Source organism: Nocardioides bigeumensis (genome assembly GCF_039531755.1).
GTDB classification, from domain to species: Bacteria; Actinomycetota; Actinomycetes; order Propionibacteriales; family Nocardioidaceae; genus Nocardioides; species Nocardioides bigeumensis.
In genome coordinates, this window is record NZ_BAAAQQ010000003.1 from 1 (window position 1) to 56409 (window position 56409).

Annotated in this window: 51 protein-coding genes (1 of these 51 only partly in view); 22 read left to right on the top strand and 29 right to left on the bottom strand. The window is 71.0% G+C overall.

Annotated features, from left to right (window positions below; translation table 11 throughout):
- Positions 1-62: 62 nt before the first annotated feature.
- Genes ABD295_RS05805 through trpS form a run of 3 tightly spaced genes read right to left on the bottom strand, consistent with a single transcriptional unit; the run spans position 63 to position 2133 of the window.
- A complete protein-coding gene (locus tag ABD295_RS05805) occupies positions 63-566 on the bottom strand; it encodes an NYN domain-containing protein (RefSeq protein ID WP_344302818.1) in 504 nt (167 codons plus the stop codon).
- A complete protein-coding gene (locus ABD295_RS05810) occupies positions 533-1042 on the bottom strand; it encodes a 2'-5' RNA ligase family protein (protein ID WP_344302722.1) in 510 nt (169 codons plus the stop codon). The genes ABD295_RS05805 and ABD295_RS05810 overlap by 34 nt, the downstream gene beginning before the upstream one ends.
- On the bottom strand, positions 1042-2133 hold the full coding sequence (trpS, locus tag ABD295_RS05815; protein ID WP_344302723.1) for a tryptophan--tRNA ligase: 1092 nt from the start codon (positions 2131-2133) through the stop codon (positions 1042-1044). The genes ABD295_RS05810 and trpS overlap by 1 nt, the downstream gene beginning before the upstream one ends.
- A 99-nt stretch (positions 2134-2232) precedes the next feature.
- Here trpS and ABD295_RS05820 point away from each other — a divergent pair, with 99 nt between their 5' ends.
- Both ABD295_RS05820 and ABD295_RS05825 read left to right on the top strand, forming a co-directional pair.
- Positions 2233-3372, top strand: a complete 1140-nt coding sequence (locus ABD295_RS05820; protein WP_344302724.1) for a hypothetical protein — start codon at positions 2233-2235, stop codon at positions 3370-3372.
- Between the two features lie 96 nt (positions 3373-3468).
- Complete coding sequence (locus tag ABD295_RS05825) at positions 3469-3801, top strand: hypothetical protein (protein ID WP_344302725.1); 333 nt, start codon at positions 3469-3471, stop codon at positions 3799-3801.
- Between the two features lie 71 nt (positions 3802-3872).
- Here the strand turns inward: ABD295_RS05825 and ABD295_RS05830 are convergent, their stop codons facing one another.
- The 3 genes from ABD295_RS05830 to ABD295_RS05840 are packed head-to-tail and all read right to left on the bottom strand — an operon-like array spanning position 3873 to position 8164.
- Complete coding sequence (locus tag ABD295_RS05830) at positions 3873-5120, bottom strand: MFS transporter (RefSeq protein WP_344302726.1); 1248 nt, start codon at positions 5118-5120, stop codon at positions 3873-3875.
- Positions 5121-5177: 57 nt separating this feature from the next.
- Positions 5178-5915: a DUF6498-containing protein gene (locus ABD295_RS05835; RefSeq protein WP_344302727.1), complete on the bottom strand. Its 738-nt coding sequence runs from the start codon at positions 5913-5915 to the stop codon at positions 5178-5180.
- 20 nt (positions 5916-5935) lie between these two features.
- Complete coding sequence (locus ABD295_RS05840; protein ID WP_344302728.1) at positions 5936-8164, bottom strand: NADP-dependent isocitrate dehydrogenase; 2229 nt, start codon at positions 8162-8164, stop codon at positions 5936-5938.
- A 70-nt stretch (positions 8165-8234) separates the two neighbouring features.
- Here ABD295_RS05840 and ABD295_RS05845 point away from each other — a divergent pair, with 70 nt between their 5' ends.
- Positions 8235-9620 (top strand): aquaporin, encoded by a 1386-nt coding sequence (locus ABD295_RS05845; protein WP_344302729.1) that lies wholly within the window; start codon positions 8235-8237, stop codon positions 9618-9620.
- Positions 9621-9627: 7 nt separating this feature from the next.
- Here the strand turns inward: ABD295_RS05845 and ABD295_RS05850 are convergent, their stop codons facing one another.
- Positions 9628-10410 (bottom strand): hypothetical protein, encoded by a 783-nt coding sequence (locus ABD295_RS05850; protein ID WP_344302730.1) that lies wholly within the window; start codon positions 10408-10410, stop codon positions 9628-9630.
- Positions 10411-10472: 62 nt separating this feature from the next.
- Here ABD295_RS05850 and ABD295_RS05855 point away from each other — a divergent pair, with 62 nt between their 5' ends.
- Positions 10473-11462, top strand: a complete 990-nt coding sequence (locus ABD295_RS05855; RefSeq protein WP_344302731.1) for a malate dehydrogenase — start codon at positions 10473-10475, stop codon at positions 11460-11462.
- 30 nt (positions 11463-11492) lie between these two features.
- Here the strand turns inward: ABD295_RS05855 and ABD295_RS05860 are convergent, their stop codons facing one another.
- From ABD295_RS05860 to ABD295_RS05880, 5 genes are all read right to left on the bottom strand, one after another.
- Positions 11493-11903 carry a DUF3017 domain-containing protein gene (locus ABD295_RS05860; RefSeq protein ID WP_344302732.1) on the bottom strand — a complete coding sequence of 137 codons (411 nt, stop codon included), beginning with the start codon at positions 11901-11903 and terminating at the stop codon, positions 11493-11495.
- Positions 11904-11914: 11 nt separating this feature from the next.
- Positions 11915-12760 carry a bifunctional methylenetetrahydrofolate dehydrogenase/methenyltetrahydrofolate cyclohydrolase gene (locus ABD295_RS05865; protein WP_344302733.1) on the bottom strand — a complete coding sequence of 282 codons (846 nt, stop codon included), beginning with the start codon at positions 12758-12760 and terminating at the stop codon, positions 11915-11917.
- 85 nt (positions 12761-12845) lie between these two features.
- A complete protein-coding gene (gene purH / locus ABD295_RS05870; RefSeq protein ID WP_344302734.1) occupies positions 12846-14411 on the bottom strand; it encodes a bifunctional phosphoribosylaminoimidazolecarboxamide formyltransferase/IMP cyclohydrolase in 1566 nt (521 codons plus the stop codon).
- A gap of 11 nt (positions 14412-14422) precedes the next feature.
- Positions 14423-15037, bottom strand: coding sequence for a phosphoribosylglycinamide formyltransferase (gene purN / locus ABD295_RS05875; protein ID WP_344302735.1), 615 nt, complete (start codon positions 15035-15037; stop codon positions 14423-14425).
- 10 nt (positions 15038-15047) lie between these two features.
- The gene (locus ABD295_RS05880) at positions 15048-16325 is read right to left on the bottom strand and encodes a cell division protein PerM (RefSeq protein ID WP_344302736.1); all 1278 of its coding nucleotides are present in this window, start codon (positions 16323-16325) and stop codon (positions 15048-15050) included.
- 89 nt (positions 16326-16414) lie between these two features.
- Between ABD295_RS05880 and ABD295_RS05885 the strand changes: the two genes are divergently transcribed.
- The 3 genes from ABD295_RS05885 to ABD295_RS05895 all read left to right on the top strand — a co-directional run bounded on the left by ABD295_RS05885 (position 16415) and on the right by ABD295_RS05895 (position 20602).
- Positions 16415-18265 carry a hypothetical protein gene (locus ABD295_RS05885; RefSeq protein ID WP_344302737.1) on the top strand — a complete coding sequence of 617 codons (1851 nt, stop codon included), beginning with the start codon at positions 16415-16417 and terminating at the stop codon, positions 18263-18265.
- Positions 18266-18342: 77 nt separating this feature from the next.
- The gene (locus ABD295_RS05890; protein WP_344302738.1) at positions 18343-18831 is read left to right on the top strand and encodes an RNA polymerase sigma factor; all 489 of its coding nucleotides are present in this window, start codon (positions 18343-18345) and stop codon (positions 18829-18831) included.
- Positions 18824-20602, top strand: coding sequence for a hypothetical protein (locus ABD295_RS05895; RefSeq protein WP_344302739.1), 1779 nt, complete (start codon positions 18824-18826; stop codon positions 20600-20602). The genes ABD295_RS05890 and ABD295_RS05895 overlap by 8 nt, the downstream gene beginning before the upstream one ends.
- A gap of 13 nt (positions 20603-20615) precedes the next feature.
- On the opposite strand, the gene sucD is transcribed toward ABD295_RS05895, so the two are convergent.
- Both sucD and sucC read right to left on the bottom strand, forming a co-directional pair.
- Positions 20616-21512 carry a succinate--CoA ligase subunit alpha gene (gene sucD / locus ABD295_RS05900; protein ID WP_344302740.1) on the bottom strand — a complete coding sequence of 299 codons (897 nt, stop codon included), beginning with the start codon at positions 21510-21512 and terminating at the stop codon, positions 20616-20618.
- 17 nt (positions 21513-21529) lie between these two features.
- On the bottom strand, positions 21530-22708 hold the full coding sequence (sucC, locus tag ABD295_RS05905) for an ADP-forming succinate--CoA ligase subunit beta (RefSeq protein ID WP_344302741.1): 1179 nt from the start codon (positions 22706-22708) through the stop codon (positions 21530-21532).
- A 154-nt stretch (positions 22709-22862) separates the two neighbouring features.
- On the opposite strand from sucC, the gene ABD295_RS05910 reads away from it, so the two are divergent.
- Positions 22863-23231: a VOC family protein gene (locus ABD295_RS05910; RefSeq protein WP_344302742.1), complete on the top strand. Its 369-nt coding sequence runs from the start codon at positions 22863-22865 to the stop codon at positions 23229-23231.
- 8 nt (positions 23232-23239) lie between these two features.
- Here the strand turns inward: ABD295_RS05910 and icmB are convergent, their stop codons facing one another.
- On the bottom strand, positions 23240-23641 hold the full coding sequence (gene icmB, locus ABD295_RS05915; RefSeq protein ID WP_344302743.1) for a coenzyme B12-dependent isobutyryl CoA mutase small subunit: 402 nt from the start codon (positions 23639-23641) through the stop codon (positions 23240-23242).
- 262 nt (positions 23642-23903) lie between these two features.
- Between icmB and ABD295_RS05920 the strand changes: the two genes are divergently transcribed.
- The gene (locus ABD295_RS05920) at positions 23904-24923 is read left to right on the top strand and encodes a M23 family metallopeptidase (protein ID WP_344302744.1); all 1020 of its coding nucleotides are present in this window, start codon (positions 23904-23906) and stop codon (positions 24921-24923) included.
- A gap of 51 nt (positions 24924-24974) precedes the next feature.
- Here ABD295_RS05920 and pcrA read toward each other — a convergent pair whose 3' ends face one another.
- From pcrA to ABD295_RS05945, 5 genes are all read right to left on the bottom strand, one after another.
- Positions 24975-27425 (bottom strand): DNA helicase PcrA, encoded by a 2451-nt coding sequence (pcrA, locus tag ABD295_RS05925; protein WP_344302745.1) that lies wholly within the window; start codon positions 27423-27425, stop codon positions 24975-24977.
- Between the two features lie 85 nt (positions 27426-27510).
- Positions 27511-27972: a universal stress protein gene (locus ABD295_RS05930; RefSeq protein ID WP_344302746.1), complete on the bottom strand. Its 462-nt coding sequence runs from the start codon at positions 27970-27972 to the stop codon at positions 27511-27513.
- A gap of 2 nt (positions 27973-27974) precedes the next feature.
- On the bottom strand, positions 27975-29402 hold the full coding sequence (locus ABD295_RS05935; protein WP_344302747.1) for an APC family permease: 1428 nt from the start codon (positions 29400-29402) through the stop codon (positions 27975-27977).
- Positions 29403-29500: 98 nt separating this feature from the next.
- Positions 29501-30178 carry a LuxR C-terminal-related transcriptional regulator gene (locus ABD295_RS05940; RefSeq protein ID WP_344302748.1) on the bottom strand — a complete coding sequence of 226 codons (678 nt, stop codon included), beginning with the start codon at positions 30176-30178 and terminating at the stop codon, positions 29501-29503.
- Complete coding sequence (locus ABD295_RS05945) at positions 30175-31503, bottom strand: PspC domain-containing protein (RefSeq protein WP_344302749.1); 1329 nt, start codon at positions 31501-31503, stop codon at positions 30175-30177. The genes ABD295_RS05940 and ABD295_RS05945 overlap by 4 nt, the downstream gene beginning before the upstream one ends.
- A gap of 143 nt (positions 31504-31646) precedes the next feature.
- Here ABD295_RS05945 and ABD295_RS05950 point away from each other — a divergent pair, with 143 nt between their 5' ends.
- The 7 genes from ABD295_RS05950 (at position 31647) to ABD295_RS05980 (ending at position 36816) form a co-directional block, all read left to right on the top strand.
- A complete protein-coding gene (locus tag ABD295_RS05950; protein WP_344302750.1) occupies positions 31647-33116 on the top strand; it encodes a PspC domain-containing protein in 1470 nt (489 codons plus the stop codon).
- Positions 33113-33592 carry a hypothetical protein gene (locus ABD295_RS05955; RefSeq protein ID WP_344302751.1) on the top strand — a complete coding sequence of 160 codons (480 nt, stop codon included), beginning with the start codon at positions 33113-33115 and terminating at the stop codon, positions 33590-33592. The genes ABD295_RS05950 and ABD295_RS05955 overlap by 4 nt, the downstream gene beginning before the upstream one ends.
- Positions 33589-33801, top strand: a complete 213-nt coding sequence (locus tag ABD295_RS05960; RefSeq protein WP_344302752.1) for a PspC domain-containing protein — start codon at positions 33589-33591, stop codon at positions 33799-33801. Before ABD295_RS05955 ends, ABD295_RS05960 begins: the two co-directional genes overlap by 4 nt.
- Positions 33802-33921: 120 nt before the next feature.
- Positions 33922-34278, top strand: a complete 357-nt coding sequence (locus ABD295_RS05965) for a hypothetical protein (RefSeq protein ID WP_344302753.1) — start codon at positions 33922-33924, stop codon at positions 34276-34278.
- Positions 34275-35225 (top strand): hypothetical protein, encoded by a 951-nt coding sequence (locus tag ABD295_RS05970; protein WP_344302754.1) that lies wholly within the window; start codon positions 34275-34277, stop codon positions 35223-35225. The genes ABD295_RS05965 and ABD295_RS05970 overlap by 4 nt, the downstream gene beginning before the upstream one ends.
- Positions 35225-35758, top strand: a complete 534-nt coding sequence (locus ABD295_RS05975; protein ID WP_344302755.1) for a hypothetical protein — start codon at positions 35225-35227, stop codon at positions 35756-35758. The genes ABD295_RS05970 and ABD295_RS05975 overlap by 1 nt, the downstream gene beginning before the upstream one ends.
- Positions 35755-36816 (top strand): hypothetical protein, encoded by a 1062-nt coding sequence (locus tag ABD295_RS05980; protein WP_344302756.1) that lies wholly within the window; start codon positions 35755-35757, stop codon positions 36814-36816. The genes ABD295_RS05975 and ABD295_RS05980 overlap by 4 nt, the downstream gene beginning before the upstream one ends.
- On the opposite strand, the gene ABD295_RS05985 is transcribed toward ABD295_RS05980, so the two are convergent.
- From ABD295_RS05985 to ABD295_RS05995, 3 genes are all read right to left on the bottom strand, one after another.
- A complete protein-coding gene (locus tag ABD295_RS05985; protein ID WP_344302757.1) occupies positions 36732-38510 on the bottom strand; it encodes an aminotransferase class V-fold PLP-dependent enzyme in 1779 nt (592 codons plus the stop codon). The genes ABD295_RS05980 and ABD295_RS05985 overlap by 85 nt on opposite strands.
- Positions 38511-38519: 9 nt before the next feature.
- Positions 38520-39008, bottom strand: coding sequence for a hypothetical protein (locus tag ABD295_RS05990; protein WP_344302758.1), 489 nt, complete (start codon positions 39006-39008; stop codon positions 38520-38522).
- Positions 39009-39130: 122 nt separating this feature from the next.
- Positions 39131-39925, bottom strand: coding sequence for a helix-hairpin-helix domain-containing protein (locus ABD295_RS05995; RefSeq protein WP_344302759.1), 795 nt, complete (start codon positions 39923-39925; stop codon positions 39131-39133).
- Between the two features lie 818 nt (positions 39926-40743).
- On the opposite strand from ABD295_RS05995, the gene ABD295_RS06000 reads away from it, so the two are divergent.
- The 3 genes from ABD295_RS06000 to ABD295_RS06010 all read left to right on the top strand — a co-directional run bounded on the left by ABD295_RS06000 (position 40744) and on the right by ABD295_RS06010 (position 43714).
- A complete protein-coding gene (locus ABD295_RS06000; protein ID WP_344302760.1) occupies positions 40744-41058 on the top strand; it encodes a GIY-YIG nuclease family protein in 315 nt (104 codons plus the stop codon).
- A 470-nt stretch (positions 41059-41528) separates the two neighbouring features.
- Positions 41529-42572, top strand: coding sequence for an LLM class F420-dependent oxidoreductase (locus ABD295_RS06005; protein ID WP_344302761.1), 1044 nt, complete (start codon positions 41529-41531; stop codon positions 42570-42572).
- On the top strand, positions 42569-43714 hold the full coding sequence (locus ABD295_RS06010) for an acyl-CoA dehydrogenase family protein (RefSeq protein ID WP_344302762.1): 1146 nt from the start codon (positions 42569-42571) through the stop codon (positions 43712-43714). Before ABD295_RS06005 ends, ABD295_RS06010 begins: the two co-directional genes overlap by 4 nt.
- 44 nt (positions 43715-43758) lie before the next feature.
- On the opposite strand, the gene ABD295_RS06015 is transcribed toward ABD295_RS06010, so the two are convergent.
- The gene (locus tag ABD295_RS06015; protein ID WP_344302763.1) at positions 43759-44880 is read right to left on the bottom strand and encodes a hypothetical protein; all 1122 of its coding nucleotides are present in this window, start codon (positions 44878-44880) and stop codon (positions 43759-43761) included.
- Between the two features lie 270 nt (positions 44881-45150).
- Here ABD295_RS06015 and ABD295_RS06020 point away from each other — a divergent pair, with 270 nt between their 5' ends.
- Positions 45151-46668, top strand: a complete 1518-nt coding sequence (locus ABD295_RS06020) for a hypothetical protein (protein ID WP_344302764.1) — start codon at positions 45151-45153, stop codon at positions 46666-46668.
- Between the two features lie 205 nt (positions 46669-46873).
- On the top strand, positions 46874-48970 hold the full coding sequence (locus ABD295_RS06025) for an MMPL family transporter (RefSeq protein ID WP_344302765.1): 2097 nt from the start codon (positions 46874-46876) through the stop codon (positions 48968-48970).
- A gap of 18 nt (positions 48971-48988) precedes the next feature.
- Here the strand turns inward: ABD295_RS06025 and ABD295_RS06030 are convergent, their stop codons facing one another.
- Entirely contained in the window at positions 48989-50011 is a 1023-nt protein-coding gene (locus ABD295_RS06030; RefSeq protein ID WP_344302766.1) for a substrate-binding domain-containing protein, read from the bottom strand.
- A gap of 62 nt (positions 50012-50073) precedes the next feature.
- Between ABD295_RS06030 and aceB the strand changes: the two genes are divergently transcribed.
- On the top strand, positions 50074-51681 hold the full coding sequence (aceB, locus tag ABD295_RS06035) for a malate synthase A (protein WP_344302767.1): 1608 nt from the start codon (positions 50074-50076) through the stop codon (positions 51679-51681).
- 45 nt (positions 51682-51726) lie between these two features.
- Here the strand turns inward: aceB and guaD are convergent, their stop codons facing one another.
- The 4 genes in view from guaD to ABD295_RS06055 are tightly spaced (each overlapping or abutting the next) and all read right to left on the bottom strand, a layout consistent with a single transcriptional unit that may run on beyond the window.
- On the bottom strand, positions 51727-53019 hold the full coding sequence (gene guaD, locus ABD295_RS06040; protein WP_344302768.1) for a guanine deaminase: 1293 nt from the start codon (positions 53017-53019) through the stop codon (positions 51727-51729).
- A complete protein-coding gene (xdhC, locus tag ABD295_RS06045) occupies positions 53016-53828 on the bottom strand; it encodes a xanthine dehydrogenase accessory protein XdhC (protein WP_344302769.1) in 813 nt (270 codons plus the stop codon). Before xdhC ends, guaD begins: the two co-directional genes overlap by 4 nt.
- The gene (xdhB, locus tag ABD295_RS06050) at positions 53828-56104 is read right to left on the bottom strand and encodes a xanthine dehydrogenase molybdopterin binding subunit (protein ID WP_344302770.1); all 2277 of its coding nucleotides are present in this window, start codon (positions 56102-56104) and stop codon (positions 53828-53830) included. The genes xdhC and xdhB overlap by 1 nt, the downstream gene beginning before the upstream one ends.
- Positions 56101-56409 carry the 3' portion of a xanthine dehydrogenase small subunit gene (locus tag ABD295_RS06055; protein WP_344302771.1) on the bottom strand. It continues 1197 nt past the right edge of the window, so only the last 309 of its 1506 coding nucleotides appear in the window; its start codon lies off the right edge, out of view; the stop codon is at positions 56101-56103. The genes xdhB and ABD295_RS06055 overlap by 4 nt, the downstream gene beginning before the upstream one ends.

The window sequence follows — 56409 nt, forward strand, 5'->3', positions numbered from 1 at the left end:
CTGGCACCACCACAAGATCCACGACCCCCGATACCAGACCACCTACCACCCCAACGGCACCATCACCATGCACCGACGCACGTGAGCGACGAGGGCCCGCTGAAGTACGACGATGCCCCTTGACGGGTCACTTCACCCACACCAAGCCAGGCGGTCAGGATGCGTTCCTCGTCCTGCGTTGGTTCGTGCCCGGCTGCCCTCGAGCGCTCCACAACACTCCGATGGACAGCCTCGGCAAATTGCGCGGCGGTCGGTGACGCCCCGGAGTTCAGCGGCCTGCCGTCATGATCGATCGTGCAGGCGGCTATGCGTGGCAGCTTGGCCACCTGGAGCAGCGGCGCAAAGCCCGCGTCGCTCGACATGAGCACGAGTTCGTCATGGCGCGTCGATGCCGACAGAGCGCTCATGACGTCGACAGCGGTCCGGATGTCCGCCCCGTTCTCGGCCCCCCGCGTCGGGCCCGGGCAGTCGACGACCGCGACGCCGGCCCGGGCGAAGTACGGTCGAAACCGGGGTCGGCAAGTGAGCGCGATCAGCCGAGCAGGAACTCCCGGGTGGCCTGCCAGCCCAGCTGGGAGTCATGCACGTAGAGGGCGAAACGGTCGACGTCGAACGCACAGTCGAATCCCGCGAGCTCCTCGAACGCCGAGTCCATGACCTCGTCGTCGAGGTGGTGGGCGACGGTGACGTGCGGGTGGTAGGGAAAGACCAGCTCGACCGCGAGCGGGCCGCGGCGAACGGCGTCGGACAGGGCCTCGCAGTGCGAGATCCCCTCGGCGAGGGTCACGAAGACCACGGGCGAGACCGGACGGAAGGTGCCGGTGCCGCGCAGCCTGATCCTGAAGGCTTCGACCTCGGACGCGGCGACCTCGAGGTGCTCCTCGACGGCTAGCAGCGCGTCGTCCTCGATCGCCATCGGCGGCACCAGGGTGACGTGGGTCGGGATCTGCGTGGCCGTCTCGTCGCCGATGGATGCGCGGTAGTCCTGCAGCTGCTGCCCCCACGGCTCGGGGATCGACAGCGCCACGCCGATGGTCGGCATCAGCGGCCTGCGCCCTGCGCGGGCTGGGTGGACGCGGGCAGGAACCCGACCCGGTCGAGCACGTCGCGCAAGGTCGCCTCCGCCACCGCACGCGCCCGGTCCGTCCCGGCGGCGATGATCCCGTCGAGGTGCTCGCGGTCGTCGAGCAGCTCGAGGGTGCGGTCGCGGAACGGTGTCACGAACTGCACGACCGCCTCGGCGAGATCGCCCTTGAACGCGCCGTACCCCTTGCCGACGTAGTCCCCCTCGATCTCGCCGATCGAGCGTCCGGTCATGGCCGAGAAGATCGTGAGGAGGTTGCTCACACCAGGCTTCTCGTCGAGGTCGAAGCGCACCTCGGTTCCGGAGTCGGTCACGGCAGAGCGGATCTTCTTCGCGCTGGCCTTGGGCTCGTCGAGGAGCTCGATGATGCCGGCCGGCGACGAGGCCGACTTGGACATCTTCGCCGTCGGGTCCTGCAGGTCGGTGATCTTGGCGGTGGCCTTGAGGATGTAGGGCTCGGGCAGCCGGAACGTCTTCTTGTAGCGGTGGTTGAAGCGCTGGGCGAGGTCACGGGTGAGCTCGAGGTGTTGGCGCTGGTCCTCGCCCACCGGGACGTAGTGCGGGCGGTAGAGCAGGATGTCGGCCGCCTGGAGGATCGGGTAGGTGAACAGGCCGACCGAGGCGGCGCCCTCGCCGCCCTTGGCCGACTTGTCCTTGAACTGCGTCATCCGGCGCGCCTCACCGAAGCCGGTCAGGCACTGGAGCACCCAGGACAGCTGCGCGTGCGCGGGTATCTGGCTCTGTACGAAGATCGCCGACCGCGCCGGGTCGATGCCCATGGCGACCAGCTGGGCGACGGCGCGACGCGTCCGGTCGCGCAGCACCTTGGGGTCCTGCTCAACGGTGATCGCGTGCAGGTCGGCGATGAAGAAGAACGGCTCGTAGTCGGCCTGGAGGTCCACCCACTGCCGCAGCGCGCCGAGGTAGTTGCCGAAGTGGAACGAGTCGGCCGTCGGCTGGATGCCCGAGAGCACCCGGGGGCGGGCCGAGCTGGTCGCGGCGCCGGAGGCCTGGGTCTGGGTCTCGATCCCGAGTGTCGGCGGCGGCATGCGGAGGATTCTGTCAAAGCAGTCAGGGTGCGCGTGCAACCGCCCATGCCCGCGGTGGAGTCGTCACACTGGAGGCAACCACGCAGGAGGAGGAACGACGTGCGGGACGCCCGGGATGTCGACCCACCCGAGGTCGATCTGGGGCTGCTGACGCACGACACCGCGGCGTACGACGTCCCCGAGACGGGACCCGGCAAGGTGAGTCGCCCGCGGAACCGCCTGGTCGTGGGCGGGTTGCTCGCCGCCGCGGCGGCCGTGGCGGCGGTGCTCGCGCTGGCCCCCGGGCTCGGCACGCTGCCGGAACCCCCGACTCCCGTGACGCCCTCACCCTCCCCGGCCCTCGCCGTCGGGACGGTGCCTCAGGAGGTCCGGAACCTCATCGCCGACGACCGCACCCACCGCATCGAGGTGGCCGGTGGCCTGGACGGCTCGGTCGCCGTCATCTGGCGTGAGCTCGACGGCAACCCGCGCTACGCGCTCGTGACCCGCACCGCCGACGGCACCACTACCGGGCAGATCATCGAGGCCCCCTTCGGTCTGACCGCCGTGCCAGGCGGCTGGGTCGCGATGCGGTCCTACCGCGCGTACCTCCTCACCCCTGAAGGGAGGCTCACCGACCTCCCGATCCAGGCGGTCATCGAGCCGCGCGCCGGTGACATCCAGGTCGAGACCGGCGAGCGGCCCTTCCTCTACCGCCCCAGCGTCGGGCTGCTGGCGCCCGTGGCCATGGAGGAGGAGGCCGACGCGACGTACCTCAACGCCGAGGGCGACCTGGTCACCTACAACGAGGACAAGCACCGGATCAGCTCAGCGGCAGGTGGCGGGACCTCGGTGCCCGAGGACGCGAGCTACGTCTTCTTCGCCGGCAACGCGGACGTAGTCGTCGCGCTCGTGCAAGGGGATCAGTCGGACGGCTTGATCTTCTTGATGGACATCGCCATCTCCCGCGACGGCGGCCGATCGTGGGAGCACACCCTGCCGCAGACCCCGAAGCCGGTCCAGGCGACCTCCGCGGCTGTCGATGCCGAGGGCACCGTCCTGGTGGCCACCAGCGAGGACGGCGTCTTCAGGATCCCTGCCAGCGGCGCGGGGGTCTCGAGCGCAGGCATCGTCCTCAACCACGTGGCTCAAGCGGGGACGACGCTGACCTACGGTTGGGACGACCAGAAGGACCGCGCCTACCTCCACCGCGGTACGGCGCCGACCGCGTGGACGGTCCTGTCGGGCAGCTTCCTCTGACAGCCGGTGTCGGCGAGCTCGCGCCGATGCTGCGATTCGGGCGCACAGGAGGACAGTGGGGAGAGACCCATCCAGAACTCGATCCCAGGTGATCCCATGGCACGCGACCTGTACGCCGACGACCTCGCTCCCGAGGGGGTGCCGGGCGCCCGCGCCGCCCGTTGGTCGATCGTCCTCGGTGCCGTCCTGTTCGCCGTCTTCGCTGTCCTCACGGTCGCGTCGCTGGCCGGCAGCGCCATCGCCGACGACGGGTCGTGGATGCACCTGATCCTGGGGCTGGCGCTCCTCATCGCCGTCTGCATCGCCATGGCGGCCTTCGTGATGGCCGTCTCCGCGCGCGTCCAGAAGCAGACCAGCATGCTGCTGTGGCTGCCCCTCCTGGCCCTGCCCGGGCTCGTCGCCTACATCACGTTCAGCAACAGGTTCTGAGCCGGCTCAGGCACCTGGCTCAGGAGACTGGCTCAACGGACTGGCTCAGGAGACCGGCTCGACAGACTGGCTCAACGGACCGGCTCAACAGACTGGCCCACAGACTGGCTCACGGACTGGGCGGCCCGGCGCAGCGCCAGCCAGCCGGAGATCAGCAGCACCACGAAGCCTGCGAGCGAGAGGCCGACGCCGACCAGCGCCGGTGCGCGGTAGCCGTAGCCCGCTGCGATGACCAGTCCGCCGAGCCAGGCACCCAAGGCGTTGGCGACGTTGAGCGACGCGTGGTTCATCGCCGCCCCGAGGGTCTGGGCCTCGCCGGCCACGTCCATGAGCCGCAGCTGCAGGTTGACCACCAGCACCGAGCCGAGCGAGGTGACGAGGAACGCCATCGGGAGGGCCGCCCAGCCGAAGGGCGCGAGGGCGGCGTACCCGAGCAGCGCCGCGGCCATGCCGAGCGAGCCGACCACGAGGGACTTCAGGATCGACCAGCGGGCCAGCTCTCCGGCGACCCACGTGCCGAAGACCATCCCGAGACCGAAGGCGAGCAGGAAGACCGGCACCGCCGACTCGTGCAGGCCACCCGTCTCGGTCACCGTCTTGGCGATGTAGCTCATCAGCGCGAACATCCCGCCGAAGCCGATCGCGCCGATCGCCAGCGTGAGCCAGACCTGTGACTTGGTGAAGGCAGCGAGCTCCCGACGCCCCTTGGCGTCGGGGTCGCCGGGCACCGACGGGACGAAGAGCACCGTCATCACGACCGTGACCACGGCCATCACGGCGACGAGGAGGAACACCGCACGCCAGCCGACCTGCTGACCCAGCCAGGTGGCGGCGGGGACCCCGACGACGTTGGCGACGGACAGCCCGAGCATCACCGAGGCGACCGCCCTGCCCTTCCGCTCGGGCGACGCCATGCTCGCGGCGACCAGGGACGCGACGCCGAAGTAGATGCCGTGCGGCAGCCCGTCCAGGAACCGGAAGACGAAGAGCATCTCGAAGCTCGTCGAGACGGCGCTCAGCGCGTTGAAGAGGGCGTACGCCGCCATCAGCCCGATCAGCAGCCCCCGGCGCGGCAGCCGGGCGCCGAAGTAGGCCAGCACGGGGGCGCCGATCACGACGCCGAGCGCGTAGGAGGAGATCAGGTGCCCGGCCGACGGGATGGACACCTCGACGCCGTCGGCGATCTGGGGAAGCACCCCCATCGTCACGAACTCGGTCGTGCCGATGGCGAAGCCGCCGGTCGCGAGCGCGAGCACGGCGAGGCCGAAGTGCGAGGGCGTGACGGCAGGCTGAGTCGGGGCGGGGGCTGTCGCAGTCATCTGCACCCATCGTCCAACCGCGCAGCGGGATGTGCCTATTCCTCGGGGCGGTCTGGTCTATCCGCTCGCTGCGCTGGCTGCTCGACCACCGGTGGTGCTCGCCCCGCGCGCGTAGATCCACCGCTCGGTGAGGTGCAGCCCGAGGTCGACGAGCATCTTCAGCCCGCAGAGGATCGCGACGCCCGCCACCTCCGGGTCGTAGGTGCCGTTGCCGAAGGCGGCCGTGCCGTCGAGGGCGAACATGAAGCCGAGGATCACGCCGATGTGCAGCACGATCATCCGCGGGTAGGGCACGAACATCACGACCCCGGCCCGGGTGTGCAGCCGCTCGTCGTTGCCGAACCAGTTGACGGCGAGCGACACCAGGTGGCTCGCCGTGATCGCGGCCATCGTCAGGGCCAGCGCCCACCACGAGCCGGAGACGCCGGTCATCACCACGATGATGATCGTGAAGACGCCGTGCACGGCGGTGAAGATCCCGTAGTGCAGCGCGAAGAACGTGGCGTCGAACTTGGGCGGCATGAGCGCGCCGTTCATCGTCGCCATCGAGTGGGTGCGCCCGTCCTCGACGGTGCGCAGCTTGACCACGGTGCACGCCCAGATGACGAGGTTCTCGTACCAGTAGATGAGGAAGACGTCGCCCAGCGACAACGTGCCCTCGACCACGGCCCACACGGGCAGCAGGTTGGCGACGACCAGGGACGCCGCGCTGACCGCGCGGCCCACCGACCCCGGCCAGCGGGCGGCGGCGCTCGCGAGCACCAGCACGCCGAGCCACCGCAGCAGCACGCGCACGACGTCCCCGTTCGGTCGGGCTAGAGAGCCGCGAGCGCGTCGTTGAAGGTCACCGACGGCCGCATCACGGCCGAGGCCTTCTCGGGGTCGGGTCGGTAGTAGCCGCCCACGTCGACCGGTGAGCCCTGCACGCCGATCAGCTCGGCGGCGATCGTCTGCTCCTGCGCACGCAGGGTCTCGGCCAAGCCCGAGAAGGCCGTGGCCAGGTCGGGGTCGTCGGTCTGCTTCGCCAGCTCCTCTGCCCAGTAGAGGGCGAGGTAGAAGTGCGAGCCCCGGTTGTCGAGCTGGCCCACCTTGCGCGCGGGCGACCTGTCCTCGTTGAGGAACGTCTCGGTGGCCCGGTCGAGCGCGTCGCCGAGCACCTTCGCGCCCGAGTTGCCGGTCGCGTCCGCGTAGTGCTCGAGGCTGGCCGCCAATGCCAGGAACTCACCAAGGCTGTCCCAGCGCAGGTAGTTCTCCTTGAGCAGCTGCTGCACGTGCTTGGGCGCGGAGCCGCCGGCGCCGGTCTCGAAGAGCCCGCCGCCGTTGAGCAGCGGGACGACGGAGAGCATCTTGGCCGACGTACCGAGCTCGAGGATCGGGAAGAGGTCGGTGAGGTAGTCGCGCAGCACGTTGCCCGTCACCGAGATGGTGTCCTCGCCCTTGCGGATCCGCTCGAGGGTGACGGCGATCGCCTCCTCGGGCGACAGGATCTGCAGGTCGAGACCCTCGGTGTCGTGGTCGGAGAGGTAGGTGCGCACCTTCTCGACGAGCTGGGCGTCGTGCGCGCGGTCGCCGTCGAGCCAGAAGATCGCCGGCATGCCGGTGGCGCGGGCGCGCGTGACGGCGAGCTTGACCCAGTCGCGGATCGGCTCGTCCTTGGTCTGGCACATCCGCCAGATGTCTCCGGCCGACACCGTGTGCTCGAGCACGACGTTCCCGTCGCCGTCGACCACGCGGACCGAACCGGTCACGGGGATCTCGAAGGTCTTGTCGTGCGAGCCGTACTCCTCCGCCGCTCGCGCCATCAGGCCGACGTTGGGCACCGTGCCCATGGTGGTCGGGTCGTACGCGCCGTGGGCACGGCAGTCGTCGATGACGACCTGATAGATGCCGGCGTACGACGAGTCGGGGATCACCGCGAGCGTGTCGGCCTCCTGGCCGTCTGGCCCCCACATGTGGCCCGAGGTCCGGATCATCGCCGGCATCGACGCGTCGACGATCGTGTCGGACGGCACGTGCAGGTTGGTGATCCCGCGGTCGGAGTCGACCATGGCCAGTCGTGGGCCGTCGGCGATGCCGCGCTCGAACGCCGCCTTGATCTCGGCCTTGGTCTCCTCACCACCGGGCAGCGAGTCGATCCCCGCGAGGATGCCGCCGAGACCGTTGTTGGGCGACAGCCCGGCCTTCGCCAGCGTCTCGCCGTGCTCGGCGAAAACGTCGGGGAAGAAGGCCCGCACGGCGTGGCCGAAGATGATCGGGTCGGCCACCTTCATCATGGTGGCCTTCAGGTGCACGGAGAACAGCACGTCGTCGGCCTTGGCCCGCGCCACCTGGGCGGTCAGGAATTCGCGCAGCGCCGCCACGCGCATGACCGTCGCGTCGACGACCTCGCCGTCCTGGACCGTCACCTTGTCCTTGAGCACGTGGGTCGAGCCGTCGTCGCCGACCAGCTCGATGCGCAGGTCGCCGCCGGTCTCGACGACGGCCGACTTCTCGTTGTTGCGGAAGTCGTCCGCGTCCATGTGCGCCACGTTGGTCTTGGAGTCCGCCGACCACGCACCCATCGAGTGCGGGTGGGACCGGGCGTAGTTCTTCACGGACGCAGGCGCGCGGCGGTCGGAGTTGCCCACGCGGAGCACCGGGTTGACCGCAGAGCCCTTCACGGCGTCGTACCTGGCCCGCGTCTCCTTCTCCTCGTCCGACGACGGCGACTCGGGGTAGTCGGGCAGGTCGTAACCCTGCTCCTGCAGCTCCTTGATCGCCGCCGTCAGCTGCGGCAGCGAGGCGCTGATGTTGGGCAGCTTCACGATGTTGGCCTCGCTCCGCTCGACCAGCTGTCCCAGCTCGTCCAGATCGTCGGAGACGCGCTGGTCGTCGGTCAGCCGGTCCGGGAACTTGGCGATGATCCGGCCGGCCAGCGAGATGTCGCGGGTCTCGACGGGCACGCCGGCCTTGGCGGCGTACGCCCGGACGATCGGGAGGAAGGAGTACGTCGCCAGCAGCGGCGCCTCGTCGGTCTGGGTGTAGACGATCGTCGAGTCACTCACACCGCCGACGCTACTAGAGTGCAGGGGCCCCCTCGGCGGGGGCGTACGCCACGTGAGGGGAGCTCGGTCGATGACGGAAGCAGTTGGCGGCACAGTCACCGAGGCCATCAATCCGCCCACGAACGCCCACAAGCTCGGCGCCGAGGTGCTCGGCACCTTCGTGCTGGTGTTCTTCGGCTGTGGGGCGGCGCTGGTCAGCGGTGGCGACTACGTCGCGACGGGTCTGACGTTCGGCCTCACCGTCGTGGTGATGGTGTACGCCGTCGGGCGCATCTCGGGCGGTCACTTCAACCCCGCCGTCACCCTCGGCGCGGCGATGGGCGGGCGGCTCCCCTGGCGCGAGGTCGGGCTCTACGTCGGAGCCCAGCTCGCGGGCGCGGTCGGTGCGGGCCTGGCGCTGTGGGTGCTCATGCACGGCTTCGAGGGCTTCAGCTCCACCGACGGCTTCGCGCAGAACTCCTTCGGCGACGACGGCACCGGCTACGCCTGGTGGGCGGCCTTTCTGCTCGAGACGCTGCTCACCCTGGTCTTCCTGATGATCATCCTGGCCGTCACCGACAGCCGCAACGAGCACCCGGTGATGGCGCCGCTCGCCATCGGCCTCGCGCTCGCGATGATCCACTTCGCGTCGATGGGCGCCACGGGCACGTCGGTCAACCCCGCCCGCTCGATCGGAGTCGGCCTCTTCGCGGGAGGCGACGCCGTCATCCAGCTGTGGCTCTTCATCCTCGCGCCGTTGCTGGGCGGCGCCGTTGCGGGCCTGCTCTACCCCGCACTCTTCGGTGGCGACGAGCCGGTGCCGGGGTCGGGGCTTCGCTTCGGCCGTCCGGGCGCGGTGGGCTTCGCCGGAGGCGTTCCGGGCTATGGCGCGCCCGACCAGTACCAGCAGCAGTGGAACCAGCCGGACGCCGGCGGCGCACCGTTCGGGCAGCACCCGCAGGCCTATCAGGGCCACCAGCCACAGCCCCAGCAGTACGACCAGCAGCAGTACGGGCAGCAGTACGGGCAGCAGTACGACCAGCAGTACGGGGGCCAGTACGACCAGCAGCAATACGACCAGCAGCAGTACGGGCAGCAGTACGGGCAGCAGGCGCAGCCCTACGGTCAGCAGGGCTACTCCCAGCAGCAGTACGGGCAGCAGTACGGCCAGCAGCACGGCCAGCAGCACGGGCAGCAGGCGCAGCCCTACGGTCAGCAGGGCTACCCCCAGCAGCAGTACGGCCAGCAGTACGGGCAGCAGTACGGGCAGCAGCCGCAGCAGGGACACCCAGCCCATCCTGCGTCCTACGAGCCGTACCAGTCCCACCAGCCGGAGCCGGACCCGACGCAGCAGTACCCCGCAGCGACCGAGGCCGCTCCGGAGGCCCCTCCGCAGCAGTACGGCACCCCCGCTCCGGAGGCCGACGACCCGGACGGCGAGGACGGCCGCACCCAGGTGCGACCCCCGGAGCACTGACCGCGGGCTAGCTCGCGGGAGCGGCTGGTGTGTAGGTGACCAGCCGCACCTGCTCCTTCTCGCCGCGCACCGTCTCCTCCGCGACGAGCCCGATGCCCGGTGCGTAGTACTTCCGCTCCTCGAGGTCGGGCTCGAGCGGAGTGGTGTCGGAGGTGACCACGACGTCGTCGTAGGACTCGGTGTCGAGGTCGAGGGTGACCGAGACGCGGAGCACCTCGGCACGGTCCTCGGCGACGCCCTCGAGGAACTCCTGCCGGTAGCCGTCGCCGATGCGCGGGGCCGCGAGCATGGCCACGCCGGCCATCGCTCCGTCGACGCCGGCCTCCCAGGACCCCTCGGTCGAGACCGTGCTGTCCTCGGGGTCGTCGGGGTCCTCGTCGTACGCCGTGGTGTCCTCGCCGAAGTACCAGACGTTGCCTGCGCGGTCCTGGGCGAACCAGTCGTAGGTGTCCTCCACCAGCTTGCCGCGGGCGTCGCGCACCTCGTCGTGCACGACGGTGGTCTCGACGCCGGCGACCGTCCTGGTCTCGTCGGTGACCGTCACCGTGATGGTCTCGGTGCCGGTGCTGCTCTTCGACTCGTAGGTCCACGTGGAGCCGGGGACGAGCGGCAGGTAGGGGTTGTCGATGCGAGGGACGAAGTCGTCGGGGTCCGGCGACGGGGTCGGCACGACCAGCCCGTCGACGCCGGTGGGCGCGGTCGTGCCCGGAGCGCCGGCGCTGCCGCACCCGCCCGAGAGGGCGAGCCCCAGCAGGCCCAGAGCGACGGCGAACGCCCGACCAGGCTGCATGCGCACAGCATGGCCCACAGGTCCCGTTCGGGCCGCGCAGGCCCGCTGCTAGCGTCGGTCCCATGAGCTCTTCTCCGTTGAAGGTCGCCGTCACCGGCGCCGCCGGCCAGATCGGCTACAGCCTCCTCTTCCGCCTGGCCAGCGGCTCCCTGCTCGGGCCGGACCGGCCGATCGAGCTGCGGCTGCTCGAGATCGAGCCCGCGCTGAAGGCCCTCGAGGGCGTCGTCATGGAGCTCGACGACTGCGCCTTCCCGGGCCTCGCCGGGGTCGAGATCGGCAGCGACCCGGAGAAGATCTTCGACGGGGTGAACCTGGCGCTCCTCGTCGGCGCCCGTCCGCGCGGACCGGGCATGGAGCGCGGCGACCTGCTGGAGGCCAACGGCGCGATCTTCACCGCCCAGGGCAAGGCCCTCAACTCCGTGGCCGCCGACGACATCCGCATCGGCGTCACCGGCAACCCTGCCAACACCAACGCGCTGATCGCGATGAGCAACGCACCCGACATCCCGCAGGAGCGGTTCTCGGCGCTGACCCGCCTCGACCACAACCGGGCGATCTCGCAGCTGGCCCGCAAGACCGGCGCGCCCGTCACCGACGTCAAGCACATGACGATCTGGGGCAACCACTCCGCGACGCAGTACCCCGACGTCTTCCACGCCGAGGTCGGTGGCCGCAACGCTGCCGAGGTCGTCGACGACCAGTCCTGGATCGAGAACGACTTCATCCCGACGGTGGCCAAGCGCGGCGCTGCGATCATCGAGGCCCGTGGCTCGTCGTCGGCCGCGTCGGCGGCATCCGCGACGATCGACGCCGCGCGCGACTGGCTGCTCGGCTCGGCCACCGACGACTGGGTGTCGATGGCGGTCGTCTCCGACGGCTCCTACGACGTCCCGGAGGGGCTGATCTCGTCGTTCCCCGTCACCACGAGCGCCGGCGACTGGACCATCGTCCAGGGGCTCGACATCGACGACTTCTCGCGGGTGCGCATCGACGCGTCGACCGCCGAGCTCGCCGAGGAGCGCGACGCGGTGAGAGAGCTCGGCCTGATCTGAGAGCTCGGCCTGATCTGAGGGCTCGGCCGCCTAGCCGGGCTGGTCGGGGATCGATCCGGCGAGCACGAACATCGCCACGCCCACCCCGATGAGCAGCACGGCGTCGAGCGCCTTGGAGCGCACGGAGAGCATGCCGGCGTCCCGGCTGGGGAGCACCAGTCGGACGACCGCGCCGAAGACCAGCGAGGCGCCCATGAGACGTACGCCGGTGCGCCAGTCGTCGAGCACCACGAGGATCAGCCCGAGACCGGCGACCCCGAGCATCACGAGGTAGAACGCGCCCCCGATCGTGGACGGATAGCGTCGCGGAGCCTCGTCGTCCTCCGGGGCCTCGTCGGCCGCCTCGCCCGACGGCTCCGGGAGCCGCCCGTCCACCAGCCGCTCGGCGGAGACGGCGGGCACGTCCTCGGGAGGCTCCAGCTGGGCGGGGTCGTCGGGCATCGTGCGGCAGGCTACCCCGCCTGCTTCTCGGCGATGTCGACGATGTTGGACAGCAGCATGGCCCGCGTCATCGGACCGACGCCCTTGGGATTGGGTGAGACCCAGCCCGCCACGTCCCACACGCTCGCGTCGACGTCGCCCGCGATCTGACCGTCGACCCGGGACACCCCGACGTCGAGCACGGCCGCGCCCGGCTTGACCATGTCGCCGGTGATGATGCCCGGCACGCCGGCCGCCGCGACGATGATGTCGGCGTCACGCACGTGCTTGGCCAGGTCGCGGGTGCCGGTGTGGCAGAGGGTGACCGTCGCGTTCTCGCTGCGCCGGGTCAGGATCAGGCCGAGCGGGCGGCCCACGGTGAGCCCGCGGCCGATGACGACGACCTCGGCGCCGTTGATGGGGACGTCGTGGCGACGCAGCAGCTCGATGGAGCCCACCGGGGTGCAGGGCAGCAGGCCGTCCTCCCCGAGCACCAGCTTGCCGAGGTTGACCGGGTGCAGGCCGTCGACGTCCTTGTCGGGGTCGACCCGCGACAGGAGCGCGAACTCGTCGAGCCCGGTCGGCTGCTGGACGATGAACCCGGTGCAGGCGGGGTCGGCGTTCAGCTCGTCGATCACCGCCTCGACCTCGGCCTGCGAGGAGCCGGCGGGCAGGTCGCGGCGGATCGACTCGATGCCGATCGCGGCGCAGTCTCGGTGCTTCGCGCCGACGTACCAGTGCGACCCGGGGTCGTCGCCGACCAGGACGGTGCCGAGTCCGGGGGTGATCCCCTTCTCCTTGAGGGCGGCCACGCGGGCCGCCAGCTCGGTCTTGATCTCGTTGAGGGTTGCCTGGCCGTCCAGGGTCTGCGCGGTCACGCGCGGATACTGGCATGCCGCGCCGGACGAAGCGAGCAGGTGTCCACGTCTGCGGGGGCGCGTCGGTGTCGATCCGGACGGGGCCTCAGTGGGCGAAGTGCCGGGTCCCGGTGAGGTACATGGTCACGCCGGCGGCCTGGGCGGCCGCGACGACCTCCTCGTCACGGACCGATCCACCCGGCTGGACGACGGCGCGCACGCCCGCGTCGAGCAGGATCTCCAGTCCGTCGGCGAAGGGGAAGAACGCGTCGGACGCGGCGACCGAGCCGGCCGCCCGCTCCCCCGCCCTCGTCACGGCGAGGCGGGCCGAGTCGACCCGGTTGACCTGGCCCATGCCGACGCCGACCGAGGCACCGTCGGCGGCGAGCAGGATCGCGTTGGACTTCACCGCCCGGCAGGCCCGCCAGGCGAAGGCCAGGTCGGCGAGGACGTCGTCGCTCGCCGGCTCTCCGCTGACCAGCCGCCACGAAGCCGGGTCGTCGCCCTCGGCCTGGAACCGGTCGGCGTGCTGGGCCAGCGTGCCGCCCGGGATCGGGCGCAGCTCGATCGGGTCCCCCGCCGGGGGGGCGCAGACCAGCAGCCGCACGTTCTTCTTGCGGGTCAGCACCTCGAGCGCCGCGTCGTCGTACGCCGGCGCCACCACCACCTCGGTGAACACCTCGGCGACCTGCTCGGCCATCGCCACGGACACCGCCACGTTGGTCGCGATGACCCCGCCGAACGCCGAGACGGGATCGCACGCGTGCGCCTTGCGGTGTGCCTCGGCGACGTCGGCCCCGACCGCGACGCCGCACGGGTTGGTGTGCTTGATGATCGCCACGGCGGGGCGCTCGTGGTCGTACGCCGCGCGGTGGGCCGCCGCCGCGTCGACGTAGTTGTTGAAGGACATCTCCTTGCCGTGCAGCTGTTCGGCCTGAGCGAGGCTCGGCGCCGCACCGTCCTGGAGGTACAGGGCGGCCGGCTGGTGGGCGTTCTCGCCGTAGCGGAGCACCGCGCCGAGCGCGTAGGTCTGCCCTCCGAAGGCCGGCCACTCCTCCCCGGCGCCGGCGAGCTTGCGCGACATCCACGACGCCACCGCCACGTCGTACGCCGCGGTGTGGGCGAACGCCTCGGCGGCCAACCGCTGGCGCTGCTCGAGCGAGAAGCCGCCGGCGCCGACTGCCTCGAGCACGTCGGAGTAGCGGGCGGGCGAGGTCACGATCGCCACCGACGGGTGGTTCTTGGCCGCGGCTCGCACCATCGACGGTCCGCCGATGTCGATCTGCTCGACGCACTCGTCGGCGCTCGCCCCGGACGCGACGGTCTCGCTGAAGGGGTAGAGGTTGCTCACCACCAGGTCGAACGGGTCGACCCCGAGCTCGTCGAGCTGGGCGCGGTGGGACTCGAGCCGCCGGTCGGCGAGGATCCCGGCGTGCACCATCGGGTGCAGCGTCTTGACCCGCCCGTCCAGGCACTCGGGGAAGCCGGTCAGCTCCTCGACGCGCGTCACCGGCACCCCCAGCGAGTCGATGCGGGCGGCGGAGCCGCCGGTCGAGACCAGCGCCACCCCGGCGTCGTGCAGGCCGCGCACCAGGTCGTCGAGTCCGGACTTGTCGTAGACGGACACCAGCGCTCGCCGGATCGGGATGCGCTGCTCGGTGGGGTCGCTCACGGCGGGTCAGACTATCCGGGCCCGGTTCCGAGCAGCACCCGGCGGCCCTCGACCCGCCAGCCGCCGCGCGCCATCCGGCCGACCGCGTCCACGAGCATCCCCCGCTCTGCGGTCTTGATCCGCTCGTGCAGGGTCTCGACGGTGTCGTCGTCGGCGACGGGCACCGTCCGCTGGTCGACGATGGGACCGGTGTCGACGCCGCCGTCCACGAAGAAGAGCGTGCAGCCGGTCACCTTGACGCCGTAGGTCAGCGCGTCGGCCGGGCCGTGCATCCCGGGGAAGGACGGCGACAGGGCCGGGTGCGTGTTCACGGTGCGCCCCCCGTAGCGACGGAGGTACTCCTCGCCCACCAGCTTCATGAAGCCCGCGAGCACGACCAGGTCGGGCTCGTGGGCCGCCACCTGGTCGGCGAGGGCCCGGTCCCACTCCTGGCGCGAGTCGAAGTCGGGCACCCGCACCACGAAGACCGGAACACCGGCCGCCTCGGCGCGCTGCTGCCCGAGCGTGCCGTCACGGTCCGATCCGACGGCCACCACGGTGGCGCCGTACGCCGGGTCCGCCGCCGCGTCGAGCAGGGCCTGGAGGTTGGTGCCCGTCCCGGACACGAGGACGACGATCCGGAACACGGGGGCGAGCCTACGGCTCGGTCGGATCCGCCGGCTCGAGCGACCGTCGCTGCCACCACGTCATGGCCAGTGCCCCGACCAGGCCGCCGAGCCCGAGCGCCGGGAGCGCGTGCACGAGGACGTCCCGCGCGAACGGTGCGACCACCTGCATGCGGCCGGGGCCCACCGACCCGCCGGCGAGCGCCGTCACCAGGCCCACGACCAGCCCGGCCAGCAGCCCGGCGGCGCAGCCGCGGATCGCGGCCTCGTCCCAGCGCAGCACCGGCCGGCGTCGCTGCGCCCGGGCGACAGCGACGGCGGCGAGCAGCGGCGGGACGGCGATGAGGAACGGCGCCCAGACCGGGACCGGCCCGGTGCCAGGGAGCGCAGCGAGCAGCGGGTGCAGCGGCAGCGGCCCGAGGGTGACGGCGGTCGGGGTCACCAACGTCCCGGCCCCGACCGCGAACCCCGGCCCGAGCAGGTAGGCGCCGGCGAAGAGCGTGGCGTTGGGCAGCACGAGCAGCGCCGAGGCGGCGTACAGCCCCGACCCCTTGGCGTCCAGGCCGAGCTGGGAGAGCACGTTCAAGCCGGTGCCGAGGTCGAGAGCGAGAGCGGCCAGCAGCGTGCCGAGGCAGACCGACGCGTAGGTGCGCAGCACCGACCACGCCGCCGCCAGCACAGGAGGTACGCCGGCAGGCAGTCGGTTCGCCCAGATGGCGGCCCGGCCCGAGCCGACCGCGAGAGCAGGCACGCCGAAGAGCAGGACCAGGCCGAGTGACCACACCACTGCCGCAGCGGTCGAAGGGCGCGGGCCCGGAGTCGAGGCCAGGGACGCGGCAAGCACGGTCACCACGACGTAGCCGGCGGTGAAAAGGGCGGCAGCGGTCGGCACCGTCCAGTCCCGCTCCCCGTCGAGGATGCGGTCGGCGTCGGGCCCATGACCGGAGACCGAGTCGCCGACCTTGTGGGCCACCCGCCAGGTGGTCAACGCGCAGACCAGGGTGATCCCGAGCGGCACCGCCGAGATCAGCACCCCCTGGACCTGGAGCCCGGAACCGTGCGCGGCCAGCCAGCCGAGAGCGCCCGCGCGCAGCCCGTCGCGCGGTTGACCATGCGTGCCCGCATCGGTCAGGAACCAGCCGACCATCCCGACCGCCATGCAGACGACCAGCGTCGACCCGGCGGCGACGATGCCGCCCAGAGTGGCGAGCAGCACCAGTGGCCGCCGGTGACGGGGGTCGTGCGCAGGGTCGCGGGGGGCGGACCGCCACGCCCCCCGGGTGGTCTGGGAAGGAAGGAGGGCCGTCATGACCGCCTCATCATCGCCCGCAGCCGCGCGGCCGCAGCGGTCCCACGCCGATGTGCGACACCCGCCTGCCCTCACGTAACTTTGGACGGATGCGGGCGCCGGAGGACTTCGACGCGTTCTACAAGGACGCGCGTGAGCGACTGCTGCTGCAGGCCTACGCACTGACCGGCGACCTGCCGGCTGCGCGCGCCGCTGTCCGCGACGCCTTCATCGTGGCCTGGCACCACTGGCGCAAGGTCTCGCGCATCGAGGACCCCGAGACGTCGGTGCGACCGCATGCGTGGGCCCACGCCCAGCGTCGCCACACCGCGCGCGTCTGGCACCGCGACAAGAGCCTCGACCCCGAGGTCGGCGCCACGCTCGACGCCCTCGGCAAGCTCGGCGTGGCCCAGCGCAAGATGCTGCTGCTGACGACGCTCACCACGGGCTCGCTGGCCGAGATCGCCCGCGAGGCAGGTCTGCCGCGCGACGAGGCCGAGCGTGAGCTCCAGACAGCCACGGCCCGCTACGCGCTGCTCCGCGACGTCGAGTCGACGCAGGTGCGCGAGACCTTCGAGCCCTTGCGGACCCAGGTGGCCGGGGCGCGCTGGCCGCGCGCCACGATCATCCGCCGGGCCGGTGCCGCCCGGCGGCGTACCCACACCTCACTGGGGGTGCTCGGCACCGTCGCGGCGCTCGCCATCAGCGGGTTCGTGGTCACCCAGGGCGGCACGGTGCGGCCGACCCTGACCGACCCGGCGCAGCAGCAGACCCTCGCGTCGCCGAGTCCGGTCTCGGCCCCCTCGGCGGAGCTGACCAGCGACGACCTGCTCGGCGCCGACCAGGTGACCCGGCTGGCTCCGGACCGGACCTGGTTCGAGGAGCGCACCAGCGAGCTCACCGCCGGCGCGGAGGGCACGCTCGCCCCTTGCCGGCAGGGGCGCTTCGCGGACCCGGAGGGCGGTCAGGCCTTCGTCCGCCGTTTCGGGACCGAGCCGGAGAAGAAGAAGCCCGACCTGACCGCCCTCCAGATCTCCGAGCTCTCGGTCAGCGAGACGGCCGCCAAGCGGGCCTTCCGCACCTCAGCGGCCTGGTACGCCGGCTGCATGGACCAGCGGATGCAGCTGCTCAGCACCGCCGCGCTGGACCACGTGGGCGACCAGGCAGACCTCTTCGTGCTGCGCTCGTGGAAGGCCCCCGTCAGCACCCTCGTCGTGGGTGTGGCGCGCACCGGCCACGTCGTCACCACGACGCTCAGCCGGAGCAAGGGCCTCGACTCCATCGACCGCGAGGCACCCGCCCAGCTGCTGGCCGCGGCGGTCAACGCGCTCTGCGGCAGCCCCGGCACGGGCACCTGCGCCGGCCCGCCCAAGATCAGCGACATCGCCCCCCTCGCGATCGGCGACGCCCCCGGCATGATCAGCGAGGTGGACCTGCCGCCGGTCACGGTGGTGAGCAAGCCCTGGGTCGGCACCCAGGTGCGCAAGGCGGTCGCCAACTACGCCGCCAGCGGTTGCGCACGGGCCCGTTTCGCCGTCGACGACATGAGCAACGCGCTCACCCGCTCGTTCGTGATCCCGAACGCGACGCTGCCGGCCGAGTTCGGCATCACGCAGACCGTCGGCACGCTGCCGCGCAAGCGCGCGCAGGAGTGGATCGACGCCGTGCGCGACCGGATCGCGGTGTGCGTCGAGAAGCGGCTCGGCACCAGCGTCACCCGCGTCGAGAACCGCTCGTCCGATACCGAGGACATCACCGTGTGGCACCTCACCACCGAGATCACCGACCAGAGGTCGGTGCACTACCTGATGGCCGTGCTGCGCAACGGCACGGCCGTCTCCCAGCTCGGGTTCATCCCGACCCAGAAGGTCCGGATGCGTCCCGGTGCGTTCCTCGCGCTCTCGGAGCGTGCGCTCGACCGGCTCCGCCGGATGCCGGAGCCGGGATCCGGCGGCATCTGACTCGCGCCGGTTGCGCCGCGCGTGCAACCTCTCCGGACGCTCAGGCGTAATCCTGGTGACCGACGAGAGAGGTGAGCGTGGACGAGCAGGAGTTCGACGAGCTCTACGACGCGTCGTTCCGCCGCCTGACCGCGCAGGTCTACGCCCTCACCGGCGATCTCGAGGAGGCACGCGACTGCGTCCAGGAGGCGTTCGTGAGGGCCTGGTCGCACCGGCGCCGGCTCTCGACGATCGAGCACCCGGAAGCGTGGGTCCGCACCACCGCCTACCGCGTCGCCGTCTCCCGCTGGCGTCGGATCGTCCGCGGCCGGCGCGATCCCGACCGGGCCCTCGCGCCGCGGCTGGAGACCGCGGCCCTGGGCCCTGACCACGTCGCCGTGGTCGCCGCGCTCCGCCAGCTCCCCGAGGAGCAGCGCCGCGCGCTGGTCCTCCACCACCTCGCCGACCTGCCGGTCGCCGACATCGCCCGCCACGAGGGCACCCCCGTCGGCACCGTCAAGGCCCGGCTCTCCCGCGGCCGCGCGGCCCTCGCGCTGCTGCTCGAGGAAGGGACCAGTCATGCCTGAGACCCACGACCCGTTCGACGACCTGCGCGACGTTGCGGTCCGGCCCCTCCCGGCGGCGGAGATCCGCGCCCGTGGGGACCGGCTGCGCCGGCGGCGTGCGACGCTCGCCGTGCTCGGCGCCGCCGCTTCCGTGGCCCTCGTGGCGGGCGTGATCGGGGCGATCGGCTCCCCCGGTGACCAGGTACTGCCGGCGCCTGCGCCCGCCACGACGTCACCGTCGGCCACACCCGGGTCCGAGGAGGGCGGACTGATCCCGGCCGACTTCCCTCTCGGTGCCGGCCTGCCCGGCGAGCCGCAGATCGACCGCTCGCCCGAGGCCATGACCTCGATCGGTCTCTGCGACGCGTTGGTGCCGGCGGAAGACGGCCTCGACGGCATCTCCTTGGTGACGGAGGTCCCTGCTGGAGTCCTCCGCACGCTGCAGGTCTACGCATCGTCCGCGGAGGCACGGGCGGTGGTCGCCGACGCGCGGGCGGCGGTGGTCGGGTGCCCCCGCGACAGCTGGTCCGACGGAACCCGGCTGCGCAACGACCCGGTGCCGTTCGACACGGGTGAGGCGTCCTTCGCGTTCAGCGAGCGAAGGTTGCCGACGGAGTCGCTGCAGGACCACACCTTCTACCACCTCGTCGCGGTCGGGAGCGCGGTCGTCCTCCAGATGACCCACGTCACCGACCCGGGCCTGTCGCAACCTCTGGAGGTCGAGCAGACCCTCGTCCCCGTGGTGGAGGCGATGACGATCTTCTCCGACGTGGAGGCGCTCCCGCCGACCGGCAGTGCCAACCCCGGGGCCAACCCCGAGGCCAACCCCGGGGCCAACCCCGGGGCAATCCCCGCGGACTTCCCGCTCGACGTCGACCAGGTCGCCATGGAGGGCGACGGCGGCGAGAAGCGCGGCCCCTCTCCCGACGAGACGGGGCTCGACGAGCTGACCCTGTGCGGCGCACCGATCTTCGCCGACGACCCTGCCGAGCGGCTGGCCTCGACGGCGACGGGGCCGGAGTACGCCGACATCCGCGAGCTCCGCGTCTACCCCACCGCCGACGAGGCGGCCGAGCAGATCACGATGCTGCGGGCCCGCATCTCCACAGACTGCTCGCAGCCGGTGGACGGCGGGGGGCGACTGGTGAACGTCCCGATCCAGGCCGACACCGGCTACGACACCGTCACCTGGGCCGACTACTACACCCGGGGGCTGGGCGGCGGTCCCGTGCAGTTCACCCGCGTCGGCAGGGCGGTGCTCGCGGTGGCGCTCAGGGGTGAGTTCTCCGAAGCGTCGCTCGACGGCGCAGGCGACACGGTGACCGAGGTGACGCTCAAGATCACCCCGGCGATGTGCGTCTTCACCGAGGACGGCTGCGGCGGTGGCCCCTCGGAGCCGGAGTACCTGGCGATGTCGCACGGGCAGGCCGGCCCGTTCGTCATGGGGATGCAGCTCCGCGCGGTCCGCAAGCAGGCCACCACCCTGGACGACTCCGGCCGGTGCGTGAGCTTCACCTGGGAGCCGGAATCCCTGCCGCACCTGACCGGTGTCGTGGACCCCGACCGGGGCGTCGTCAGCCTCGCGTCGTCGGACCAACGGTTCATCACCGCCGAGGGCGTGGAGGTGGGCGCGACGTACGCCGAGGTGCGCGACGCCTACCCCGACGCCACCGGCGACCGCGTGTCCCTCGTCGCAGATCTCGGCGAGGGTGCCTACTACCGGTTCGACCTCAAGGGTGGTCGGGTCGCCACGCTGGAGCTGGCCCTCTGGGACCAGTCCTGCGTCGGCTGACGCTCGAGCCGGCTCAGCGAGCCTGGACGCCCCGCTCTTCCAGAATCTCCCGCATGAGCTGCGCGGTCTCGGACGGCGTCTTGCCGACCTTCACGCCGACCGCCTCGAGGGCCTCCTTCTTGGCCTGGGCGGTGCCCGAGGAGCCGGACACGATGGCGCCGGCGTGGCCCATGGTCTTGCCCTCGGGAGCGGTGAAGCCGGCGACGTAGCCGACCACGGGCTTGGTGACGTGGTCCCTGATGTACGTCGCCGCGCGCTCCTCGGCGTCGCCGCCGATCTCGCCGATCATCACGATCGCCTCGGTCTCGGGGTCGTTCTCGAACGCCTCGAGCGCGTCGATGTGGGTGGTGCCGACGATCGGGTCGCCACCGATGCCGATGGCGGTCGAGAAGCCGAAGTCCCGCAGCTCGAACATCATCTGGTAGGTCAGCGTGCCCGACTTGGACACCAGCCCGACCGGGCCTTTGCCTGCGATGGTGTGCGGGGTGATGCCGGCCAGCGACTCCTCCGGCGTGATGATGCCGGGGCAGTTGGGCCCGATCATGCGCGTGGACCTGCCGTCGAGGTAGGACCACACCTCGGCCGTGTCCTGCACGGGCACGCCCTCGGTGATGACCACGAGCAGGCCGATGCCGGCGTCGATGGCCTCGATGCAGGCGTCCTTGGTGAAGGCCGGCGGCACGAACACGACCGACACGTCGGCGCCGGTCTCGGCCATCGCCTCCTTCACGTTGCCGAAGACGGGCAGCTCCTGGCCGCCGAGCTCGACGGTGGTGCCCGCCTTGCGGGCGTTGACGCCGCCCACGATGGCAGAGCCCGCGTCGAGCATCAGGGTGGTGTGCTTGGAGCCCATCCCGCCCGTCATGCCCTGGACGATGATCTTGGAGTCCTTGTTGAGGTAGATCGACATCTCTCTGCTTCCCGTGCTCAGGCACTCTGCTGGTTGAGATTGGCCAGCTCGGCAGCCTTGTCGGCCGCACCGTCCATGGTGTCCACCTGGGTGACCAGGGGGTGGTTCAGCTCGTCGAGGATCCGGCGGCCCTCGGCGACGTTGTTGCCGTCGAGGCGAACGACGAGGGGCTTGGTGGCCTCGTCGCCGAGGATCTCCAGCGCGCCCTTGATGCCGTTGGCGACCTCGTCGCAGGCGGTGATGCCGCCGAAGACGTTGACGAAGACGCTCTTGACCTGCGGGTCGTGGAGGATGACGTCGAGACCGTCGGCCATCACCTGGGCGTTCGCACCGCCGCCGATGTCGAGGAAGTTGGCGGGCTTCACGCCGCCGTGCGCCTCGCCGGCGTACGCCACCACGTCGAGCGTCGACATGACCAGCCCCGCACCGTTGCCGATGATGCCGACCTGGCCGTCGAGCTTGACGTAGTTGAGGCCCTTGTCCTTGGCCTTCGCCTCGAGCGGGTCCTCCTCGTCGCGGATGACGAACGCCTCGTGGTCGGGATGCCGGAACTCCGAGGCGTTGTCGTCGAGCGAGACCTTGCCGTCGAGCGCCTCCAGCACGTCGCCGGACAGCCGCGCGAGCGGGTTGACCTCGACGAGCGTGGCGTCCTCCTCGACGTACACCTTGTAGAGCGCCTGGATCATCGTCACGGCCTGCTCGAAGACCGGCTCGGGGAACTTCGCCTCGGTGGCGATCTCGCGGGCCTTGGCCTCGTCGACGCCGGCGCCGGGGTCGATCGCGATCTGCTTGACGGCGTCGGGGTTGGTCTTGGCGACCTCCTCGATCTCCACGCCGCCCTCGACGCTGGCGATGCAGAGGTACTGCCGGTTGGAGCGGTCGAGCAGGAAGGAGAAGTAGTACTCCTCCTCGATGCTGGCGGCGGGAGCGATGAGCACGCGGTTCACCGTCAGGCCCTTGATCTGCATGCCCAGGATCGCCTCGGCGTGCTGCTCGGCCTCGTCGGGGGTCTTCGCGAGCTTGACGCCGCCTGCCTTGCCGCGGCCGCCCGCCTTCACCTGCGCCTTGACGACGACGACGCCGAGCTCCTCGGCGGCCGCCCTGGCCTCGGCGGGAGTGGTGGCCACGATCCCGAGAGTCACGTGGACGCCGTGCTTGGCGAAGAGCTCCTTCGCCTGGTACTCCATCAAGTCCATCTGGTCGACCAGTCCTTCGTCGCTCGAATGTCCGGGGGCTGTCCTCTCGGCACCTTAGTAGCGGGCAGGCTCCGCGCGGAGAGCGGGTCGCGGGTGCGGACGGTGTCGGGTTCGTTCAAGCCGGCTGTCGGCGGCGGCGGGCACGCTGGGGCGCATGACCGCACCCACCCTCAAGATGATCACCCTCGACTGCCCCGACCCCCGCGTCAGCGGCGCCTTCTGGTCCGAGCTGCTCGGCTGGGACGTGGCGGCGATGGAGGACGACTACGCCATGCTGGCCGGCCCCGGCGGCATCGCGCTGGGCCTGGGCAAGGTCGCCGACCACGAGCCGCCGGGCTGGCCCAACGAGCGCGGCAGCAAGCAGTTCCACTTCGACCTGGCCTGCGAGGACGTCGAGGCGGCCGCCGCCCGCGTGACCGAGCTGGGCGGCAGCGTCCCCGACGACCAGCCCGGCGAGACCTGGACAGTGGCGCTCGACCCGGCTGGGCACCCGTTCTGCCTCACCGCAGCAGCCAACTGGTGAGGGCGCCGTCAGACGACGGCGAAGTGCTCGCTGACCCAGCCGGTGATGTCGGTGGTGGTGGCGCCGGGGGTGAAGACCTTGGCGACCCCCATCTCCTCCAGGACCGGGATGTCTTCGTCGGGGATGATCCCGCCACCAAAGACGACGATGTCGGAGGCGTCGCGCTGGGCGAGCAGGTCGACCAGCGTGCGGAAGAGCGTCATGTGGGCCCCCGAGAGGACCGAGAGACCGATCAGGTCGGCGTCCTCCTGGATGGCGGTCTCGACGATCTGCTCGGGCGTCTGGTGCAGCCCGGTGTAGATCACCTCGTGCCCGGCGTCGCGCAGCGCGCGGGCGACGATCTTGGCGCCGCGGTCGTGTCCATCGAGTCCGGGCTTGCCGACGACGATGCGAATGCGGGAGGCTGCCATAGGGGCAGGGTAGTCGCACGTGTCCGGGGACCCGGTCGTGAACCCACACGAGGTGTGGAGAAGCGCAGCGGGCCTATCGATCCGTGAGCGATCCTGGCGGGGGCCACTGATCCACGCACCGATGGCGCACCGATTGCGCGCACCGATTGCATGGGGCAGTGACCATTCCGTTACAGTGTGGGCTCGCCCCGGCGGCTGGTGCTCCGTGCAGTGTGCCCCGCCAGGACAGCTCTCAAACCAGCAGTGAGGGATTTTTCTTTCGATGGGTGACCACCGGGCAGATCGGCGCAGCCCGCGCCGCAGCACCTCGGAGACCCCACCCTCGGCTGCCCCGACGACCTACCCAGGCGCCGGCAAGCGCGCCGCGGGTCGCGCGGCCGCCGAGGCTCCGGCCCCCGCACGCCGCGAGGTCGCCGACCGGATCCGCACCTCGGCGCCCGACCTGGCGTCGCCCCGAGCCCGCGCGACCTCCCCTCGCCGTGCCGCAGCCGCCGTGCCGGCGGCCGGTGGCCGCCGCAAGGCGACCGCCAAGAAGCCCCTCGTCTCGGGACTGCCCTCGGTGCCGGTCCTCGCCGGCGTGGCCACCGTCGCCATCGCCGCCATCGGCGCCCTGTCCGCCGTCCAGGCGCCGGTCACCGCGAGCGCGGGCGACCAGATCGCGTTCAGCCCGGCCAGCGCCCTCTCCGGCAGCAGCGCCAGCGGCAGCAGCAACCTCTTGACCGGCCGCAGCCAGACCGTCTCTCGCGACTCCTCGCGCGATGCCCTCGGTGAGACCGTCGACGCCGAGCTCGTGGCCGAGGCAGAGAACGTCGCCGAGCAGCGCGACGCGACGCTGGCCCAGTTCGCCCAGCAGGCGGAGAAGCAGGCGGCCAAGATCGCGCTCAACGCATGGGTCGTGCCGCTCGACTCCTACGGCATGAGCGCCGGCTTCGGTGCCTCCAGCTATCTCTGGTCCCACCTGCACACCGGGCAGGACCTGTCGGCCCCGATCGGCACGCCGATCAAGAACGTCGCCAACGGCGTGGTGACCGAGGTCGGCTACGACGGCTCCTACGGCAACAAGACCGTGGTCACCCTCGATGACGGCACCGAGATCTGGTACTGCCACCAGACCAGCTTCCTGGTCAGCGTCGGTGACGCGGTCACCGGCGGCGAGGTGATCGGCACCGTCGGGTCCACCGGCAACAGCACCGGCCCGCACCTGCACATCGAGGTCCGCCCCGGCGGCGGCGACCCGGTCGACCCCTACGAGGCCTTCCTCGTGCACGGGATCGCGCTGTAGGCGCTGCGCTCGCTCCTCAGGGGCCGCACAGCCCGACCAGACGGATAGCCGCTAGAGCTTCTCCACGGGGGCATACCTCAGCAGCAGCCGCTTGACGCCCTCGGAGCCGAAGTCGATCGAGGCGACGGACTTGTCGGCCACGCCCTCCACGGCGACGACCGTGCCCATGCCGAACGAGTCGTGCAGCACGCGGTCGCCCGGGTCGAGGCTCGGCACCTCGCGGGCCGGCTTGGCCTTGGCCGCCGCATCCGCGCGGGCCGCCGCTGCGGAGAAGTTGCGCCGACCGACGTCGGTGGGCGAACCCAGGCCGGAGGACGCCGCTGAGGCGCTCGACCAGTCCTGCCTGCCCCAAGAGGTCTGCGCGGCCGCCGTGCGCCGCCAGTCGACGAGCTCGTCGGGCAGCTCGGACAGGAACCGCGACGCCGGGTTGTGCGCGGGCGCTCCCCAGGCCGACCGCACCAGAGCGCGGGTGACGTAGAGCCGCTGCTGGGCCCGGGTGACGCCGACGTAGGCCAGCCGGCGCTCCTCCTCGAGCTCGGGCTGGTCGCCCAACGAGCGCGAGTGCGGGAAGACCCCGTCCTCGAGGCCGGTCAGGAAGACGACGGGGAACTCCAGTCCCTTGGCGGTGTGCAGCGTCATCAGCGTGACGACGCCGGTGTCGTCGCCCTCGGGGGCGTCGGGGATCTGGTCCGCATCGGCGACCAGCGCCACCCGCTCGAGGAAGTCGCCGAGCCCGGGGGCGACCACGCCGGCGTCGACGTCGGCAGGGTCGGCGGACGGCCCGGCCACCGGGTCGTCGGAGAACTCGCGCGCCACGGCGACGAGCTCCCCGAGGTTCTCCACGCGGGTGCCGTCCTGCGGGTCGTCGGACGCCTCGAGCTCGGCGAGGTAGCCGGTGCGCTCGAGCGTCGACTCCAAGATCACGTCGGCGCGCTCGCCGGCGTCGACCATCGACTGGAGCTCCTGGACCAGGCCGACGAAGCCCTGGATGTTGCGCAGCGACCGGGTGGCGAGACCCGGCGCCTCGTCGGCGCGCTGCAGGGCCTCCCAGAAGGTGATCCGCTCACGCTCGCCGAACTTCTGGACCGCCTCCTCGGCGCGGTCGCCGATGCCCCGGCGCGGCGTGTTGAGGATCCGGCGCAGCGAGATCTCGTCGGCCGGGTTGACCAGCATCCGCAGGTAGGCCAGCGCGTCGCGCACCTCCCGGCGCTCGTAGAAACGCACCCCGCCGACGACCTTGTAGGGCATGCCGACGCGGATGAACACCTCCTCGAACACACGCGACTGCGCGTTGGTGCGGTAGAACACCGCCACGTCGGCGGGCTTGGCCGCGCCGTCGTCGGTGAGCTTGTCGATCTCCTCGGAGACGAACCTCGCCTCGTCGCGCTCGTCGTCGGCGACGTAGCCGACGATCGCGGCGCCATCGCCCGCGTCGGACCACAGCCGCTTGGGCTTGCGGCCCTTGTTGTGCCCGATGACGGCGTTGGCGGCGTTGAGGATGGTCTGGGTGGAGCGGTAGTTCTGCTCCAGCAGGATCGAGGTGGCGTTCGGGAAGTCCTGCTCGAAGTCGAGGATGTTGCGGATGTTGGCGCCGCGGAAGGCGTAGATCGACTGGTCGGCGTCGCCCACGACCATCAGCTCGGCCGGCGCGACCCGGTCCTCGGGCTCCTCCCCTGCCGCGGGCGAGACCGACGAGACCTCTTCCATGGAGTCGGCACACAGCTGGTGGATCAACGCGTACTGCGCGTGGTTGGTGTCCTGGTACTCGTCGACGAGGACGTGTCGGAAGCGCCGACGGTAGGTCTCGCGCACCTCGGGGAACTGCTGGAAGAGATGCACCGTGGTCATGATCAGGTCGTCGAAGTCGAGGGCGTTGGCCTCGCGCAGCCGCCGTTGGTAGCTGGCGTACGCCGCGGCGTACGCCTCCTCGAACTTGTTGTGCGTGTCCTCGGCCGCCGCCTCGAAGTCGACGAGGTCGTTCTTGCGGTCGGAGACCCAGTTGAGCACCGCGCCGGGCTGGTAGCGCCGCGGGTCGAGGTCGAGGTCCTTGAGCACGAGCGTCATGAGGCGCTTGGAGTCGGCGGCGTCGTAGATGGAGAAGTTGGACTTGTAGCCGAAGTTGGCGATCTCCTTGCGGAGGATGCGCACGCAGGCGGAGTGGAAGGTGCTGACCCACATGATGCGGGCGCGCTTGCCGACCAGCGCCTCCACGCGCTGCTTCATCTCGTTGGCGGCCTTGTTGGTGAAAGTGATCGCCAGGATCGAGCCGGGGTGGGCCTTGCGCTCGGAGATCAACCAGGCGATCCGCCGGGTGAGCACCCGGGTCTTGCCGGAGCCGGCGCCGGCGACGACGAGCAGCGGGGCGCCCGCGTGCATGACGGCGGCCTGCTGCGGCGGGTTGAGACCTCCGAGGAGCTCGTCGCGGGTCGGGCCACCCCGCTCGGTGCGCTCCTGCTCGGCGAACTCGAGTCCAGGCAGCGTGCTGGCGGTGTCACTCGTCATGTCGGTCTCAACCCTACGCGCGACCACCCCCGGTGCGTCGCGCTGCTCACAGCCCCTGACCGACGGCGGGGGCGGCGCGGACCGCCTAGCGCGTGCGGCGCGCCCTTCCTCGTACGACGAGCACGGGGCAGGGCGCGTAGTGCTGGACGCGCTGGGCGGTGCTGCCGACGAGGACGGTCTCGGTGAGGCCCCGGTTGCCGGCGGAGACGACGACGAGCCCGGCGTCGGTCTGCGCGGCCTCCTTGATGATCTCGCTGGCCGGGGATCCGCTGCGGACCTTGGTCCGCACCTTCGGTCCCCATCCCTTGAGCGCGTCGGCGATGACGTCGACCGCCGACTTGGCGGCGTCGCGGAAGCTGCCGGTCTCCGCGTTCGCCGCCCGCCTGTCGGCCGGGCTCAGCTCGTCGGCGAACGCGACGGCGGCGAGCGGCCGGATGACGGCGACGACGGTGACGCCGGTGACCTTGGCCGGGTCGGCGAAGGACTGGAAGTGCCGCGCCGCGGCCAGGGACTGACGGGACCCGTCGGTGGCGATGACGACGTGCATGGTCAGTGCTCCTTCGCAGACGTGCCGGCCACGGGGTCTCCGCGCTCGGCGCCAGGCGGTCGGTCGCGCCGACCGAAGACCGACTCGACCAGGTAGAGGACGACGCCGATGGCCAGGAGCCCACCGACCCACCACAGCGAGGCGGGGTCGTCGTACACGACGTAACCGAGGAGGACGACGTTGCCCACCAGGCCCACGCACAGCAGCGGGGTGCTGGCACGGTAGGTCTCGTCGTCCTCGTCCTGCCCGCGCAGCTTCAGCGCCGAGATGATCACCAGCGCGTAGATGAAGAGCAGGAAGACGACCGTCACCGTGGCGAGCCGTTCGACGACGTCGATGCCGGCGCCCGTCTCGTTCAGCAACGTGCCGACGAGAAGCAGCCCGGCGACCACGATGAAGCTGAAGCCGAGCCCGACGACCGGGCTGCGCCGGGTCGGGTGGATCTTGGCGAACGCCGCGGGCACGACGTCCTCGCGGGCCATCCCGTAGAGGATCCGCGACTGGGTGACGACCGACACCAGCGTCGTGTTGGTGATCGCGATCATCGCGATGATGGCGAAGAGGATCGTCATGACGCCGACCTCCACAGGGATGATCCCGGCCTGGACGACCTCGAGCAGCGCGGCATCGGAGTCGGCGAGCTGGTCGACCGGGACGGTCAGCGCAGCGGCGATCGCCACCAGGACGTAGATGACGCCGGCGGTGACCATGCCGCCGACCAGGGCGCGCGGAAAGGTCTTCTTCGGGTTGATCGTCTCCTCGGCGACGTTGGCGGCGTTCTCGAAGCCGGTCATGGCGAAGAACGCGAGCGCCACACCAGAGATCACCGCGAGGATCGGGCTGCCTTCTCCGGAGAACTCCGTCAGCACGCCGAAGTCGGCGTCGCCCTCGGCCACGAACCACACGCCGATGCCCATCACCACGATGAGTCCCGCCACCTCGACGAAGGTCATCAACATGTTGACGACCACCGACTCGGTGATGCCGATGAAGTTGAGGATGGTCAGCAGCAGCAGGAAGACCAGCGTGATCAGCAACGCCGGCGGCAGCTCCCAGACCTCCGCGAAGTACGCCGCGAAGCCGGACGCGAGCGAGCCCGAGGCCGCAAAGCTCGACGACAGGAACGAGATGGTGATGAGGAAGGTCAGCGCCTTGTTGCGGAAGGCCTTGTTGACGTAGAGCGCCGCCCCCGCGGCCTGGGGGTACTTCGTCACCAGCTCCGCGTACGCCAGACCGGTCAGCGTCGCGACGGTGACACCCGCGGCGAACGCCACGAAGAAGGCACCGCCGACCGCGCCGGCCACCGCGCCGATGAGGACGTAGATCCCGGAGCCGAGGACGTCGCCGAGGACGTAGAAGTAGAGGAGCTTGCCGGTGATGGACCGGGTGAGCTGGTCCTCCCGCTCGGGCTGGTCGGTCGTGACGGTCATGGGCCGGCTCGCTTTCCGAGACGAGGGGAGCAGTCGCTCCACCCAACCCGCCACCGGCGGCGTCGTCCACCGCCCTAGGGGTGTGACCCCGTCGCGACTCAGAGCAGGCGGCGGTCCGAGGCCCAGCGGGTGAGCTCGTGACGTGAGGAGAGCTGGAGCTTGCGCAGCACGTTGGACATGTGGGTCTCGACGGTCTTGATGGAGATGAAGAGCTCCTTCGCGACCTCCTTGTAGGCGTAGCCGCGCGCGATCAGCCGCATCACCTCGCGCTCGCGCTCGGTGAGCCGGTCGAGGTCCTCGTCGACGGCCGCGACGTCGATCGAGCCGGCGAAGGCGTCGAGCACGAAGCCTGCGAGGCGCGGTGAGAACACCGCGTCCCCGCCCGCGACGCGCTGGATGGCGGAGACCAGCTCGGGTCCGGTGATGGTCTTGGTGACGTAGCCGCGCGCGCCGCCCCGGATGGTGCCGATGACGTCCTCGGCCGCGTCGGAGACCGAGAGCGCGAGATAGCGCGTGTCGTGGAAGGGCTGCCGCCGCATGACCTCGGCGCCGCCGCCCCCGGGAAGGTGCACGTCGAGGAGCACGACCTGAGGGCGCTGCTCGGCGATCGCGGCCACCGCGGTGTCGACGTCGGCGGCCTCGGCCAGCACACGGATGGCGTCGGCCCCGGCGGCGGCCAGCTCCGCGCGTACGCCGGCTCGGAACATCGCGTGGTCGTCGACGATCACGACGCTCACCCGCCCGTCGGCGGGTGCGGGGGTCGGGGTCTCGGTCATCGTTCGCTCTCTTCGATCGATCGGGGCAGGTGCAGGCGCACCTCGGTGCCGTCGCCGGGCTCGGAACGGATCTCGGCGCTGCCGCCGTGCCGCTCCATCCGGTCGAGGATGCTGTGCCGGACGCCGTAGCGGTCCTCGGCGATGCTCGCCATGTCGAAGCCGTCGCCGCGGTCGCGGACGAAGATGTCGACCGCGTCGGCGCCGACCTCGGCGTACACGTCCACCTTGCCGGTGCCGGCGTGCTTGGCGGCGTTGGTGACCGCTTCGCGCGCCGCGTTGACGATCGGTCGCAACGCCTCGACGAAGTCGCAGTCTCCGACGGTGACGACGTCCACCGAGACGCCGTGGGTGTCCTCGACGGCCGCGCCGACCCCACGCAGCGCCGACGCGAGCGTGCTCTCGTCGGCGGCCTCGCCGGCGTAGAGCCAGGCACGCAGGTCGCGCTCCTGCGAGCGGGCGAGCCGCGCGACAGTGGCGCCGTCGTGGGAGTTCTTCTGGATCAGCGCCAGCGTCTGCAGCACCGAGTCGTGCAGGTGCGCGGCCAGGTCGGCGCGCTCCTGGGTGCGGACACGCTCGGCCCGTTCGGCCGTGAGGTCCGACGCGAGCCGATAGACCCACGGGCCGACCACGACGGCCAGTCCCCCGATGCCGAGGACACCGGCGATCGCGACGTCACGGGCGTCGCCGATCGAGTTGTTGCGCAGCGAGAAGACGACGAGCGCACCGATGATCAGCCCGAAACCGGCCGCCACCCGTGCGTACGACGCCCACCCGCCGCGCCCGAAGACGGCCTTCACCGGGTCGATGCGGCCGCTGGAGTCGATCCACCTCTCGCGCTGCGCCTCGTCGGCCTGGCGCCAGAGCAGCGCGATGCCGACTGCGGCGATGACCAGCGGCCAGAACACGGCGCCGGCGCCGAGCACGGACTGGACGGCGATGACCAGGCCGAAGCCCAGGCAGCCCAGCGCGATCGCGGGTCCGACGTCGGTGAGGCGGCGCACCCGGCCGGGGCGCTTGCCCGTGCGGGTCGCGCTCTCCAGCCCCGGCGTGGACTGGTCGAAGTGGGCGTCGGCTGCGGGCAGCACCATCCAGAGCCCGGCGTACAGCGCGATGCCGAAGCCCCCGAAGGCCGTCAGGAGGACGAACGCCGCGCGGACCCACAGGACGGGGATCCCCAGGTGGATCGCCAGCCCGCCCGCGACCCCGCCGATGATCGACTCCTGCGTGTCCCGGTGGGCGCGACGGACGTCCGGCGCAGCGGCGGGGTCGACCGTGGGGTTGATCCCGTGGTCCCACGCGGTCGGGGAGGGTGTGGCAGCGCTCATCGTGGCTCAATCGTCACACAGCGCGAGTGGCCGGGCCATGAGGCGGAACCCCGACCCGACCCCGAGCCGCGCGACCCGGTCCCAGGCGGTGTTCAGGGTCGTCCCCGATACCGCTGCCGGTCCCCAGGCCGCACGCTGGTGCCATGACCACCACACCGCCCGAAGCACCTTCGCCGCCGCCCGGGCAGCCCGGCCCCACCGGCCAGCCTGACCCGGCGTATGGCCCGGCGTACGGCCCCGCGTACGGGCCGGCGTACGGCCCCGCGTACGGGCCACCCCACGGGCAGCCCCATGGAGGTCCGCGCGTGACCCGCGACGACGTCCGCAACCTCGACCGGCTCCGCCGCACCACCGGGCCGAACAAGTACGTCGCCGGCGTCGCGGGCGGCGTCGCCCGGCACCTCGACATCGACCCGGCCATCGTCCGGGTGCTCTTCGTGGTGCTCACCTTCTTCGGCGGCACCGGTCTGATGCTCTACGGCGCGCTGTGGCTGCTGCTGCCCGAGGACGACGGTGACCAGGCGATCATCAACCTCGACAACCGCAACCTGATGTTCGCCCTGATGGCGGTGCTGGTCTTCGGCACCGTGCTGCTGGTCGGCGACTCGTGGGGCGGCTTCGGCTTCCCGTGGCCCCTCACGGTCATCGGCTTGGTGATCGCGGTCGTCCTGCTCAGCCGGGACCGGAAGAACCAAGGCGTCCCGCCCGCCGCCCCGCCGCAGGTCCCGCAACAAGCCACGCCGTACGGCGCGATGGTGCCGCCGACCGGCGACGCCGGAGCGACCGCCGCCACCGCCCCGCCCACCGCCCCGCCCTCCGCCGCCCCCACCTCCGGGGCTCCGGCGGACGTCTACTCCACGGCGCACTACCCGGTGCTGCCGCCGGGCTACGAGCAGCCTTCCCACCCGGAGCCGCAGACGCAGTACCGGTACCAGCACCAGGACCAGCCGCCGGGAGGCGCCTGGCAGCCCACTGTGCCGGGACGGCCGGGCAACCCGCGCAAGCGCGGCCCGATCCTCTTCTGGTTCACCATGGCGCTGGCCGCACTGGGCGTCGGCATCCTCGGGATCGTCGACGTGAGCGGTTCGTCCGTGCCGGCGTCGGCGTACCCCGCCCTCGTCCTGACGGTCATCGGCGCGATGCTGCTGATCGGCGCCTTCTTCGGCCGTGCCGGCGGCCTCATCTTCGTCGGCCTGATCGCCGCCGCCGCTACCGCGGGCAGTGCAGTGGCCGACCGCTACGAAGGCGAGGTCACCACCATCGCCCCGGCCACTGTGTCGGAGGCACCCGCGACCTACGACTTCGACGCCGGGGAGATCATCTTCGACCTGAGCGCCGTCAGCGACCCCGAGGAGCTCGAGGGGCGTGACTTCCAGCTCCATGGCGACCTCGGTCGCATCGAGGTGATCATCCCGGACCGCGTCGACGTGGACGTGGACGCCTACGTCGACGGGCTCGGCGACGTGTCCCTCTTCGGGCAGCACGCCGATGGCATCGGACCTCGGCTGACCAAGTTCCACGACGAACCCGACGAGCTGGCCACGTTCACCCTCGACGTCGACCTGAGTGTCGGCGAGATCGTCATCCAGACCCAGCAGGAGGCCAGCCGATGAGCACCTACTCCCACCAGTCGGGCGACCAGCGCACCGGTGGCTGGCACACGGTCAACGTGGGTCACCTGGTGATGGGCCTGGCCTTCCTGGGTCTCGCCGCGGTCTGGGCGGCCGTCCAGCTCGACGTCGTCCCCGACGACGACGTGCGTTGGCTTCTGCCGCTCCCCTGGGTGTTCGCCGGCGCCGCCGGACTGATCGCGTCGGTGGTGGCCAGCGGTCAGCGCTGGCGGCGCTCGAAGCAGCCCACAACGTCGTACGCCGGCGCGTCGGGCGGGGGGTTCGCTGAGACGACCGCCAGTGAGGCACCGGACTACACCAGCGACCTGGACGAGAAGCTCGCCCAGCACGACCCCCAGCACGACCCCCAGCACGAGCCGCAGACCGACACCCGGACCGACACCCAGACCGGTCCCCAGACCGGGAGCGCACCCACCGAGACGACCGAGCAGATCGAGACCGAGGACGACCAGCGATGAGCCAGCCCGACTATTCCTCCACCGCCCCCAGGCGGCTGGTCCGCCGCCGTGACCACCGCATGCTCGGCGGCGTCTGCGCCGGTGTCGCCGACTACTTCGCAGTCGACGTCACCCTGGTGCGGGTGCTCACCGTGGTCGGTGCCTGCCTCGGCCTCGGGAGCCTGGTCGTGGCGTACGTCGTGGCGTGGGTGCTGCTCCCCCAGGAGTGATCCCTCCACGGATCGCCACAGATCGAACCAGATCCCTTGCGGTGCCGAGGGTTTCGTGATCGGCGACAGCGGGCATAGGAGCGCTGTCCCTCACGAAGTCTTCTGTCGAAAGGATCCGACATGTCCTCGGGTCGTGAACTGGGCGTCGATCTCTCCGAGCTGTGGCACGCGGGCAAGCACCTGCTGCCGCAGGTGGCCGGGGAGTTCAACAAGGCCCAGCAGACGAGCAATCCCTATTGCTCCGGAGCCTTCTACCGCGGCGGGGGGCTGGGCGCCGGCGATGGCGCGTTCGGCGCGTACTTCGTGTGGCGCGACCTCGCTGACAAGCTCGACGAGATCCTCACGACGACCCAGCGCAACCTGATCGACACCGGCAGCGCCCTGGTGATCGCGGCGAACAACTACGCGCACACCGACGCTGAGGCTCGCGCGGAGTTCGAGGCCCGCAAGAGCGAGCTGTCGGAGGTCACTCGATGAGCTACGAGGAGCTCTCGGGCCACGTCTCGGACATCTGGGACAAGGCGGTCGAGGACTACATGATGGAGCGCGGCGCCTACAAGACCGACGACAACCGCTACATCGGCAGCATGGGCGTCGACGACGAGATCCTGCAGCTGTGGATCGACGAGGCGGAGTCGAAGTTCGCGAAGGTCTACACGATGTTCGGCGACTTCTACAGCCTCCCCGACCCGGCCGACTTCGACGGCCCGATCGCCGACCTGAAGACGACGATGTCGGCACTGTGCGCGTCGACGGGCAACGACGACCCGATCAAGGGCGAGTTCTACCCAGCCAACACCGAGCTCACCGCGATGACCGACGCGGCCGGCTACCTCGACGAGTGGGACGGCGTCGCGGTCACCCGCTTCCGGGAGAACTTCGTCACGCCGTTCCCTCAGCGCACGAGCAACCAGTTCGTCATCGCCTCGATCCTCATGAACGCCCTCGAGGCCGAGCAGGAGCTGTGGAAGCGGGTCCGCGAGAACATCGACAAGATCGCGGAGGACTGCATCAAGGCGCTCGACCACATGCACGACTGCGGCAAGAACGAGTGGTCCATGGCCTTCTCCGTCGCGGGCGCCGTCGTCGCGATCGCCGCCCTGCCGCTCACCGCGGGGACCTCGGGCGCCCTCGCGCTGGCGGCGGTGGGCTCCGGCATCGGCGTGGCGAGCACGTACGCCGGACAGATCGACGACCCTCCCGAGCCGCGCTTCTCCGGTGAGAGCGCCGAGGCCGTGGTGAACGCGACCGAGGACGGCATCGACAAGCTCAAGGAGGAGATCGAGAAGCAGGAGCAGAAGGTGGTCGACGCGATGACCAACGCGCTCGGCACCGTCAATGCCCACGTCGAGGACATCGTCGCGCCCCGCCCGAGCATCGCCGACGACCCGACGCCCGACCCCGGCTACCCGGACGCCGACTGATGCTCCCTCCCCCTCGGTCGCAGACCTCGATCGACCGTCTCTACGCGTCGGCCACCACCCCCGACGGCGCGGTCTCCGCGAGCATCACCGACCGCGTGCACGTCCAGGTGCGGATGATGCCGGACTACTACGAGCAGGCCAGCGCGACCGATCTCGAGCGCCAGCTCTCCCGCCTGGGCCGGCTGCTCTTCGCCGCGCGGATGAAGGAGTACTACAAGGTCCGCAGCGAGGACTTCGGTGAGCTCGTCACCCGTGAGCCCAGTCCCCTGGGGCGTCAGGACGAGGAGTACGTCGAGCGCCGTTCGCGCCTGGTCGCGACCGGAGAGGCCGCCGACGGCCGGGTGCGGATCAGCGTGGTCGGCATGGAGCAGTGGGGCGTGCAGATCGCCCAGGACGCCCCGCGGACGATGAGCGAGGAGTCGTTCTGCAAGGCTGTCTCCGACGCCGCCACGCTGCTGGTGACCGAGCAGTTCGCCGAGGTGCGGATGCTCAAGCGAGAGGTGTACGGCGGCATGGAGAGCCCCACCGCATGACCCGCCCGACGACGCGCCCGACGACGCGCCCGATGGTCGGGCCGACCTTGGCTGCCGCACTCCTCGCCGTCGGCGCGCTCGCCGGCTGCTCCGACGACTCCGGCGCCGGAAGCGCCGCCGCCGAGCCCGTGCCGGGCCGCCTGTCGAGCGAGGTGACCGGCGAGGAGGTGTTCGTGCTCGTGCCCGCGGGGCGCCTCGACCTCACGATCGGCGCGCCGATCGAGGGGGCGATCGACGGCGACCTGGCGGCCGACGACGAGACGCACGAAGCGCCCGGCGGTGGCTCCTTCGTGCCGGTCGCCTGGTCGCACGACCCCTTCGCGCTCGACGACAGAGCTGCCCTGATGAGCACCCCGCCCAAGCCCAGCGAGGTCACCCTGGTCGTCGACGGCGAGCGCCACGCTCTCGGGTCGCCCTACGAGGTCGTGAGCGACCAGGCCGTCGCCGACAACCCCGTGGGCGTCTTCTACGTCCCGGTCGACACCGTGCCCGAGCCCTCGGAGATCACCGTCGAGGTCGCCTATGACGGGCAGACCCAGACCGTGGCGGCGGACGGCGAGCGCGACGCCGGCGTGGCCGCGCCGCTCTACGACGAGACGACGGGTGTGCTCGACCAGATGTGCGGTGGCGTTGCCGGCGACGACCCGGTCGGCTTCTCGTTCCGCCTGCGCTGCGAAGTAGGCCCGGGGCAGGCGGTGCCCTACCTGCCGGCCCGCGGCTGGGTCGAGGACGGCCGTACCTTCGTCGTCGTCGGCTACGAGCTCCGTCTCGATGATGTGACCTACTCCGACGGCCGCGGTGAGGCGGACTACGACGTGGTGCGCACGACCGCAGCGCTCACGCTCGACGGCGAGAAGCCGCTCGGGTCGATGCCCGAGCTCGGCGCGCCTGAGCACGAGGAGGGCGACGTCAGCGACTTCGTCGTCTTCGACAGCGCGCTCGACGCCGAGCGTCGTCTCAGGATCGACCTGACCTACGACCTGTCCGTCGACGACGTCGACGGAGTCGCGGACGCGCCCACCACGCTCGAGCTGTCGCGGGTCGTACCCCTGGGCTGAGGATCGAGCGACTCCGCAGGCAGCTCGAACCACCGCAGCGCGTCGAAGTCGGCGGTCAGGTGGGCCGGCTCGGCCGACGCGCACGGCGTGGCCTCGGACATGATCCGCCGCGCCTCGGCCATGTAGTCGGCCAGCACGCTGACCGGGGCGGTGGTGTCGTGGCGTTCGTAGGTCATGGTGCCGTCGGCGGCGTACGACACATCGCGCAGCCGCATGGGCGGCTCGACCGGACCGGCGCGGTGCCGCCACAGGCCGGTGTCGGGGTCGAAGCGGTAGTCGCCGAGCAGCCGCCAGCCGTCGGAGGCGACCATCCGGACTGCCTCGACGATGTAGTCGAAGACTTCGTCGTCGACGAAGTAGTTGAAGTTGACCCGCACCCAGCCCGGCTTGATGCCCTCGCATCCGGTGGCGATCTGGCGCTCGAACTCGTGGCTCCGATCGAGGTCGATGCCGAGCAGCCGGTGCCCGTAGGGGCCGGCGCACGAGCAGCCGCCCCTGGTCTGGATGCCGAAGAGGTCGTTGAGCAGGGCGACGACGTAGTTGTGGTGGAGGTAGTCACCGCTGGGCGCGCGGATCACGAACGACACGATCGAGAGCCGCCGGGCGTCGAGGTTGCCGAGGATCTCGATGGCCGGCTCGCGCTTCCAGGCCTCGACCGCCCGCCGCAGCAGGTCGCTCTCGTGCGCCTCGATCGTCTCGGTGCCGACGGCCCCCTTGAGCTGGAAGACCAGGCCGGCCCGGATCGCCTCGACGATCGCGGGCGTGCCGCCCTCCTCCCGCGCCTCGGGATCGTCGACGTAGCGGTGCTCCTCGGGGTTGACGTAGCTGACCGTGCCGCCGCCGGGCACGTCCGGAACCCGGTTGGTGAGCAGTGCCTTGCGCACCACCAGGACCCCCGGCGTGCCAGGCCCACCGATGAACTTGTGCGGCGACAGGAAGATCGCGTCCTTGTGCGCCGACGGGTCACGGCCCGGCGGAGGGTCCATGTGCATGTCGACGTACGGCGCGCACGCGGCGAAGTCCCAGAAGGACAGGGCTCCGTGCCGGTGCAGGAGCGAGGCGATGCCCCACGTGTCGGAGACGATCCCGGTGACGTTGCTGGCGGCCGAGAACGAGCCGATCTTGAGCGGCCGGTCGGCGTACCGCTCGAGCTCGGCCTCCAGCTGGGCCTGGTCGATGTGGCCGTCCGCGTCCTCGCGGATCGTCACCACGTCGGCGATCGACTCGCGCCAGGGCAGCTCGTTGCTGTGGTGCTCGAAGGGACCGATGAAGACGACCGGCCGTTCGTCGGCGGGGATCTGGTCGGTCAGGTGGTAGCGGTCGTCGAGCCCGGCCGGGATCCGCAGCCCGAGGACGCCGATGAGCTTGTCGATCGCCGCCGTGCTGCCCGCGCCCGTGAAGATGACCGCGCAGTCGTCGGTGGCGTCCACGTGGGCACGGATGATCCGGCGCGCGTCCTCGCGCAGCCGGGTGGTCTGCAGTCCGGTGCCGCTCGCCTCGGTGTGGGTGTTGGCGTAGCGCGGCAGCACCTCGTGGCGGATGAAGTCCTCGATGAAGTCGAGGCTGCGACCCGACGCGGTGTAGTCGGCGTACGTCACCCGGCGTGGGCCGTACGGCCCCGGCATGACCTGGTCGTCCCCGATGACGGCCGCCCTGATCCGCTCGAGGATCGGCGGGGTGAGCGGGACGTCCATCCACCCATGCTAAGACTCCCCGCTGCCGGGCAGCTCCTCGGTCGAGAAGGTCTCCACGCTCGTCGCAGGCGGGTAGCCGGACCGCTCCAGCACCTGCGCGACCGCCATGCGCAGATCGGGGTCCAACCGGACGCCCACGTCCGAGGCGCGCGGCAGGAGGAGCAGGTCCGCGCGACCCGGCACGACCACGACCTCGTCGCCGTCGAAGGTGTCGGCGGGCGAGAACCCCGCCTGCACCTCCTCCTTCGTCAGCCCGACGTCCGTGAGGTCCCAGAACCAGTAGTCCGTGACCCGTTGCCGCCACTCCCTCGTGAGCGCCTCCAGCGCCGAGGGCGGGTAGACGCGCACGTAGTCACCGATGGCGCAGAAGCCGAAGCGGGTGACGATCGCGGCGTACCCCGCGGGCATCGGCCCGAGCGACTCCGCGATGTCGGCCAGCTCTGCCCTGGTGGCAGGCTCGCTGGCCTGTCCGGTGACGTCGAGAGCGTCGAGGTTCACCCGTTCGACGTTGCCGGTCGGCCTCGGAGTGACTGCCCCCGGCCGGCTCGGAGGTCTCCGTCCGAGGTCCGAGCAGCCCGAGACAGCGGCTGTCGCTCCCGCAGCCATGAGAAGGCGCCTGCTCAGTCGGGCGTGAACGACGAACCCCTCTCGGCGAGTGCCTCGCGGAGCCGGGCGATCGCGAAGGGGCCGACACCGTGCAGGGCCGAGACCTCGGCCTCGGTCACCTGCTCGAGCTTCTCGAGAGTGGTGAGCCCTGCGGCGCGCAACGCCCGGGTCGCGGGTGCACCGACGTGCGGGATCGGCGTCCCTGCCTCCCGAGGTGGCCGCTTGCGGGGACGGCGGAGGCCTGCGTCGACGACGGCCTCTCCGCGCGGCGAGAGCCGGTAGCCGATCGCGAGCGACTCGGTCAGCCCGAGCTCCTTGAGCTTGCGCACGTCGGTCTTGAACTCCGCGGTCTCCCGGCCGACCTTCTTGGCCAGGTCGGGTGCCCGGACCTCGGGGTGCCGGTCGACCAGGTCGAGGGTGGCGCGGGTCCACGGCCCTGACTTGGCGGCTCTGTCCAGACGGTCGAGCCGCGCCTGGATCGTCGCGAGCTCGTCGCGGTCGGGCACGACCGAGCGCAGCGCGACGCGCGGGTCCTCGCCGGCGTACCTCAGCCCGACCCGGTACGCCGGCTTGTCGGCCTTCTGCTCGAGCGCAGACAGGAGCGAGGCGAGGGTGAGGTAGCCAGCCCGGAGCGCATCATGCTCGGTCAGGTCCGCGACGTCGACCTGCTCGACCGACGTCACCTCGATCAGCCCCACCATGGTCCGCATCTGCGTCCCGACGACCACCCGTGGCCGGTCCCACCGCCGGAACGCCAGGTCGATCGTCCCCGCCTTGATCGCACTCAGCTCGACAGGTCTGATCATCACGCCGACACGATAAAGGAGCCGCTGGTCGAGCAAGGTCGAGTCCACTCACACCACCGGTGGTCGAGCAAAGTCGAGACTTGTTGGGGTGGTCTCGACTATCCGCTCGCAAGCTCGCTGCTCGACCACCGACCGGTGGTCGAGCGCAGTCGAGACCACACCCATCCACGACCGGTGCTCGAACGGAGCCGAGACCTTGGAGCGGTGGTCTCGACTATCCGCTCGCAAGCTCGCTGCTCGACCACCGACCGGTGCTCGAGCGCAGTCGAGACCACACCCATCCACGACCGGTGCTCGAACGGAGTCGAGACCTTGTTGCGGTGGTCTCGACTATCCGCTCGCAAGCTCGCTGCTCGACCACCGACCGGTGGTCGAGCGCAGTCGAGACCTTGGAGCCGTGGTCGAGCGAAGTCGAGACTTGTTGCGGTGGTCTCGACTATCCGCTCGCAAGCTCGCTGCTCGACCACCGACCGGCGGTCGAGCGAAGTCGAGACCACACCCACGATCGGTGGTCGAGCGAAGTCGAGACTTGTTGCGGTGGTCTCGACTATCCGCTCGCAAGCTCGCTGCTCGACCACCGACCGGTGGTCGAGCGCAGTCGAGACCCTGGAGCCGTGGTCGAGCGAAGTCGAGACTTGTTGCCGTGGTCTCGACTATCCGCTCGCAAGCTCGCTGCTCGACCACCGACCGGCGGTCGAGCGAAGTCGAGACCACACCCACGACCGGTGGTCGAGCGAAGTCGAGACCACAGCGCGGGCGGTCATCCACAGGCCTGACGCCGACCAGTTGCCGGCGAGTCAATGACACGGAACCCTCGCTGCGTGGCCTGGGTCTACATCTTGCGGTGCTCCGACGACTCCTACTACGTCGGCAGCACGACCAACATCGAAGCGAGGCTCTATCAACACCAGGTGGGAGAGGGTGCGGCCTATACGCGAAGGCGTCGGCCGGTCGAGCTGGTCTGGTCCTGCCAGTTCGAGCGTGTCGACGAGGCATTCGCCTTCGAGAAGCGAGTCCAGAACTGGTCGCGGGCGAAGCGAGAGGCGCTGATCGAGGGGCGCTGGGACGACCTCCCGCTGCTCGCCCGAGGCAGGACCGGGTGGATCAAGCGAGGGCATCCGGACTCGACCTTGTAGTGGTGGTCTCGACTATCCGCTCGCAAGCTCGCTGCTCGACCACCGACCGGCGGTCGAGCAAAGTCGAGACCTTGTAGCTGTGGTCGAGCGCAGTCGACCTTGGAGCCGTGGTCTCGACTATCCGCTCGCAAGCTCGCTGCACGACCACCGACCGGTGGTCGAGCGAAGTCGAGACGTTGGAGCCGTGGTCTCGACTATCCGCTCGCAAGCTCGCTGCTCGACCACCGACCGGCGGTCGAGCGAAGTCGAGACCACACCCATCCACGACCGGTGGTCGAGCGAAACCGAGACCTTGGTGCCTACGCCGCGCTGTGGCGTTCGTGGAACGGCGAGCACGACTGAGCCGCCGCCCGGGACGTCGGACGGATGGAGCCTTCTATGGCTCGAACCGCATGCCGTCATGGCGTCGCGTCGCGCGACCGTGCTCGCCTCCTTGCGATCGTGACAGCAGCGCTGTCACAGTGAGACGCATGCAGCTCTCGATGCCGCTGATGTACTCCGGCAACCCCCGCGAGGCGGCGGACCAGGTCTCCGCGCTCGAAGCCGCCGGCCTCGACATGGTCTGGGTCGCCGAGGTGTACGGCTTCGACTCCCCCACGCTGATGGGCTACCTGGCCGCCAAGACCGAGCGGGTGCTGATCGGCTCCGGCATCCTCAACATCTACTCGCGCACGCCGAGCGCGATCCTGCAGACCGCGGCCGGCCTCGACAACGTGTCGGGCGGCCGGGCTGTCCTGGGCCTGGGCGCATCGGGACCGCAGGTGATCGAGGGCTTCCACGGGGTCCCCTACGACAAGCCGCTGGGCCGCACCCGCGAGATCGTCGACCTGGTCCGCCGCGGGCTGCGCCGCGAGACCCTCGTGCATGACGGCATCTTCACCCTCCCTCTGCCCGCGGGGCAGGGCACCGGCCTCGGCAAGCCGCTCAAGCTCCTCAGCAAGCCCGAGCGGCCGAGCATCCCGATCTGGATCGCCGCGCTCGGCCAGAAGAACGTCGAAGCCACGGCCGAGTACGCCGACGGCTGGCTGCCGATCTTCTACTGGCCCGAGAAGGCCTCGAGCGTCTGGGGCGACGCGCTCGCCCGCGGCGGGGCCAAGAGGGCGAAGAGGCCTGACGGCCTGAGCCCGCTGGAGATCTCCGCCGGCGGCATGCTCGCGATCGGCGAGGGCCCGGAGACCAAGGCGCTGCTCGACTTCGCGCGGCCGCACGCCGCCCTCTACGTCGGCGGGATGGGCGCACGCGGCAAGAACTTCTACAACGACCTCTTCTGCCAGTACGGCTACGAGAAGGAGGCCAAGGAGATCCAGGACCTCTACCTCGGCGGCAACAAGCGCGACGCCGCCGCCAAGGTGCCGCAGGAGTGGCTCGAGGCCTGCAACCTGGTCGGCCCGGCGTCGTACGTCCAGGAGCGCATCGAGGCCTTCCGCGAGTCCGGCGTGACCAACCTCCAGGTCGCCCCGGTCGCCGACGACCCCGCCGCGCTGGTCGCCCAGGTGAAGGAGATGGTTGCGTGAGCAGGCGAGAGCTCTTCGACGACGAGCACGAGGCGTTCCGCGAGGCGGTCGGCACCTTCCTGGACAAGGAGGTCGTGCCCCACCACGAGCAGTGGGAGGCCGACGGGATCGTCAGCCGCGAGGCCTGGACGAAGGCCGGCGCGCAGGGGCTGCTCGGCCTCCAGCTCGACGAGGCGTACGGCGGCGGCGGGACCGACGACTTCCGCTACAACGCCGTGGTGGGCGAGGAGATGACCAAGCGCGGCACGTACGGCGCGGCGTACACGCTCTTCAACGACATGATCGCGCCCTACCTCGCGGCGTCAGCCACCGAGGAGCAGAAGCAGCGGTGGTTCCCGGGGCTCTGCTCGGGCGAGACCATCGCCGCGATCGCGATGAGCGAGCCGGGCGCAGGGTCGGACCTCCAAGGCATCCAGACCAGCGCCCGCCTCGACGGCGACCACTACGTCCTCAACGGGCAGAAGACCTTCATCTCCAACGGCATCCTCGCCGACCTCGTGCTGGTCGTCGCCCGCACCGATCCCGACGCCGGCCACCAGGGCATCTCGCTGCTCGTCGTCGAGCGGGGCATGGAGGGCTTCGAGCGCGGCCGCAACCTCGACAAGATCGGCCAGCACGCCCAGGACACCGCCGAGCTCTTCTTCGACGACGTGCGCGTGCCGCGCGAGAACCTCCTCGGCGAGGAGGGCTCCGGCTTCCTCCAGCTGATGACCAACCTGTCCCAGGAGCGGCTGTCGATGGCCGTCTCCGCCGCGACCGCCTGCGAGCGGGTGCTCGACCTGACGCTGTCGTACGCCAAGGAGCGCACCGCCTTCGGCCGGCCGATCGGCAAGTTCCAGCACAACCGCTTCGTGATCGCCGAGATGGCGACCGAGGCGCGCATCGCCCGGGTCTTCGTCGACGACTGCATCGCCAAGCACGTGCGCGGCGAGCTCGACGCGGCGACGGCCTCGATGGCGAAGTGGTGGACCACCGAGGTCCAGAAGAAGGTCGTCGACCAAGGCGTGCAGATGCACGGTGGCTACGGCTACATGAGCGAGTACCCCATCGCGCGCGCCTATCTCAACTCACGCGTCCAGACGATCTACGGCGGCACCACCGAGATCCAGAAAGAGATCATCGGCCGCAGCCTGGGGCTGTGAACCCCAGGCCGCGACCGATGTCGGTGACTACCTAGCTTGACGCGTCAGCCGGAGATGATCCCCGGCAGAGCGGCGTCGAACATCTCCTCGAACACGGTGGCGTCGAGCACGTAGCTCTTCGGCGACGCGGCCATGGCCAGGTCGGCGCCCCACTCGGCGGCACGCTGGCGCTGGAGCGGCGTGCCGTGGTGGCCGGAGCTGTCGAACGAGCAGTCACCCACGGAGTAGGAGGTGAGCACCGCGTCGACGGCCCGCTTCTTGTTGATGGCCTCGCCCTTCTTGTGCACCATGAAGTACGACGCGTATGCGTCGGCCATCAGCTCGGTGCGACGCGTGGCCTCGGAAGGGTCGGCGGGCTCGTCGTCGAAGGTGCCGATCTCGTACTGGATGTGGTGGCCGAACTCGTGGCCCATCACGGCCCGCGTGCCGACGTCGCCGAGACCGGCCCAGTCGAGGAAGTCCAGGATGCCGTCGCCGAACACGAGCTTGTCGGGCAGGCCCTGGACCAGCGGGTCGGGGTCGCCCTCGGCGGAGAACGCGTAGGCGTTCAGCGTCCAGAGCGGGTTGTCGTAGAAGTCCCCGGCCGACTGCATGTACGACGCCACGGTCTCAGCCTCGGTGGCGATCTCTTCCGGAGTCAGGTCGTAGAAGCCTTCCTGCACCAGGAGCGTGAGCGTCTTGGCGATCCGATCCGCGTCGAGCAGGACGTCGCCGTGCATCGCCATGAGCTGGATGTCGTCGAACTGGACACCGTCGTGCGCAGAGCCCGCCCAGAACTTCTTCAGGTCGCGGAAGGTCTGCCTGAGCTGCTGGGCGTGCAGGGTCAGGTCGTGAGCGCCGTCACCGGCGGTCCCGAAGAAGAGCGGCTCGTAGGTCGGCACGTCGAAGATCGTGTCGATGTGCTCCAGCAGGAAGGCGAAGTCCTCGTCCGAGATCGACGCGACCTGGGCGCCGAAGTACTCGTCCAGCAGGGTCGGACCGCACTCGCTCGGCGTGACGCCGCGCTCGATGAAGTCCTTGCCGGGGTTGTGGATCAGGTCCTGGGCGTGGGTGGCCGCAGGGGCTTGGCTGGGGGCTGCTGTCGCGGTGGCGACCGGTGCGAGCGCACCCAGTGAGAGGACGAGTCCGGACCCGAGCGCCACGGACAGGCGAGAAAGGTTGTTCACATGCACTCCTTATGGGACTGATGGTTGCCGGTGGCAACCGTGACAACCTACGTCTCCCATGGCACTGCCCAAGGTCACATATCGGCAACGATTTCGGCGATTCACCCCGAGGTGCACACCCCGGCGGGTCGTGCGCCGAACCGATCCTCTGTGGGTAGCGTCACAGCAGACACGGGGGCCGCCTCGGGGGTGGCCGATCCAGAGGAGACACAGCGCATGCCCACATCTCGGTTCCCAGCTCCTTCTCGCTCGATCAGGTCGCTTGCGACCGTGGCCACGCTCGCGTTGGCCGGCGGCCTGCTCGCCGCCGCCCAAGCGCCCGCAGGAGCCGCTCCGGGCGACTACGACCCCGCGTTCGTCGGCGCCGGACGTGCGCCGCTCGGGCTCGGCTTCCGCGTCGTCGGGCTCGACGGCCTGACCGACGACCGGTTCGTCACGGTCTCGATCCGACCCGGCAACAGCGACGCGCTCGACGTACGCCGCTTCACGCCGACCGGGGCGCCGGACCTGTCCTTCGCCGGCTCCGGCTTCGTCCAGTTCGGTGGAGCCGCCGAGTGGGGAGCCGCCGAGGTCGCGGCCGACTCTGCCCGCGGCTACACCTACGTCAGCGCCTACTCGCAGAACGGCGAGTTCAGCCGGATCTGGCGGTTCAGTGCCTCCGGCGCGCTCGATCCCGCCTGGGGCGGGACCGGCCGCGTCGACTTCAACGCCTCACGCTTCCTCGACATCGCCCTCCAGCCCGACGGCCGGCTGATCGTCGCCAACGGCGCGTCGATCTACCGGCTGACGGCCACCGGGGTCGTCGACACGACCTTCGGCTCGGGCGGGGGTACGACGCTCGGCACCAGCCAGGTCGACAACCTCGCCGTTCTCGAGGACGGCACCGTGCTCGCGGGCGGCCGGTCGGCGACGAGCATCGACGTCTTCCGGCTCAGCGCGAACGGCGCGATCGACGGCGACTTCGGCGTGAACGGGCGGGCCAGCCACCGACCGACGCCGCCGCTGGGCTGGACCATCGCGTCCATCGAGCCCGTCTCGATCGGGGTGCAGAACGACGGCGGCATCGTGGTGTCCTCGGGCGCCGTCGAGCAGAACGCCTCCAACAACAACACGCGGTCCCCGCTCATCGTGACCAGGTTCCACCAAGGCGGCGGCTACGACGCGAAGTTCTCGACCATGAAGAACTACGCGGTCAGCGTCAGCGGCAAGCTCGCGATCCAGGCCGACGACAAGATCATCGTCCCCATCGTCTCGGCGGGCCGGGCCAGCCTCTACCGCCTCCAGGACGACGGCGACCTCGACCCGACCTTCGGCGTCGGCGGCGGCTGGAGCGACCCCGAGCCCGACAGCCGCCCGACCGCGGCACTCGTCCAGCGACCGGGTCGGATCGTGGTCTCGGGCCTCGCCACCGGGAAGACCGGGCTCCTCTGGGGCTTCGTGGGTGACCCGACGCCGAGGTGCAGCGGTGCGTACGCCACGGCGTACGGCCACGACCGCGCCGACGTGCTCTACGGCACCGCCGGCGACGACGTCATCGTCGGAGGCGGCGGCAAGGACACCGTCAAGGCCTGGGACGGCAACGACCTCGTCTGCGGCGGCGACGGCAAGGACCTGCTCATCGGCGGCAAGGGCAAGGACACCCTCCGCGGTCAGGGCGACGACGACGTGCTGCGGGGCGACGGAGGCAAGGACAAGCTCCAGGGCGGCGGTGGCGCGGACAAGCTCACCGGCGGCAGGGGCAAGGACAAGCTGAGCGGCGGGCCCGGGCGCGACATGCAGCGCCAGTGATCCACGCGGGCTGACGCGGGCCGCACGCTCAGCGGCACACCAAGGAAGGGCGCGACCGGACTCCGGTCGCGCCTTTTCTCGTGTCGTCGTTTCTCGTTTGCCTCCCTGTCGGTGGCCCGTGGCACGATGAGTCTTGGCTTTCTCAGGGGTCTCTCAGGGCACAACCGGATGCCTCCAGGCGTCCCCGGAGTGATGGAGTGCGGTCATGCATCGTCAGATTGCCGGTTCGCTGACCGGTCGGATCACCAAGTGGATCGTCCTCGTCGCGTGGCTGATCGTCGTCGGGGTGTCCTCGACGTTCGCGGCCAAGCTCGCCGACGTGCAGAACAACGAGGCCTCCTCCTGGCTGCCGTCCAGCGCGGAGTCCACCCGTGCGCTGGCGAAGCTCGAGCCCTTCCAGGACCCCAACGCCATCCCCACGATCGTCGTCTACGAGCGTGACAGCGGCCTGACCCAGGACGACCTGGCCGCCGCCCAGGAGGACGCGGTCGAGCTCGCCAAGCTCGACGGCGTCGAGGGCGACGTGCTCGGCCCCTTCCCCTCCGAGGACGGGGTGGTCGCGCAGACGATGGTCACCTTCAACCTCGGCAGCGACGGGTGGAACCTCCTGCCCGACAAGGCCGACGAGATTAGGGAGATCGTCGACATCGACGGGGTCAACACCTACGTCACCGGCGCCGGCGGCCAGGCCGCCGACGCGGCCGAGGCCTTCGGCGGCATCGACAGCACGCTGCTGTTCGCGACCTTGGGCGTGGTCATCCTGATCCTGCTCTTCACCTACCGCAGCCCCGTCCTGTGGATCCTGCCCATCATCTGTGCCGGCGTGGCCCTCACGACCTCGCAGGCGGTCGTCTACTTCCTGGCCAAGTACGCCGACCTCACGGTCAACGGGCAGAGCTATGCGATCCTCACCATCCTCGTCATCGGCGCCGGCACCGACTACGCCCTGCTCCTGGTCGCCCGCTATCGCGAGGAGCTGCGTCGCCACGAGGACCGCCACGAGGCGATGGCCTTCGCGCTCCACCGCGCAGCACCGGCCGTCCTCGCGAGTGCGGCGACCGTCGTCGTCGGCATGCTCTGCCTCGTGCTCGCCGAGATGAACTCGACGGCCGGCCTGGGCCCGGTGGCGGCGATCGGCATCGCCGTGACCTTCTGCGTGCAGGTGACGCTGCTGCCCGCCCTGCTGGTCATCGTCGGCCGGTGGATCTTCTGGCCCAAGCGTCCGGCCTTCGGCTCGCCCGAGCCGACCGAGTCCGGCATCTGGGCCAAGGTCGCGGCGTGGATCAAGCCGAAGCCGCGCCAGGTCTGGGTCGGCACCACCGTGGTCCTGCTCATCGCCTGCCTCGGCCTGTTCCGGCTCGACACGGCCGGGCTCTCGACCGAGGACTCCTACACCAAGGAGTTCCAGTCGATCACCGGCCAGAAGGTGCTCGTCGACCACGACCTGGTCGACCAGTCCAACACCATCCAGGTGGTCGCCAACGAGGCGCAGGCCGCCGAGGTCCGCGACGCGCTCATGGACGTCGAGGGCATGGAGGACCCGTCCGAGCCGATCTCCAAGGGCGGGGTCGCCTTCATGCAGGCGGTGCTCGACACCGACATCTCCTCGCCGGCGTCGTTCGACACCGTCGAGCGCGCCCGCGACGCCGTCCACGCGGTGGACGGCGCCGACGCCCTGGTCGGCGGAGGCTCGGCGTTCTACCTCGACACCAAGGTGGCCTCGTCCCGCGACAACAAGGTGATCATCCCGGTGATCCTGGCGGCGGTGTTCCTGATCCTGATGATGCTGCTGCGGGCCGTCCTCGCGCCGCTGCTGCTCATCGCGACGGTGATCCTGTCGTTCGGCGCGGCGCTGGGCATCTCGGCCCTGCTGTTCGAGTACGTCTTCGGCTTCGCCGGGTCCGACCCGTCGTTCCCGTTGTTCGCCTTCGTGTTCCTCGTCGCCCTCGGCATCGACTACAACATCTTCCTGATGACGAGAGTCCGCGAGGAGACGTTGCACCGAGGGACCAGGGAGGGCTCCATCGTGGCCCTCACCTCCACGGGCGGCGTGATCACCTCGGCGGGCCTGGTGCTGGCGGCGACCTTCCTCGTGCTCGGCACGATCCCGGTCGTCTTCCTCGCCGAGCTCGGAGTCGCGGTGGCGCTCGGCGTCATGCTCGACACGATGGTGGTCCGCTCTGTGCTGGTGACCGCGCTCAACCTCGACCTCGGCGGCAAGATCTGGTGGCCGAGCTCGCTCGACCGCTCGTCGCTGGAGCCGCCACGAAGCGACGAGGACGCCCTCGTCGAGTCCCGCTGACGACGTGCTCGATCCGGGCTACCTGATCCCGAGATCTGCGCAGGCCTCCTCCAGGTCGCCTGCGCAGATCTCCTCGGTCGTGTAGGTCCCGTCGCGCACGACGGTGTCGGTGACCGAGCCCACCGACACCACGACCGGCTCGAAGACGTACGCCGGGACGCCCGACAGCTCCGTGCTGTCGGTCAGGTCCGCGCCCGGGTCTGCAGATGCGAACGACAGCGCCACGTCGGCGGCCCGTTGCGCGGTCTGCGTCACCGGCACGTGCACGGTGAAGGTCTGGTCGCCGGCGACCACGCGGCGTACGGCCTCGAGGTCGCCCCCGATCCCCGCCACCAGTGGCCACGGGCGCGGCAGGCCGGCGGCCTCGAACGCCTCCAGGACGCCCAGCGCCTGCGCGTCGCTGGCCGCCACCACGGCCGCCACCTGCTTGCCGCCAGGCCCCTCGAGCTGCTCGGCGACCCAGTCGCGGGCCTCGTCCGCCGTGGCCGTGGTGGCGTCGAGCTCGGCCAGCACGTCGACCCCGTGCCCGGTCAGCCCGTCGCGCAGTCCGCTCTCGATCACGTCGGTGTCCCGATCGACCGCGGAACCGCCCAGCAGCAGCGCCCCGCCACGGTCTCCGAGCTGCCGCGACATCGCGTCGGCGACCGCCACGCCCGCGGAGGTGCGGTCGAAGCCGACGTACCAGGCCGCATCGTCGATCAGGACGTCGACGGCCACGACGGGGATGCTGCCGGCAGCGTCGACGACCTCGGCGCCGGCGACCGCCGAGGTCGCGCGGGCCACGATCACGTCGGCACCGTCGGCGACCGCGGCCCGCACGTCGGCCCCGGTCGATCCGGCGTAGTCGTCGGCGATGACGCAGTCGGGACAGCGGGAGACCACCCGCTCGGCGAAGGCCGCCGAGCCGGACTGGGCTCCCAGGCCGAGCACGGCGACCACGGTCCGGTCGGACGGCTGCCGGCACGCGCCGAGCCCGGCGATGGCAGCCGAGGCCACGACGAGAGCCGCCGTACCTCGCACCGCGCCCCGGACCGTCAGCACGCCGACATCGTGTCACGCGAGAGCAGCCCAGGTTGGCGGTTGTGTGCCGATATCGTGACCCGATGACCAGCCCCGGCATCACCCTTCGCGGACCCCAGGTGGACCGCGCCGACGAGGTCTTGACTCCTGAGGCGCTGGACTTCGTCGCCGACCTGCACCGCAGGTTCGGTGCCCGGCGCGGCGAGCTGCTCGCCGCACGCGCCGAGCGCCGTGCCGCACTGGCCCGCGGGGCGAGCCTGGACTTCCTGCCTGAGACCGCCCACGTCCGTGAAGGCGACTGGCGCGTCGCGCCGGTGCCGGCCGACCTGCGCGACCGTCGCGTGGAGATCACCGGGCCGACCGAGCGCAAGATGGCGATCAACGCGCTCAACTCGGGCGCGAAGGTCTGGCTGGCCGACCTCGAGGACGCCAACACCCCGCACTGGGTCAACGTGGTGGGCGGTCAGGTCAACCTCCGCGACGCTGTCCGCCGCACCCTCGCCTTCACCTCCGCCGAGGGCAAGGAGTACGCCCTGCGCGACCCCGACCAAGTGCCGGTGATCGTGCCCCGGCCGCGCGGCTGGCACCTCGACGAGGCGCACCTCCTCGTGGACGACCAGCCGGTCGCCGGCGCCCTCGTCGACTTCGGGCTCTACTTCTTCCACAACGCGCGCGAGCTGCTCGCCCGCGGCAGCGGTCCCTACTTCTACCTGCCCAAGCTGGAGTCGCACCGCGAGGCCCAGCTGTGGGACGACGTGTTCACGCACGCGCAGGCCGCCCTGGAGGTCCCGCACGGCACCATCCGCGCGACCGTGTTGATCGAGACGATCACCGCGGCCTTCGAGATGGAGGAGATCCTCCACGCGCTGCGCGACCACATGGCCGGGCTCAACGCCGGGCGGTGGGACTACCTCTTCAGCATCATCAAGAACTTCCGCGACGCCGGACCGGCGTACACCCTCCCCGACCGCAGCGCCGTCACCATGACCGCGCCGATGATGAAGGCCTACAGCGACCTCCTGGTCGCCACCTGTCACCGCCGGGGTGCCTTCGCGATCGGCGGGATGGCGGCGTTCATCCCCTCGCGTCGGGACGCCGAGGTCAACGAGCGCGCGTTCGCGAAGGTGCGCGAGGACAAGACCCGCGAGGTGCAGGCCGGCTTCGACGGCTCCTGGGTGGCCCACCCCGACCTGGTCCCGCTCTGCCTGGAGGTCTTCGACGCGGAGCTGGCCGGCGCGACCAACCAGGCCGACCGGCAGCGCGACGACGTGTCGGTCACCGCCGCCGACCTCCTGGCGGTGTCGGACACCCCGGGCTCCCGCACCGAGCAGGGTCTGCGCGACAACGTGAGCATCGGCATCGCCTACGTGCGTGCCTGGTTGTCGGGCAACGGCGCGGCCGCGATCCGCAACCTCATGGAGGACGCCGCGACCGCCGAGATCTCCCGCTCCCAGGTCTGGCAGTGGGTCTTCAACGCCGCCACCCTCGACACCGGTGAGGTCGTCAACCGTGAGCTCGTCGAGCGGTTCATCGAGGAGGAGTACGCCGCGCTGGTGGCCGAGGTCGCCGACGACGACCGCGCCCTCTGGGAGACCGCCCGCCGGGTCTTCGTCGACTGCGCGCTCGGCGAGGAGTACGTCGACTTCCTCACCCTCCCGGCGTACCGAGAGGTGCTGGCCGCGGGCGGTTGAGCTCGCTGCCGGCCGCGGGAAGATGCCCCGGTCGACCGGGGCATCTCACCCCTTCACGCGCGTACCGCCGACCCAGACACCAGCGACGTCGGAGTCCCCACCGAGCGCGAAGATCTTGGCCAGTGCGTCGTCGGGCGAGGCGGCGTGACGCAGGCAGACGTCTAAGGGGTCGTCGGCGTGCGGGCGGACCAGGACGGCGTCGAACTGCTTGCCGACCGACAGGTCGCCGACCTCGTCGGCGAGTCCCAGGGCGAGCGCTCCTGCCCGGGTTGCGAGGTGGAGCAGGTCGGCGGGGCTGAGCGGGACGCCGTCGGGGCCGAGCAGCCGCTGGTGGAAGTACGCCTGCAACCCCTCCTTGAAGAGCGAGAAGCCGGTGCCGGCTCCCACGTCCGACCCCAGGGCGACGCGCACGCCGAAGTCGTCGTGCCGGCGCTGGGAGAAGAGCCCGCTGCCCAGCGCGGCGTTGCTGGTCGGGCAGTTGGCGATCGAAGCGCCGCGCGAGGCCAGGACGCGCAGCTCGTCGTCGGTCGGATGCACGTTGTGCGCCAGCACGGATCGAGGTCCGACCAGACCATGAGCGTCGTAGGTGTCGACGTAGTGGGCGCGGGCGGGGAACAGCTCGGCGACGTACGCCACCTCGGCGGGGTTCTCGTTGACGTGGGAGGTGAACCACGACCCCGTCACCTCGTGGTGCGCCGTCGCGCACGCGGCCAGGACCTCGTCGCCCGCGGAGAGCGAGAAGCGCGGGGTGACGGCGTACCTCAGCCGTCCTCGCCCGTGCCAGCGTGAAGCCAGCGCGAGCGACTCGGCGAGCGCCCGCTCCGGGGTGGTCAGCAGGTCCGTGGGCAGCTCGCGATCGCTGACGACCAGCCCGCAGGTGACCCGCAACCCGACCCGCTCGGCCTCGGTGAAGAGCGCGTCGACGGCCGAGGCGAAGTGCGAGCCGAAGACGAGCGCCGTCGTGGTGCCCGCCGACACCAGCCCGAAGACGAACTCCTCTGCCACGGCGGTGGCGTACGCCGTGTCGGCCAGCCTGCACTCCTCCGGGAGCGCGCAGCGCTCGAGCCACTCCAGCAGCGGCATGCCGAGGGCGCCGATCGCCCGCACCTGCGGGTAGTGCACGTGCGTGTCCACGAGACCGGGCAGCAGCACCCCCTCGCGCAGGTCGACGGCGTGCACGTCGGGATGGGCGGCCCGCACCTCTGCGTACGCCGCCCTCGCGGTGATCACGCCGTCGACGACGAGCAGCCCGCAGTCGTCGTCGCTGCGCAGCCCTCCACCGGCGCCCGGGTCGTCGGGCGTGTCGAGGACCCTGGCCCGGACCAGGAAGGTCGTCATCGCAGCGCCGCGCGGTCGGCCGCGGCGAGCTGGAGCACCTCGCCCGCGACGGCCAGGGCGATGCTCGCGGGGTCCTTCCCGGTCGGTGCACCCGCCCCGATGGGGCACCGGATCCGGGAGATCTCGGTCTCGGGGTGCCCCTCGACGCGCAGGCCCTTCTCGAAGCGCCGCCACTTGGCAGCGGAACCGATCAGGCCGACGCTCGCGAGGTGGCCGCAGCGCAGCGCGGCGTCGCAGAGGGCGAAGTCCTCGGCGTGGTCGTGGGTCAGCACGAGCACGTGCGACCCGGTCGGCACCTGCCCGAGGACGACCTCGGGCAGCGGCGCGTGGTGGGCGTGGATCGTCGCGGGACCGCCGTGCAGCACGGCGAGCGCGTCGTCGGCGACGTACGCCGCGCGCGAGTCGGCGAGGTGCAGCTCGACGTCGTGACGGCTGAGGATGCGGGCCAGCTCGAGCCCCACGTGGCCCATCCCGAAGATCGCGATGGCCGGCACGACCGGCTGCGGCTCGAGCACGAGCGTGACCTCGCCGCCGCAGCACTGCTGCCCGTGCTCGGTGCGGGCCCTGTCGCTCAACGACATCGTGAAGGTGACGGGCGCGACCGCGCGCGACGCGATCAGGGCGCGCGCACGGGCGAGCGCGGTCTCCTCGAGGTTGCCGCCGCCCACGCTGCCCCACGTCGCGTCCGCCGCGACCACCATCTTGGCGCCGGCGTCGCGAGGGGCGTGACCGCGCACGTCGGTGACCGTGACCAGCACGCCGGCCCGACGCTCCGCACGCAGCAGGGACAACGCCGCCAGCCAGTGCATCAGGACCCCTCGTGACCGGAGCGGCGGACGCGCTCGATGGCCCAGTAGACCGCCTCCGGTGTGGCCGGCGAGTCGAGCTCGACGCTGACGCCCGGCGGCCCGAAGGCGCCGGCGGCCTCGCGCAGCGCCTCACGCACCGCGAAGGCGAGCATCAGCGGCGGCTCACCCACGGCCTTGGAGCCGTAGACCGCGCCGTCCTCGTGCGCCTTGTCGAGGAAGGCGACGCGGAAGTCCTCCGGCATCTCCGACAGGCTCGGCAGCTTGTAGGTGCTGGCCGACTGGGTGGCCAGCCGGCCGCGGTGCGGACCGTCGGAGGCGTCCCAGCGCAGGTCCTCGAGCGTCAGCCAGCCGGTCCCCTGCACGAAACCGCCCTCGACCTGCCCGAGGTCGACCAGCGGCGACAGCGAGTCGCCGACGTCGTGGACGATGTCGACCCGGCGCAGGCGGTAGGCCCCGGTGAAGCCGTCGACCTCCACCTCGGCAGCGCAGGCGCCGTACGCGAAGTACTTGAACGGCGACCCGCGCATCGCCGCGGCGTCCCAGTGCAGGCCTTCGGTGCGGTAGAAGCCGGCCGCCCACAGCTGCACGCGCGCGTAGTAGGCCTCGCGCACCAGGTCGTCCCAGGCGATGTCGCGACCCGCGCGGACCGTCTCGAGCCGGGCCAGGATCTGCTCGCAGGCGTCCTTGACCGCGGCGCCGTTGAGGTCCGCGCCCGCACTGGCCGCCGTCGCCGAGGTGTTGGGCACCTTGTCGGTGCGGGTCGGCGCCAGGCGGACCCGGGCCAGTGGGAGGCCGAGCGCCGTCGCCGCGACCTGGAGCATCTTGGTGTGCAGGCCCTGGCCCATCTCGGTGCCGCCGTGGTTGATCAGCACCGAGCCGTCCTTGTAGACGTGCACCAGCGCCCCGCCCTGGTTGAAGGCGGTGAAGTTGAAGGAGATGCCGAACTTCACCGGCGTCATCGCCAGCGCCCGCTTGCTGTGCGCCGAGCGCGCGTTGAAGGCGTCGATCTCGGCCCGGCGGGCATCGACGTCACCGGTCGCACGGACCTGCTCCCACGCGGCGACCATCCGCTCGGGGTGCCGGACCGGCTGACCGTACGGCGTGTCCTGGCCGTCGACGTAGAAGTTGCGGCGCCGCAGCTCGGCCGGGTCGAGCCCCAGCAGCGGAGCGCACCTGCCGAGCGCGTCCTCGATCACGAGCATCCCCTGCGGGCCACCGAAGCCCCGGAAGGCGGTCTGCGAGGTGATGTGGGTCTTGGCGATCCGGCCGTGCACGCGCACGTGCGGGATCCAGTAGGCGTTGTCGATGTGGCAGAGCGCCCGCGCCAGCACCGGCTCGGACAGGTCGAGGCTCCAGCCGCCACCGGACGTGATCGTGCCGTCGAGAGCGAGCAAGCGGCCGTCCTCGTCGAAGCCCACCCGCCACTCAGCGTGGAAGCCGTGCCGCTTGCCGGTCATGGTGATGTCCTGCTGGCGCGGCAGGCGCAGCCGTACCGGGCGTCCGGTGATGGTCGCGCCGAGGGCCGCGATGGCGGCGTACCCGTGCGGCTGCATCTCCTTGCCGCCGAAGCCGCCGCCCATCCGCAGGCACTGCACGGTCACCTCGTGGCTCTGGCGCCCGAGGACGTGCGCCACGATCTCCTGGGTCTCGGTGGGGTGCTGCGTGCTGCACTGCACGAACACCTGACCACCCTCGTCGACCAGCGCCAGCGACGCGTGGGTCTCGAGGTAGAAGTGCTCCTGCCCGGCCATCTCGGTCACGCCGGAGAAGACGTGGGCGGCGTTCTCGAAGGCCCACTCGACGTCGCCGCGCTCGACCGTCGGCGACCCGCCCTGGAAGCTCTCCGCGGCGATCGCCTCGCGGATCGTCACGAGCGCCGGCAGCGGCTCGTAGTCCACCTCGATCGCCTTCGCGCCGCGACGCGCCGCCTCGAGGGTGTCGCCGAGCACCCAGACGACGGCGTGGCCGTGATACATCACCTCGTCGGGGAACAGCGGCTCGTCGTGCTTGACGCCGGCGTCGTTGAGGCCGGGCACGTCGCCGGCGGTCAGCACGCGGACCACGCCGGGGACGTCGTACGCCGCGTCCGCCCGGACGGCCGTGACCCGCGCGTGCGCGTACGGCGCCTGCACCGGGAAGGCGTGCAGGACGTGGGTCGTGCGGCCGACGAGGTCGTCGGTGTAGAGGGCCCGACCGGTCACGTGCAGCGCCGCGCTCTCGTGCTCCATCTCGGTGCCGACGACAGCGCCGCCCGGTCGCTGGCTGAGGCTGGTCACTGCGCCCCCCTGCCGTCCACATCGCCGGTCTCGGCTGTGGTCTCGACTGACCGCTCGCTGCTCGACCACCGGTGGTCGAGCCCGGTCGAGACCCACAGCTTCCGCAGGCTGTTGCCGAGCATCGCGGAGCGGTACGCCGCCGAGGCGCGCATGTCGTCGATCGGCGTGCCCTCCTCGGCCAGCACCAGCGCGGCCGCCTCGACCGACTCGGCGGTCCAGGGCTGACCGGCCAGCGTCAGCTCGGTGCGCAGCGCCCGGATCGGCGTCGCCGCCACACCGCCCAGGCCGATGCGGACACGGGTGAC

What these genes read in the sequence shown, in the direction of transcription:
- ABD295_RS05860 (WP_344302732.1), bottom strand. Translation starts at nt 11,903, where the DNA reads ATGCCCGACGACCCCGCCCAGCTGGAGCCTCCCGAGGACGTGCCCGCC.
- ABD295_RS05975 (WP_344302755.1), top strand. Translation starts at nt 35,225, where the DNA reads ATGCTCCCTCCCCCTCGGTCGCAGACCTCGATCGACCGTCTCTACGCG.
- icmB (WP_344302743.1), bottom strand. Translation starts at nt 23,641, where the DNA reads ATGGCAGCCTCCCGCATTCGCATCGTCGTCGGCAAGCCCGGACTCGAT.
- ABD295_RS05960 (WP_344302752.1), top strand. Translation starts at nt 33,589, where the DNA reads ATGAGCCAGCCCGACTATTCCTCCACCGCCCCCAGGCGGCTGGTCCGC.
- ABD295_RS05885 (WP_344302737.1), top strand. Translation starts at nt 16,415, where the DNA reads ATGCGGGCGCCGGAGGACTTCGACGCGTTCTACAAGGACGCGCGTGAG.
- ABD295_RS05855 (WP_344302731.1), top strand. Translation starts at nt 10,473, where the DNA reads ATGAGCTCTTCTCCGTTGAAGGTCGCCGTCACCGGCGCCGCCGGCCAG.
- sucC (WP_344302741.1), bottom strand. Translation starts at nt 22,708, where the DNA reads ATGGACTTGATGGAGTACCAGGCGAAGGAGCTCTTCGCCAAGCACGGC.
- ABD295_RS05880 (WP_344302736.1), bottom strand. Translation starts at nt 16,325, where the DNA reads ATGACGGCCCTCCTTCCTTCCCAGACCACCCGGGGGGCGTGGCGGTCC.
- ABD295_RS05970 (WP_344302754.1), top strand. Translation starts at nt 34,275, where the DNA reads ATGAGCTACGAGGAGCTCTCGGGCCACGTCTCGGACATCTGGGACAAG.
- ABD295_RS05985 (WP_344302757.1), bottom strand. Translation starts at nt 38,510, where the DNA reads ATGGACGTCCCGCTCACCCCGCCGATCCTCGAGCGGATCAGGGCGGCC.
- ABD295_RS05965 (WP_344302753.1), top strand. Translation starts at nt 33,922, where the DNA reads ATGTCCTCGGGTCGTGAACTGGGCGTCGATCTCTCCGAGCTGTGGCAC.
- ABD295_RS05940 (WP_344302748.1), bottom strand. Translation starts at nt 30,178, where the DNA reads ATGACCGAGACCCCGACCCCCGCACCCGCCGACGGGCGGGTGAGCGTC.
- ABD295_RS05950 (WP_344302750.1), top strand. Translation starts at nt 31,647, where the DNA reads ATGACCACCACACCGCCCGAAGCACCTTCGCCGCCGCCCGGGCAGCCC.
- ABD295_RS05955 (WP_344302751.1), top strand. Translation starts at nt 33,113, where the DNA reads ATGAGCACCTACTCCCACCAGTCGGGCGACCAGCGCACCGGTGGCTGG.
- ABD295_RS05850 (WP_344302730.1), bottom strand. Translation starts at nt 10,410, where the DNA reads ATGCAGCCTGGTCGGGCGTTCGCCGTCGCTCTGGGCCTGCTGGGGCTC.
- ABD295_RS05825 (WP_344302725.1), top strand. Translation starts at nt 3,469, where the DNA reads ATGGCACGCGACCTGTACGCCGACGACCTCGCTCCCGAGGGGGTGCCG.
- ABD295_RS05980 (WP_344302756.1), top strand. Translation starts at nt 35,755, where the DNA reads ATGACCCGCCCGACGACGCGCCCGACGACGCGCCCGATGGTCGGGCCG.
- ABD295_RS05895 (WP_344302739.1), top strand. Translation starts at nt 18,824, where the DNA reads ATGCCTGAGACCCACGACCCGTTCGACGACCTGCGCGACGTTGCGGTC.
- trpS (WP_344302723.1), bottom strand. Translation starts at nt 2,133, where the DNA reads ATGCCGCCGCCGACACTCGGGATCGAGACCCAGACCCAGGCCTCCGGC.
- xdhC (WP_344302769.1), bottom strand. Translation starts at nt 53,828, where the DNA reads ATGCACTGGCTGGCGGCGTTGTCCCTGCTGCGTGCGGAGCGTCGGGCC.
- ABD295_RS05810 (WP_344302722.1), bottom strand. Translation starts at nt 1,042, where the DNA reads ATGCCGACCATCGGCGTGGCGCTGTCGATCCCCGAGCCGTGGGGGCAG.
- ABD295_RS05830 (WP_344302726.1), bottom strand. Translation starts at nt 5,120, where the DNA reads ATGACTGCGACAGCCCCCGCCCCGACTCAGCCTGCCGTCACGCCCTCG.
- ABD295_RS05930 (WP_344302746.1), bottom strand. Translation starts at nt 27,972, where the DNA reads ATGCACGTCGTCATCGCCACCGACGGGTCCCGTCAGTCCCTGGCCGCG.
- ABD295_RS06005 (WP_344302761.1), top strand. Translation starts at nt 41,529, where the DNA reads ATGCAGCTCTCGATGCCGCTGATGTACTCCGGCAACCCCCGCGAGGCG.
- aceB (WP_344302767.1), top strand. Translation starts at nt 50,074, where the DNA reads ATGACCAGCCCCGGCATCACCCTTCGCGGACCCCAGGTGGACCGCGCC.
- sucD (WP_344302740.1), bottom strand. Translation starts at nt 21,512, where the DNA reads ATGTCGATCTACCTCAACAAGGACTCCAAGATCATCGTCCAGGGCATG.
- ABD295_RS05910 (WP_344302742.1), top strand. Translation starts at nt 22,863, where the DNA reads ATGACCGCACCCACCCTCAAGATGATCACCCTCGACTGCCCCGACCCC.
- ABD295_RS05920 (WP_344302744.1), top strand. Translation starts at nt 23,904, where the DNA reads ATGGGTGACCACCGGGCAGATCGGCGCAGCCCGCGCCGCAGCACCTCG.
- pcrA (WP_344302745.1), bottom strand. Translation starts at nt 27,425, where the DNA reads ATGACGAGTGACACCGCCAGCACGCTGCCTGGACTCGAGTTCGCCGAG.
- ABD295_RS06025 (WP_344302765.1), top strand. Translation starts at nt 46,874, where the DNA reads ATGCATCGTCAGATTGCCGGTTCGCTGACCGGTCGGATCACCAAGTGG.
- ABD295_RS05845 (WP_344302729.1), top strand. Translation starts at nt 8,235, where the DNA reads ATGACGGAAGCAGTTGGCGGCACAGTCACCGAGGCCATCAATCCGCCC.
- guaD (WP_344302768.1), bottom strand. Translation starts at nt 53,019, where the DNA reads ATGACGACCTTCCTGGTCCGGGCCAGGGTCCTCGACACGCCCGACGAC.
- ABD295_RS05945 (WP_344302749.1), bottom strand. Translation starts at nt 31,503, where the DNA reads ATGAGCGCTGCCACACCCTCCCCGACCGCGTGGGACCACGGGATCAAC.
- ABD295_RS05935 (WP_344302747.1), bottom strand. Translation starts at nt 29,402, where the DNA reads ATGACCGTCACGACCGACCAGCCCGAGCGGGAGGACCAGCTCACCCGG.